Source organism: Microbacterium sp. 3J1, assembly GCF_001049495.1.
In the GTDB taxonomy this organism is placed as follows: Bacteria; Actinomycetota; Actinomycetes; order Actinomycetales; family Microbacteriaceae; genus Microbacterium.
Genome location: NZ_CDWI01000011.1, coordinates 396,395 through 453,745, shown reverse-complemented (window position 1 = coordinate 453,745; position 57,351 = coordinate 396,395). Strand labels below are relative to the sequence as shown.

At 69.2% G+C, this 57,351-nt stretch carries 52 protein-coding genes and 1 riboswitch (2 of these 53 only partly in view); of the genes, 18 read left to right on the top strand and 34 right to left on the bottom strand.

The genetic code is table 11. The annotated features are described in order from the left end of the window. Both BN2660_RS11150 and BN2660_RS11145 read right to left on the bottom strand, forming a co-directional pair. Positions 1-3,101, bottom strand: the 5' portion of a protein-coding gene (locus BN2660_RS11150; RefSeq protein ID WP_141651280.1) for an ATP-dependent helicase. It extends 421 nt beyond the left edge of the window; the window shows 3,101 of its 3,522 coding nt (coding positions 1-3,101); its start codon is at positions 3,099-3,101; the stop codon falls past the left edge of the window. After that, positions 3,098-6,346, bottom strand: a complete 3,249-nt coding sequence (locus tag BN2660_RS11145) for an ATP-dependent helicase (RefSeq protein WP_091231713.1) — start codon at positions 6,344-6,346, stop codon at positions 3,098-3,100. The genes BN2660_RS11150 and BN2660_RS11145 overlap by 4 nt, the downstream gene beginning before the upstream one ends. A gap of 185 nt (positions 6,347-6,531) precedes the next feature. On the opposite strand from BN2660_RS11145, the gene BN2660_RS11140 reads away from it, so the two are divergent. Beyond that, positions 6,532-6,756, top strand: coding sequence for a DUF3107 domain-containing protein (locus BN2660_RS11140; RefSeq protein WP_091231710.1), 225 nt, complete (start codon positions 6,532-6,534; stop codon positions 6,754-6,756). Positions 6,757-6,762: 6 nt separating this feature from the next. Beyond that, positions 6,763-7,050: a hypothetical protein gene (locus BN2660_RS11135; RefSeq protein ID WP_091231707.1), complete on the top strand. Its 288-nt coding sequence runs from the start codon at positions 6,763-6,765 to the stop codon at positions 7,048-7,050. Positions 7,051-7,113: 63 nt separating this feature from the next. On the opposite strand, the gene BN2660_RS11130 is transcribed toward BN2660_RS11135, so the two are convergent. Continuing rightward, positions 7,114-7,827, bottom strand: coding sequence for a ferritin-like fold-containing protein (locus BN2660_RS11130; RefSeq protein ID WP_091231703.1), 714 nt, complete (start codon positions 7,825-7,827; stop codon positions 7,114-7,116). 168 nt (positions 7,828-7,995) lie between these two features. On the opposite strand from BN2660_RS11130, the gene BN2660_RS11125 reads away from it, so the two are divergent. Beyond that, positions 7,996-9,510 (top strand): DEAD/DEAH box helicase, encoded by a 1,515-nt coding sequence (locus BN2660_RS11125; protein WP_091231700.1) that lies wholly within the window; start codon positions 7,996-7,998, stop codon positions 9,508-9,510. A gap of 70 nt (positions 9,511-9,580) precedes the next feature. On the opposite strand, the gene BN2660_RS11120 is transcribed toward BN2660_RS11125, so the two are convergent. Further along, complete coding sequence (locus tag BN2660_RS11120) at positions 9,581-10,456, bottom strand: PHP domain-containing protein (protein WP_091231697.1); 876 nt, start codon at positions 10,454-10,456, stop codon at positions 9,581-9,583. Positions 10,457-10,551: 95 nt separating this feature from the next. On the opposite strand from BN2660_RS11120, the gene BN2660_RS11115 reads away from it, so the two are divergent. The 3 genes from BN2660_RS11115 to BN2660_RS11105 are packed head-to-tail and all read left to right on the top strand — an operon-like array spanning position 10,552 to position 13,936. Continuing rightward, a complete protein-coding gene (locus tag BN2660_RS11115; RefSeq protein ID WP_091231694.1) occupies positions 10,552-11,574 on the top strand; it encodes an endonuclease/exonuclease/phosphatase family protein in 1,023 nt (340 codons plus the stop codon). A gap of 37 nt (positions 11,575-11,611) precedes the next feature. Continuing rightward, complete coding sequence (locus BN2660_RS11110) at positions 11,612-13,033, top strand: aminopeptidase P family protein (RefSeq protein ID WP_091231690.1); 1,422 nt, start codon at positions 11,612-11,614, stop codon at positions 13,031-13,033. A gap of 9 nt (positions 13,034-13,042) precedes the next feature. Further along, positions 13,043-13,936: a phosphotransferase gene (locus BN2660_RS11105; RefSeq protein WP_091231686.1), complete on the top strand. Its 894-nt coding sequence runs from the start codon at positions 13,043-13,045 to the stop codon at positions 13,934-13,936. Between the two features lie 7 nt (positions 13,937-13,943). On the opposite strand, the gene BN2660_RS11100 is transcribed toward BN2660_RS11105, so the two are convergent. From BN2660_RS11100 to BN2660_RS11090, 3 genes are all read right to left on the bottom strand, one after another. Then, positions 13,944-14,594 carry an alpha/beta hydrolase family protein gene (locus BN2660_RS11100; RefSeq protein ID WP_091231683.1) on the bottom strand — a complete coding sequence of 217 codons (651 nt, stop codon included), beginning with the start codon at positions 14,592-14,594 and terminating at the stop codon, positions 13,944-13,946. Further along, complete coding sequence (locus BN2660_RS11095) at positions 14,594-15,133, bottom strand: DUF4870 domain-containing protein (RefSeq protein ID WP_091231678.1); 540 nt, start codon at positions 15,131-15,133, stop codon at positions 14,594-14,596. Before BN2660_RS11095 ends, BN2660_RS11100 begins: the two co-directional genes overlap by 1 nt. A 263-nt stretch (positions 15,134-15,396) precedes the next feature. Next, positions 15,397-16,167, bottom strand: coding sequence for a YflT domain-containing protein (locus BN2660_RS11090; protein ID WP_176697168.1), 771 nt, complete (start codon positions 16,165-16,167; stop codon positions 15,397-15,399). 110 nt (positions 16,168-16,277) lie between these two features. Here BN2660_RS11090 and BN2660_RS11085 point away from each other — a divergent pair, with 110 nt between their 5' ends. Genes BN2660_RS11085 through BN2660_RS11070 form a run of 4 tightly spaced genes read left to right on the top strand, consistent with a single transcriptional unit; the run spans position 16,278 to position 19,678 of the window. Then, on the top strand, positions 16,278-17,546 hold the full coding sequence (locus BN2660_RS11085) for a magnesium transporter MgtE N-terminal domain-containing protein (protein ID WP_091233576.1): 1,269 nt from the start codon (positions 16,278-16,280) through the stop codon (positions 17,544-17,546). Next, positions 17,546-18,076 (top strand): DUF1003 domain-containing protein, encoded by a 531-nt coding sequence (locus tag BN2660_RS11080; RefSeq protein ID WP_091231674.1) that lies wholly within the window; start codon positions 17,546-17,548, stop codon positions 18,074-18,076. Before BN2660_RS11085 ends, BN2660_RS11080 begins: the two co-directional genes overlap by 1 nt. Next, entirely contained in the window at positions 18,073-19,197 is a 1,125-nt protein-coding gene (locus BN2660_RS11075; RefSeq protein WP_091231672.1) for an Mrp/NBP35 family ATP-binding protein, read from the top strand. The genes BN2660_RS11080 and BN2660_RS11075 overlap by 4 nt, the downstream gene beginning before the upstream one ends. A gap of 7 nt (positions 19,198-19,204) precedes the next feature. After that, positions 19,205-19,678 (top strand): hypothetical protein, encoded by a 474-nt coding sequence (locus tag BN2660_RS11070; protein ID WP_091231669.1) that lies wholly within the window; start codon positions 19,205-19,207, stop codon positions 19,676-19,678. Between the two features lie 19 nt (positions 19,679-19,697). Here BN2660_RS11070 and BN2660_RS11065 read toward each other — a convergent pair whose 3' ends face one another. Continuing rightward, positions 19,698-20,096 (bottom strand): twin-arginine translocase TatA/TatE family subunit, encoded by a 399-nt coding sequence (locus tag BN2660_RS11065; RefSeq protein ID WP_091231667.1) that lies wholly within the window; start codon positions 20,094-20,096, stop codon positions 19,698-19,700. 90 nt (positions 20,097-20,186) lie between these two features. On the opposite strand from BN2660_RS11065, the gene BN2660_RS11060 reads away from it, so the two are divergent. Beyond that, positions 20,187-20,822, top strand: a complete 636-nt coding sequence (locus BN2660_RS11060) for an O-methyltransferase (protein WP_091231664.1) — start codon at positions 20,187-20,189, stop codon at positions 20,820-20,822. Between the two features lie 75 nt (positions 20,823-20,897). On the opposite strand, the gene BN2660_RS11055 is transcribed toward BN2660_RS11060, so the two are convergent. The 3 genes from BN2660_RS11055 to dapE form a co-directional block, all read right to left on the bottom strand. After that, entirely contained in the window at positions 20,898-21,071 is a 174-nt protein-coding gene (locus tag BN2660_RS11055; protein WP_067122349.1) for a DUF3117 domain-containing protein, read from the bottom strand. 97 nt (positions 21,072-21,168) lie between these two features. After that, on the bottom strand, positions 21,169-22,386 hold the full coding sequence (locus BN2660_RS11050; RefSeq protein WP_091231661.1) for a hypothetical protein: 1,218 nt from the start codon (positions 22,384-22,386) through the stop codon (positions 21,169-21,171). Beyond that, positions 22,368-23,441: a succinyl-diaminopimelate desuccinylase gene (gene dapE, locus BN2660_RS11045; protein WP_091231658.1), complete on the bottom strand. Its 1,074-nt coding sequence runs from the start codon at positions 23,439-23,441 to the stop codon at positions 22,368-22,370. The genes BN2660_RS11050 and dapE overlap by 19 nt, the downstream gene beginning before the upstream one ends. Before the next feature lie 65 nt (positions 23,442-23,506). Here dapE and dapD point away from each other — a divergent pair, with 65 nt between their 5' ends. Next, complete coding sequence (gene dapD / locus BN2660_RS11040) at positions 23,507-24,460, top strand: 2,3,4,5-tetrahydropyridine-2,6-dicarboxylate N-succinyltransferase (RefSeq protein WP_091231655.1); 954 nt, start codon at positions 23,507-23,509, stop codon at positions 24,458-24,460. A 224-nt stretch (positions 24,461-24,684) separates the two neighbouring features. Then, positions 24,685-26,091 carry a DEAD/DEAH box helicase gene (locus tag BN2660_RS11035; protein ID WP_091231651.1) on the top strand — a complete coding sequence of 469 codons (1,407 nt, stop codon included), beginning with the start codon at positions 24,685-24,687 and terminating at the stop codon, positions 26,089-26,091. A gap of 167 nt (positions 26,092-26,258) precedes the next feature. Here the strand turns inward: BN2660_RS11035 and BN2660_RS11030 are convergent, their stop codons facing one another. The 6 genes from BN2660_RS11030 to BN2660_RS11005 form a co-directional block, all read right to left on the bottom strand. Then, positions 26,259-27,554 carry a citrate synthase gene (locus BN2660_RS11030; protein ID WP_255305125.1) on the bottom strand — a complete coding sequence of 432 codons (1,296 nt, stop codon included), beginning with the start codon at positions 27,552-27,554 and terminating at the stop codon, positions 26,259-26,261. Positions 27,555-27,722: 168 nt separating this feature from the next. Beyond that, entirely contained in the window at positions 27,723-28,835 is a 1,113-nt protein-coding gene (gene dapC, locus BN2660_RS11025) for a succinyldiaminopimelate transaminase (RefSeq protein ID WP_091231646.1), read from the bottom strand. A 3-nt stretch (positions 28,836-28,838) separates the two neighbouring features. Then, a complete protein-coding gene (gene fdxA / locus BN2660_RS11020; protein WP_091231642.1) occupies positions 28,839-29,159 on the bottom strand; it encodes a ferredoxin in 321 nt (106 codons plus the stop codon). A 9-nt stretch (positions 29,160-29,168) separates the two neighbouring features. Then, positions 29,169-29,633 carry a histidinol dehydrogenase gene (locus BN2660_RS11015; RefSeq protein ID WP_255305124.1) on the bottom strand — a complete coding sequence of 155 codons (465 nt, stop codon included), beginning with the start codon at positions 29,631-29,633 and terminating at the stop codon, positions 29,169-29,171. A 37-nt stretch (positions 29,634-29,670) separates the two neighbouring features. Further along, entirely contained in the window at positions 29,671-29,985 is a 315-nt protein-coding gene (locus BN2660_RS11010; RefSeq protein ID WP_091231638.1) for an AzlD domain-containing protein, read from the bottom strand. Next, positions 29,982-30,692: an AzlC family ABC transporter permease gene (locus tag BN2660_RS11005; RefSeq protein ID WP_091231634.1), complete on the bottom strand. Its 711-nt coding sequence runs from the start codon at positions 30,690-30,692 to the stop codon at positions 29,982-29,984. Before BN2660_RS11005 ends, BN2660_RS11010 begins: the two co-directional genes overlap by 4 nt. 93 nt (positions 30,693-30,785) lie before the next feature. On the opposite strand from BN2660_RS11005, the gene BN2660_RS11000 reads away from it, so the two are divergent. Continuing rightward, entirely contained in the window at positions 30,786-31,334 is a 549-nt protein-coding gene (locus BN2660_RS11000) for a helix-turn-helix domain-containing protein (protein ID WP_091231631.1), read from the top strand. 1 nt (position 31,335) lies between these two features. On the opposite strand, the gene BN2660_RS10995 is transcribed toward BN2660_RS11000, so the two are convergent. From BN2660_RS10995 to typA, 4 genes are all read right to left on the bottom strand, one after another. Continuing rightward, on the bottom strand, positions 31,336-32,955 hold the full coding sequence (locus BN2660_RS10995) for an MFS transporter (RefSeq protein WP_091231628.1): 1,620 nt from the start codon (positions 32,953-32,955) through the stop codon (positions 31,336-31,338). Positions 32,956-32,991: 36 nt separating this feature from the next. Beyond that, entirely contained in the window at positions 32,992-33,999 is a 1,008-nt protein-coding gene (glsA, locus tag BN2660_RS10990) for a glutaminase A (RefSeq protein WP_091231625.1), read from the bottom strand. Positions 34,000-34,107: 108 nt separating this feature from the next. Continuing rightward, positions 34,108-34,998, bottom strand: coding sequence for an aggregation-promoting factor C-terminal-like domain-containing protein (locus BN2660_RS10985; RefSeq protein ID WP_091231621.1), 891 nt, complete (start codon positions 34,996-34,998; stop codon positions 34,108-34,110). Between the two features lie 163 nt (positions 34,999-35,161). After that, the gene (gene typA, locus BN2660_RS10980) at positions 35,162-37,075 is read right to left on the bottom strand and encodes a translational GTPase TypA (protein ID WP_091231618.1); all 1,914 of its coding nucleotides are present in this window, start codon (positions 37,073-37,075) and stop codon (positions 35,162-35,164) included. A 100-nt stretch (positions 37,076-37,175) separates the two neighbouring features. Here typA and BN2660_RS10975 point away from each other — a divergent pair, with 100 nt between their 5' ends. Next, entirely contained in the window at positions 37,176-37,961 is a 786-nt protein-coding gene (locus BN2660_RS10975) for a CPBP family intramembrane glutamic endopeptidase (protein WP_255305123.1), read from the top strand. A gap of 7 nt (positions 37,962-37,968) precedes the next feature. Here BN2660_RS10975 and BN2660_RS10970 read toward each other — a convergent pair whose 3' ends face one another. From BN2660_RS10970 to BN2660_RS10910, 13 genes are all read right to left on the bottom strand, one after another. Next, positions 37,969-38,535 carry a PH domain-containing protein gene (locus BN2660_RS10970; protein ID WP_255305122.1) on the bottom strand — a complete coding sequence of 189 codons (567 nt, stop codon included), beginning with the start codon at positions 38,533-38,535 and terminating at the stop codon, positions 37,969-37,971. A 2-nt stretch (positions 38,536-38,537) separates the two neighbouring features. After that, positions 38,538-40,211 carry a dipeptide ABC transporter ATP-binding protein gene (locus BN2660_RS10965; RefSeq protein WP_091231611.1) on the bottom strand — a complete coding sequence of 558 codons (1,674 nt, stop codon included), beginning with the start codon at positions 40,209-40,211 and terminating at the stop codon, positions 38,538-38,540. Continuing rightward, positions 40,208-41,152: an ABC transporter permease gene (locus BN2660_RS10960; RefSeq protein ID WP_091231608.1), complete on the bottom strand. Its 945-nt coding sequence runs from the start codon at positions 41,150-41,152 to the stop codon at positions 40,208-40,210. The genes BN2660_RS10965 and BN2660_RS10960 overlap by 4 nt, the downstream gene beginning before the upstream one ends. Next, positions 41,145-42,071 carry an ABC transporter permease gene (locus tag BN2660_RS10955; RefSeq protein WP_091233567.1) on the bottom strand — a complete coding sequence of 309 codons (927 nt, stop codon included), beginning with the start codon at positions 42,069-42,071 and terminating at the stop codon, positions 41,145-41,147. Before BN2660_RS10955 ends, BN2660_RS10960 begins: the two co-directional genes overlap by 8 nt. 99 nt (positions 42,072-42,170) lie before the next feature. Beyond that, entirely contained in the window at positions 42,171-43,805 is a 1,635-nt protein-coding gene (locus tag BN2660_RS10950; protein WP_091231606.1) for a peptide ABC transporter substrate-binding protein, read from the bottom strand. A gap of 214 nt (positions 43,806-44,019) precedes the next feature. Then, positions 44,020-46,905, bottom strand: coding sequence for an aminomethyl-transferring glycine dehydrogenase (gcvP, locus tag BN2660_RS10945; protein WP_091231602.1), 2,886 nt, complete (start codon positions 46,903-46,905; stop codon positions 44,020-44,022). Between the two features lie 7 nt (positions 46,906-46,912). Continuing rightward, a complete protein-coding gene (gcvH, locus tag BN2660_RS10940; protein ID WP_091231600.1) occupies positions 46,913-47,290 on the bottom strand; it encodes a glycine cleavage system protein GcvH in 378 nt (125 codons plus the stop codon). Continuing rightward, positions 47,287-48,471, bottom strand: a complete 1,185-nt coding sequence (locus BN2660_RS10935) for a glycine cleavage system aminomethyltransferase GcvT (RefSeq protein ID WP_091231596.1) — start codon at positions 48,469-48,471, stop codon at positions 47,287-47,289. The genes gcvH and BN2660_RS10935 overlap by 4 nt, the downstream gene beginning before the upstream one ends. 155 nt (positions 48,472-48,626) lie before the next feature. Beyond that, positions 48,627-48,721, bottom strand: a riboswitch (glycine riboswitch). Between the two features lie 80 nt (positions 48,722-48,801). After that, positions 48,802-49,638, bottom strand: coding sequence for an ABC transporter ATP-binding protein (locus BN2660_RS10930; protein ID WP_091231592.1), 837 nt, complete (start codon positions 49,636-49,638; stop codon positions 48,802-48,804). Further along, complete coding sequence (locus tag BN2660_RS10925; RefSeq protein ID WP_255305121.1) at positions 49,635-50,498, bottom strand: ABC transporter ATP-binding protein; 864 nt, start codon at positions 50,496-50,498, stop codon at positions 49,635-49,637. Before BN2660_RS10925 ends, BN2660_RS10930 begins: the two co-directional genes overlap by 4 nt. Then, positions 50,495-51,475, bottom strand: coding sequence for an ABC transporter permease (locus BN2660_RS10920; protein ID WP_091231589.1), 981 nt, complete (start codon positions 51,473-51,475; stop codon positions 50,495-50,497). Before BN2660_RS10920 ends, BN2660_RS10925 begins: the two co-directional genes overlap by 4 nt. After that, on the bottom strand, positions 51,468-52,463 hold the full coding sequence (locus BN2660_RS10915) for an ABC transporter permease (RefSeq protein ID WP_091231587.1): 996 nt from the start codon (positions 52,461-52,463) through the stop codon (positions 51,468-51,470). The genes BN2660_RS10920 and BN2660_RS10915 overlap by 8 nt, the downstream gene beginning before the upstream one ends. 38 nt (positions 52,464-52,501) lie before the next feature. Then, positions 52,502-54,193, bottom strand: coding sequence for an ABC transporter substrate-binding protein (locus BN2660_RS10910; RefSeq protein WP_091231584.1), 1,692 nt, complete (start codon positions 54,191-54,193; stop codon positions 52,502-52,504). 243 nt (positions 54,194-54,436) lie between these two features. On the opposite strand from BN2660_RS10910, the gene BN2660_RS10905 reads away from it, so the two are divergent. The 3 genes in view from BN2660_RS10905 to nadB are tightly spaced (each overlapping or abutting the next) and all read left to right on the top strand, a layout consistent with a single transcriptional unit that may run on beyond the window. Continuing rightward, a complete protein-coding gene (locus BN2660_RS10905; protein WP_091231580.1) occupies positions 54,437-55,150 on the top strand; it encodes an NUDIX hydrolase in 714 nt (237 codons plus the stop codon). Then, entirely contained in the window at positions 55,147-56,487 is a 1,341-nt protein-coding gene (gene nadA, locus BN2660_RS10900) for a quinolinate synthase NadA (RefSeq protein ID WP_091231577.1), read from the top strand. The genes BN2660_RS10905 and nadA overlap by 4 nt, the downstream gene beginning before the upstream one ends. Next, positions 56,484-57,351, top strand: the 5' portion of a protein-coding gene (gene nadB, locus BN2660_RS10895) for an L-aspartate oxidase (protein ID WP_091231574.1). 644 nt of this gene lie beyond the right edge of the window; the window shows 868 of its 1,512 coding nt (coding positions 1-868); its start codon is at positions 56,484-56,486; its stop codon lies off the right edge, out of view. The genes nadA and nadB overlap by 4 nt, the downstream gene beginning before the upstream one ends.

The following is a 57,351-nucleotide window of genomic DNA, read 5'->3' as shown; positions in this document are numbered from 1 at the left end:
GCATCGGCGGCGGAGACCTCGGCCTCGCCGTCGCCGAACCCGGCGGCCGGGTCGTCTTCGTCGAGTTCCCACAGCGCCTCGTCGACTCGGGAGCCGACCCCGACGACCTCGCTGCGGCGCTCCACCCAGGCATGGAAGAGCGTCCCGAGGCGGGTCTGCCGATACGGACGCTCGGGCATCGGGCGCACGATCGACGACAGAGTGCCGTGGAAGTCCGTGACGTAGTCCTTGAAACGCGAGGCCGGCACGCGTGTGGGCGGCGGCGCATCGGTCCCCCGCAGCCGCGCCGCGCGCTCGGCCAGCAGTCGCGCGAGTTCGGGGGTGGGTGCCGGGTCGTGGCCGGCCGCTTCGCGCACGGCACGGGCGGCGGGCTCCACGACGGCGCGGCGGGCACCGAGCGGATCGAGCGGCCAGGTGAGCGTCGCGCCCGGCCCCTCGTAGGGGTTGTCGTCGGGGTCGACCGGGTCGATGGGGTCGAGTCCCCTCGCCTCCATCGCCTCCACGAGGTACGGACTCGGCACGCGCGGGGACTTCTGCCCGGCCCAGTGGGAACCGCTCAGCAGCAGATCGGTCTTCGCACGGGTCACGGCGACGTAGGCGAGCCGGCGCTCCTCCTGCTGCTGGTATTCGCGGTAGGCGTCCTTGAACCTCTTCAGCGCCCCACCGCGGGGATTCGCCTTCGAGATCCCGCCGGAAAGGGAGGACTGCGCCAGCGCCTGCCGCTTCTTCGGGTCGGTCTCGTCTCCCATCGCCGCCTCGGGATCCCACTCGAAACGGGGTAGCGCGTCGCGGTCGCCGCGCAGCGCGAAGGGCACGACTCCGAAGCCGAACCACCCGGAGGTGTCGGACACGCGGCTCGGCAGCTCATCGGCCACCAGTCGCACGACCGCGACGGCGTCCCATTCCAGGCCCTTCGACCCGTGGATCGTCAGCAGCTGGACGACGCCTGGCTCCGGAGGCTCGGGACGAGGCATCAGCTCGTCGGTGCTCTCGGCCTTCTCCAGCCAGGCGAGCAGGCTGCCGATCGTGCCCCGCTCGTCCGCCGTGAGGAACGCCCGCACCTCGTCCGAGAACGCCCTGAGCTGGGTCGCGGCCACCCGGGCCGGCCCCCTCGTCTCGTTCGCGGCGAGCTCGATGTCGAGGCGGAGTTCGAGCTCGATGAGTCGCACCAGCTCCGGGATCGGCTGGGACGATGCCCGGCGCAGGCGTTCGAGCATCTCGCCCGCCGCGCGGATCCGCGCACGTCCGTCGGCGGTGATGCCCGCGATCAGGCGATAGTCGTCTCGCACTGCACGCACCACGTCGACCGCGTCGACGATCGACACGGCCTCGTCCGCTCCCCTCGAGGAGCGCAGCCGCAGCCGCATCTCCTCGGGCAACGGAGCCATCGACGTGTCACGCTCCGACAGGGTGCGGCCGAGATCGTAGAGGGCTGCCATGTCGGCGACCCCGACACCGAACCTCGGCCCCGTGAGAAGCCGGATCAGCGCAGAACCGGCCGTCGGGTCGTGCACGACGCGGAGAGTCGACACCACGTCGACGACCTCGGGGGTGGCGAGGAGTCCACCGAGTCCGAGGATCCGGTGCGGGATGCCGCGTGCGGCGAGCGCGGCCGCGAAGGTCTGCATGTGCTTCTTCGACCGGAACAGGATCGCACCGGTGTGCGGTCGCGTCGGCGCGCTCGCGTCGTGCGCCGCTCGCCGCTCTGCGAACCATGACGCCACCTCCTCGGCCTCGTCGTCGACGGTGAACGGGAACCGGACCTCTACGGCGCCCTCGCCGGCACCCGGTCTCGGCTCGAGCGGCGGCACGTCGAGGCCCGGGCGCTGCAACGGCACGAGAACACGATTCGCGACCTCGAGGATGCTGCTGTCGTTGCGCCAGCTCGTCATCAGGCTGTAGGTGCGCGCATCCGGCCGGTCGCCGCCGCCGACGAACGCGCCGGAGAAGGCGTAGAGGTTGTCGGCGCTCGCGCCTCGCCAGCCGTAGATCGACTGGTGCGGGTCGCCCACCGCCATCACGGCGGAGTCTCTGAAGAGCTCCGCCAGGAACTTCGTCTGGATGACCGAGGTGTCCTGGTACTCGTCGAGCAGCACGACCCTGTGCTGCTCCCTGAGTTCCAGGCGGACGTCGGGAGCCGACTCGACGATGTCGTACGCCCCGCCGACCTGGTCGGCGAAGTCGAGCACGCCTCGTCGGCTCTTCTCGGCGATGTAGTCCCGTACGAGCTGCGCGAGAGTGTCGAGCCCCAGCAGGTTGCGCGCCGCCTTGTCGACGTCGCCGTTGCCGCGGAACGGCTCGAAGGCCGCAGCCTGCTCGCGGGCGATCCGCACGGCGCGATCGAGGTCGACCCGGTGGTCGAGCACGTCGCCGGCCAGCCGCTGCACGGCGTCGATGACCGTCCCGAGAGCGAAGTCGATCTCCTCGAGCTGCGGAAGGTCGGCACGCAGGACGACCTCGCGAGCCAGCATCCAGGACGCCGCCTGGCTCAGCATCGCGACGTCGGAGTCGCGCCCGATCCTGGCAGCGTGCTCGCGCACGATCCCGTCGGCGAACGCGTTGTACGTCGACACGCGAGGTCGGATCATGAGGTCCTCCGCCGCACGGGGCGTCGCGGGATCCCATCCGGTGTCGTGCCGCTCGGCGAGCTCGTCGAGCACGTCCCTCCGCACGAGCTCGCGCTGCCTCCCCGGCGCCGCGTCGTCGACGCGGCGCAGGTCGCCGGACGACACGATCTGCGGCAGGAAGGGCAGCAGCCCCCGCCTGCCGTACTCGTCGATCACCGCCAGGCGGGCGCCGATCCGCTCCGCGAGCTCACCCGCTGCCTTCCGGGTGAAGGTGAGACCGAGGATCTCATCCCGACGCACGTGCCCGTTCGCGACGAGCCAGACGACCCTGCCCGACATCGTCTCGGTCTTACCGCTCCCCGCGCCCGCGACGACGAGCGCCGGGACGGGGGGCGCCTCGATCACCCGCTGCTGGGCGGTCGTCGGCGGGGGCTGCCCGAGCGCCGCGGCGATGTCGGTCGCCGATATTCCGAACGTCCCCGGCCAGGACTCGGAGGCCGGCGCGATCGACTCGGGAAGGTCCATGACGGTCATGCGCTCACCGCCGCGACGGTGTGGATGCGGCAGGGGTTGACTCGTCGCTGCGTGTCGGCGCAGTGCGCCTCGACCTGCGCCGTGAAGCTGGCGGCCGACATCCCCCGTGCGGCCTCGCCCACTCGACGGAGGAAGGCGTCCCGGTTCTCGTCTCCGAGTGTGTGCTGGTGTGCGACGCGATAGTCGCTCTTGGCGAGCGTCTTCGACACGATCACGAGCCGGGCGCCGACGAGCGCATCGGCGGGTGCGCCCTCGACGAGTCCCTGCTGCACCGCCACCTGGTAGGCGGCGAGCTGCGCATGCTCGACGACGCCGGCATCGGACTCCGGATCGGACTTCCCGGTCTTGAGGTCGACGACGACGACCCGGTCACGGCCCGACGCTCCTCCGTCCGCCTCTTCCCCGGCGCCGGCGATCGGCTGCCATCTCTGGCCTCGCGCGTGCCCGTGGTCGCCCGCTCCGTGCGGGTAGAGCTCGACCCGGTCGATGTATCCGTGGATGATCGCCTGATTCGCGGTATCCTCCCCGACCGGACGCACCGAGGGGGGCCGGTCGTCGCCGGCCTCGGGGATGTCGACGGCGAACCGGAACTCGACCTCGCTCGCGAGCTCACGTCCGCCGGCTCGCCGCACGTCGCCGAGATAGGTGTGCAGCCGCTCGACGAAGGTGTCGGCCCTGCGGCGCTCCTTGCGTCCGATCCACTCGGTCTCGAAGTCGAGCTCCGGCCAGTGCTCGGCGACGATCTCGCGCATCCGCTCGAGATCTCCGTCGGGAACGCGCTCCATGGCCTCGTGGATGATCGTTCCGATCCCCGCCGTCGGCGGCATGACCGTGTCGCCACCCAGAGCCGAGACGGCCCAATTGAGCCCGCACTCCTCGAACGATTCCAGTTTCGACGGCGATACGCGGGCACCCTCTGCCGCGAGATCACGCAGCGACGCCTCGGTCGAGGGCGGGGTGACGCCGTACCAGTCGGCGGGGTCGGCCCCCGGCACACCCTCACGTGCGAGGACGGCGAGCTGAGCGGCCGCCTGGTCGCGCGCCGCCTGCGACGTCGATGTCGTGAGCACTCTGCGGTGTCGGGCGACGAGTCCGCGCAGTGTGAGCGGATGCTCTGCCGACGCGTGCAGTTCCGGCGGGTCGGGAGGAGGCAGGAACGAGAAGAACGGGCTCGGCGACATGTCGTCGTCGTCCACGGCCGTGATCAGCAGTCGTCGCCGGGGGCGGGAGATGGCGCGCACGAACAGACGCAGTTCGTCGTGCAGGGCGGCGCGGCGTCGATCGAGGACGCCCGGAGCCTCCTCCGGGGTGCCCGTGCGCGCCGAGATGAGGGAATCGGCGAGACGCCACGTCTGCAGCAGCCCCCCGCGCAGTCGTACGTTCGGCCACACGCCGTCCTGGACGCCGGCGACCACGACGGCGTCGAACTCCGTGCCGAGCGCGGTCGCCGGCGTGAGCAGCGTCACGCGCCCCGGCCGGTCGGGACTCGAGAGCGAGTCCTCGGGAACCTCGCTGTCGAGCACATCCCGGACGAAGGTCTCGGGCCGCTCGTTCGGAGTCCGCTCGACGAACCGCTTGGCCGCGCCGAACAGGGACACGAGCGCATCGAGCGCCCTGGCCGTCTCGGCGCCGCTCGCCTGCAGCGAGATCTCGCGCCAGGCGACCTGGAGCCGGCGTCCGTCGACGGCCCGTGACTCGTCCCACACCCGCCACAGCAGATCGTGGATCGTCTCGCCGTGCGCGGCACCCTCGGCGACCTCCGCGACCGTCCGAGCGAACCGCTCGGCGGTGCGGGACTCCTGCGCGTCGATGAGCGTGAAGTGGTCGGGGGCGGTCATGGCCTGGCGCAGCAGCTCTCTCGCCGGCGTCGACCCTCCGTTCTCCAGCTCGATGTGGCGCAGACGCGCTCTGAGGCGTCGCAGACCGATGGCGTCCATGCCGCCGAAGGGCGTGCGCAGAGCCTCCTCCCACTCCAGCGCCGTCCGCTGCTCGGGCGGTGTGAGGGCGAGCCGGACGATGCCGACGATGTCGCCCACGATCGCCTCACTGCCGAGGGGCCGTTGCACGCCCGCGGTCCGGGTGGGGATCTCGCGGGCGGCCAGCTCGGCCTCGAGTTGCGTCACCTGTCGCGTGTCATGGGCGACGACCGCCATCCGATCCCACGCCACGTCGTGCGACAGATGCCACTCGCGCATGACGCCGGCGATGCGATCGAGTTCTTCGTGCGGCGACGGCGCGATGAAAGTGCCGAGCGCGTCACGGGCCGCGTCGTCGTCGACGATGGGGACCGGCGGGCGTCGATGGTCCACTCTGCCCGACGCACCGATCGCCTGGGTGACGGTGCGCGTCAGCGCCGTCAGTGCCGGCACCTGACGGTGCGGAGCGTCGAGGACGTGAACGTCGCCCAGGGCTGTGGCGAGCTGAGCGAACAGCTCGGGAGTCGCGCCCCGGAAGGCGCCCGACGAGATGTCGGGGTCTCCGAACGCGAGCACCGCTGTGCCTCGGGAGCGCAGGGCGCGCACGACGTCGACGCCACCGCGCGTGAGCTCCTGTGCGTCATCGATCAACACCACGCGCAGATGAGCGAGGGGACCCAGGGCACCGACATCCGCCGTCTGCAGGATCGTGCACGCCTCGGTGAGGAGGTCGGCCGCATCGCGATGCGCCGCGCGGGCCAGGTCGAGGATGCCGCGGTACTCGACGAGGAAGTCCGCGACCGCCGTCCAGGACTCGTCACCCCCGGCGCGCAGCTCGTCGGGGTGCGCCCCGAGCTCGGCGCATTCCGCCAGGAAGGCCCTGAGCTCGGACCGAAAGCCCTTGGACGCCCGCACCGCGGGACTCAGCGCCTCGGGCCAGGCGATCACCCCGTCTTCCGCGTCCCCCGCGAGGAGCTCGGCGATCAGACGATCCTGATCCGCTCCGGTGAGCAGCGCCGGGGGCTCCTGCCCCTCCTTCACCATCGCCCCGCGCACGATCTGGAAAGCGAACGAGCCGAGCGACCGGGCGAGCGGGCCGGGCGTGGCCTGATCGACCTTGACACCGATCCGGTCACGGAGCGCCGTCGCCGCCTGCCGACTGGGCGTCAGCACGAGGACCTCCTCGGGCCGCATCCCGGCGACGTCGAGCAGATGGACGACACGGTCGATGAGGGTGCGGGTCTTGCCCGTGCCGGGCGCTCCGACGATCACGCCGGACGCCGTCGCGTCAGCGCGGATCACGGCTCTCTGCGCGGCATCCTCGGTCATGTCCTCCACGCTACTGCGGCGCACGGACATCGCCGGCCGGGCAGCTCGACGGCTCTGTGCGCTCACGGCGAAACCGCCTCATGCGGCCGATCCCGCCCCGACCGAGCGGGGTAGAGTTGGGCGCAGTCATCGACCGTCACGGTCGAGCAGGACACAGCATCGTCGACTGGAAAACAGGAGTACGCGTGGAAATCCGCATCGGCATCATCAACACCGGCCGCGAGCTCAGCTTCGAGACCGCGGCATCCGCGGACGAGGTCCGCTCCCAGGTCTCGAGCGCGCTCGAGCAGAGCACCTCGCACGTGAGCTTCGCCGATGTGAAGGGCAACTCCTACCTCGTGCCGACCGCGCACCTCGCGTACATCGAGCTCGGCACCGAGGAATCGCGTCGCGTCGGCTTCGTCGCCTGACGCCTCATGTACATCCTCCTCGCGCTCGTCGGCGCGTGCGCATTGGGCATCGCCGTCCACTTCCTGATCGGCGGCCGTGATCTCCGCGGGGTGGCGGTGACGCCCGCGATCGCCACGGCGCTCGCGGGCCTGGTCTACACGGGGATGCAGTGGCTCGGCGTCGGCGAGGACAGCATCTGGCTGTGGCTGGCGAGCATCCTCGGATCCGTCGCCGTCGCCGCGGCGCTGACCGTGGGGATCGTCGCCTCCCGCCGTCGATCGGACGCATCCGCGAAGGCCGCACTCGGCATCTGACCGCCGAGCTCGGGTCTGACCACCGCGCTACGACCTGACCGCGAGATCGGCATCCGTCTCGATCTACGAGGCGAGCCCCATCGCATCCATGCGCCGTGCATGCGCGCCCATGAGCTCCGTATAGACGAGCTCCACCCGCTCCTCGCTCATTGCCGCGAGTTCGGGCTGACGCAGGGCCGAGCGGCACACGAGGATCGTGTCGCCGACGAGCCGGCGCGCCCACATGGACAGCAGCGAGCGCCATTCACCGTCACCGTCGATCGTCTCCTGGATGATCGCGACGATCTCATGACGCGCGTCGTCCTCGCTGAGGATGTCGGCCACGCGGGCCCCGACATCTCCGTAGCTGGAGGCGAGCGCGAGATAGAAATCGTCGAGCATGCCCGCCGTGGTGTACACGGCGAGGAGGGTCTCCCGGGGGCGAGCCCCGATGGTCTTGCGGCGGAACGCGTCGAGGTTCTCGCGGAACGGCAGCATCAGCTCGGTCGGGTCGTCGCCCCGCTCGGCGATCAGCTCGACGATCGCGCGGTGCTTCTCCAGCGCCGCGCCCGCAGCGCGGGACAGCGCCTCCTTCTCGGAGAGCTCCGGAGTCGCCCGGATCAGCCGGGTGAGGGTCTCGAAGTACCCGAGCTGAAGATACGCAGCCTGCCCGAGGAAGCGATCGAGCTCGGGCGCGAGCTCCGCGAAATCGATGCGCGTGGCGGTGCCCTGATCACCACGACTCCGCAGGGTCAGCGTGCGTCGGGGCGCCGTGCGCTTCCAGAACCAGTTCACCACGGGCTTCACAATACTCGGCGGATGCCTCTCTCCCTGGCGTCCGCACCCCCTCGGGTAGGCTGTTCCTGTCCCCGCCGTCGGAGCGGGGCCCCGCGCCTGTGGCACAAGAGACGGCGTGGATCCGTGAACGTGGCGATCTCCGCAGGTCGCCGGACAGGCATCTGAACATTGACAACCTTCGCTGATCTCGGAATCGATCAGGACATCGTCGACGCACTCGCCGCCAAAGGCATCGTCGACGCATTCCCCATTCAGGAGCAGACCATCCCCCTCGGCCTTCCCGGCCAGGACATCATCGGCCAGGCCAAGACCGGCACGGGAAAGACCTTCGGCTTCGGCATCCCCGTCGTCCAGCGTCTGGGCAAGGATCCCGAGCACGGAGTGAAGGCGCTCATCGTCGTCCCCACCCGCGAACTCGCCGTACAGGTGTACGAGGACATCGACCTCCTCACCAGCAACCGCTCGACCAGCGTCGTCGCCATCTACGGCGGCAAGGCGTACGAGGGGCAGATCGACCAGCTCAAGGCGGGTGCGCAGATCGTCGTCGGCACGCCCGGCCGTCTCATCGACCTCGCCGGCCAGCGCCTTCTCGATCTCTCGAACGCGACCGAGGTCGTCCTCGACGAGGCCGACAAGATGCTCGACCTCGGCTTCCTCGCCGACATCGAGAAGATATTCCAGAAGGTCCCCGCCGTCCGACACACCCAGCTCTTCTCGGCGACCATGCCCGGACCGATCGTGGCGCTGGCGCGCCGGTTCATGTCGAACCCGATCCACATCCGCGCGAACGACCCCGACGAGGGTCTCACCCAGGCGAACATCAAGCACCTCGTCTACCGCGCCCACTCGCTCGACAAGGACGAGGTCATCGCGCGCATCCTGCAGGCCGAGGGCCGCGGCAAGACCGTGATCTTCACCCGCACCAAGCGGGCGGCACAGCGTCTCGTCGACGAGCTCGGCGACCGCGGCTTCAACGTCGGCGGCGTGCACGGCGACATGGGTCAGGACCAGCGCGAGCGCTCCATGGCCGCGTTCAAGGCCGGCAAGCGGGACGTCCTCGTGGCCACCGACGTCGCAGCCCGCGGCATCGACGTCGACGACGTGACCCACGTCATCAACCACACGATCCCCGACGAGGACAAGACGTACCTGCACCGCGCCGGCCGCACCGGCCGCGCGGGCAAGACGGGCATCGCCGTGACGTTCGTCGACTGGGAGGACCTGCACAAGTGGGCGCTGATCAACCGCGCGCTCGAGTTCGGCCAGCCTGAGCCGGTCGAGACCTACTCGTCGAGCCCGCACCTGTACGAGGACCTCGACATCCCCGCCGGCACCAAGGGACGGCTGGTCACGGCGCCGAAGGCCGAGCGGCCTCCGCGCACGCCGCGTCCGGAGCGCGCTGCGGATGCCGCAGCGGAAGGCACCGATGAGGGCGGCACCCGTCGTCGCCGCCGCCGTCGCGGCGGCTCGACCCCGGTGGGCTCGACGTTCACCGAGGGCGGCGCCGAGTCCGCAGCCGGTGACGCGCAGACCCCCGCACCCGATCGCGGTGCCGAGGGCGCGGGCACGCACGACGGCGCGGGCAAGGAGCACCACGACGGCAAGCCGGCGCCGGCGAGACGTCGTCGTCGCCGCCGCGGTGGTTCCGGTGGCACCGGAGCCGCGCCCGCCGTCGGGGCCTGAGACACGCCAGAGGGGCGGATGCTGCGCGACGCGGCATCCGCCCCTCTGTCCTGTCCGGTGGACGGTCGCGTCAGGCGTACCGCGGCGCCGTGCCGGTCGCGCGATCGATGAGACGCGCGACCATGTCGAGCGAGGTCGTGTTCTCGCCTGGCAGGTTCGGCTTGCCCGTGCCGTGGTAGTCGCTGGAACCGGTGACGATGAGGTCGTGCGCGGCTGCCAGCTCGTGCAGTCTGCGCTTGCCGGCGTCGGTGTTCTCCCGGTGGTCGATCTCGAACCCGCCGAGTCCGGCGTCGATGAGACGCTCGATGAAGGGGACGGGCATCATTCGGTCGCGCCCCGCGGTGACCGGGTGCGCGATGATCGCCACTCCCCCAGCCTCGGTGATCAGCCGCACCGCGGTCAGCGGGTCAGGGGCGTAGTGCGGTTCGTAGTAACCCTCGCGCGGATGCAGGATGCCGTCGAACGCCTCCGTGCGGTCGCGCACGATCCCGCGGGCGACCAGCGCATCGGCGATGTGCGGACGCCCGACCGTGGCGTCCAGCGTCGTCTGCTCGACGACATCCGCCCACTCGATGTCGTAGTCCCTGCCGATGTTGCGCACGATCCGCTCGGCGCGTCCGATGCGATCGTCGCGGATGCGCGTTGTCTCGGCGAGCACCCCGGCGTCGAATGGGTCGAAGAGGTAGCCGAGCACATGCACGCTGCGCCACTCGTGCTTGGCCGACAGCTCCATCCCCGGGATGAACGTCATGCCGAGCGCCGCGGTGGCCTCGGCCGCCTCATCCCATCCGGTCGTGCGGTCGTGATCGGTGAGCGCGAGCGTCCGCACCCCGTGCGCGTGGGCCTGCCGGACGACCTCTCCCGGCGTCTCCGTGCCATCGGAGTGGTTGGAGTGCAGGTGCAGGTCGGCGGGACCTGCGAAGCGGGGGGAACGAGCGTCGGCCATCCCTCGAGCGTACCGACGCCGACGGACGCGGGATGCGTGTTCCACCCCCGCGCCGCGGCAGGGACTTCACAGACATCCCTCCTACGCTGGACGAGATGTTTCGTCTCCTGGGGATCCTGTTCACCGTGCTGCTCGCGATCACGACCGCCGTCGTGGTGTGGCCGCAGTTCTTCCACCTGGAGCAGACCTTCCCGTTCGCGCAGATCGTCGCCGCACGCGGTGTCGTCCTCGCCGCGTTCCTCGTCGTCGCGGCTCTCGCTCTCCTCCTCCTGCTGGCGAAACCGCTCCGAGGCTTCGCCGCCTCCGTGCTGATCGTCGCGCTCCTCGGTGCCGGCGCGACCGGCGCCGTCGGGGCCGTCCGCGGATTCGGTGCGGACACCCTTCCCGCGGCGACCGAGGGGAGCATCAGGGTGCTGACCTGGAACACCGCCGGAGACAAGGTCTCCGCGGAGCAGGTGGCCCAGCAGATCGTCGACCAGGATGCCGACGTCGTGGCTCTCCCCGAGACGACCGAGGCGGCCGGCGAGCAGATCGCGGTCATGCTCCGCGACCAGGGACGCCCGATGTGGGTCCACCACGTCCAGTTCCAGCCCGACGTCGTCGACGGTCCGAAGTCGTGGCACACCACCGTCCTGGTGTCGACCGATCTCGGCGAGTACTCGGTGATCGAGTCGTCGGAGGACGGGACGAGCAACACCGGATCGGTTCCGAGCGCGGTGCTCATGCCGGTCGACGGCAGCGGTCCGACCATCGTCGCCGTGCACGCCGTGGCCCCGCGCACCGAGGACATGGAGCAGTGGCGCTCCGATCTGCGCTGGATCGCCGATCAGTGTCCGGAGGGCGACTTCCTGCTGGCGGGCGACTTCAACGCCACCGTCGACCACATGGCGGGGCTCGGCGTGGACGGCGGCGACATGGGTTACTGCCGCGACGCGGCATCGCGCAGCGGCAACGGCTTCAGCGGAACGTGGCCGAGCTCACTCCCCGCACTGCTCAGCACGCCGATCGATCACGTGATGGCCTCTCAGAACTGGACGCCCACCGGTTCGGTGATCATCGACGACGCCGGAGGCAGCGATCACCGCGGCGTCGTGGTGCAGCTCGAGCCTGCGGGGTGAGATGCCGTCTGCGGCGACCAGGTGACAGACTGGAGGGATGAGCACCGCAGAACGCGACACGATCGCCGAGGCCAGCGTCGAGACACCCGTCGAGAACAGCACCACGAACCGCAAGCAGCCCTTCCCCCAGGGCTTCCTCGACACGATCTCATCCGGGTGGGCCGAGCGCCCCGAGACCCTGCCCGCGCCGCGGGCGCAGGCCCCCTATGCGGCGAAGCGCCGAGCAGCCGTCTCCGCCGCGTTCCCTGGCAAGCGCCTCATCATCCCCGCGGGCTCGCTCAAGCAGCGCAGCAACGACACCGACTACGTGTTCCGCGCACACTCGGCGTTCGCTCACCTCACCGGATGGGCGGCCGACTCCGAACCCGACTCCGTGCTCGTGTTCGAGCCGACCGACTCGGGCCACGACATCACCCTCCACTTCCGCGAGCGCGCGGATCGCACGACGACCGAGTTCTACGCCGACGCGACCGTCGGCGAGTTCTGGATCGGCCCGCGTCCTTCGCTCGCGGGTGTGGCTGCCGACCTCGCGATCGAGACCGCCCACCTCGACGACTTCTCCTCCGTCGAGGCCGAGCTGGTCCTCGATGAGGACGACGACCTGACGCGCGTCGTCTCCGAGCTGCGCCTCGTGAAGGACGAGTTCGAGATCGAGGAGATGCGCCGTGCTGTCGACATCACCGCTCAGGGATTCGACGACATCATCCGCGCCCTGCCCGAGGCCGTCGCCCACTCGCGCGGCGAGCGGGTGGTCGAGGGCGTCTTCCACCGCCGCGCGCGCGAGGACGGCAACGGCGAGGGCTACGACACGATCGCAGCCTCCGGGCCCCACGCCTGCTACCTGCACTGGACCCGCAACGACGGGACGGTCGTGCCCGGTGACCTGATCCTGGTGGACGCCGGCGTCGAGGCCGACAGCCTGTACACGGCCGACATCACCCGCACCCTTCCTGTCTCCGGCACCTTCACCGAGGTCCAGCGCCGGGTCTACGAGGCGGTGCGCGAGGCGGCGGACGCCGCGTTCGCCGCGGCGCGCATCGGCGTGCGGTTCCGCGAGGTGCACGAGGCGGCCATGAAGGTCATCGCCGCGCGGGTCGCGGAGTGGGGTCTGCTGCCGGTCACGGCTCAGGAGGCCCTCGACGCGGATGCCGGCGGCCACCACCGTCGCTACATGGTGCACGGCACGTCGCACCACCTCGGCATCGACGTGCACGACTGCGCCCAGGCTCGTCGCGAGATGTACTACGACGGCATCCTCGCTCCGGGCATGGTGTTCACGATCGAGCCGGGCCTGTACTTCCAGATCGACGACCTGACCGTCCCGGCCGAGTACCGAGGGATCGGCGTGCGCATCGAGGACGACATCCTGATGACCGAGGACGGCCCGGTGAACCTCTCGGCGGGCATTCCCCGCTCGGCCGACGAGGTCGAGGCCTGGATCGCGCGCGTGCAGAGCTGACCCCGCTGCATGCATGAGGGCGAGCTGACGCTCACGGATGCGACCGCTGCGCGACTGATCACGCAGCGGTTCCCGACCCTCGCCGACAAGCCGGTACGGCGGGTGAGCGCCGCGGGGACGGTGAACACCATCATCCGCATCGGCGACGACCTCGCCGCGCGCTTCCCGCGACTCCCCGAGACCCGGGCCTCGCTCGAGACGGAGGCCGCCGCGATGCTCGAGCTCGTCGACGCCTGCGCCGTGCCGACACCTGTGCCGTTCGGGATCGGCGGCGCGGCGGCGGACTACTCCTCCGCCTGGGCTGTGCAGACCTGGCTCCCGGGCCGGACGGCGGATCACGAGCGTCACACGTCGAGTGAGCCGCTCGCGCACGATGTGGCGACGATGATCGCGTCGCTGCGCGAGGCCGACGTGCGCGGACGGTCGTTCGACGGGCGAGGCCGGGGCGGAGTGCTCACAGACCACGACGAGTGGGTCACCTCGTGCATCGACCGCAGCGCTCATCTGCTCGACGTCGACCGCACTCGTCTCCTCTGGAGCGCGCTGCGGACTCTGCGCCGGGCGGGTGCCGATGTGATGAGCCATCGGGACCTCACCCCGTTCAACCTGCTGGTGTCGGACGATCGTCTGGTCGGAGTGCTCGACGGCGGCGGCTTCGGCCCCGCCGATCGAGCGCTGGATCTCGTCGCGGTGTGGCACCTGTTCGACGCTCCGCGCCGCCGTCTGGTGCGCGAGCGGCTCGGCGCCGACGAGGTCGAGTGGTACCGCGGCGCGGCGTGGGCGCTGCAGCAGGCGATGGGACTCGTCTGGTACTACGAGGAGTCCCACCCCGCGATGAGCGCGCTCGGTCTCTCCACCATGCGGCGGCTGCTCTCCGACGACGAGCTCGCCGCTCTGGTCTGAGGGGCCCTCAGGCTCGGATGAAGTCCGCGACGAGAGGAGCGAGCCCCGCTCCGATCTCGGAGGTGGGCCGCTTCTGCCCCTTCACCTCGAACGTGTGGCCACCGCCGTCGATCCAGATCACGCGCGCCTCCTGGCACGTCGCCACCACATCCTCGAACTGCGACAGCGGCTGGACGAACGGATCGTTCGTCCCCTCGATGAACAGCTGCGGCACCCGGATCGCCGGGAGGTGCTCCGCGCGGGGCTTCTCCGGCTTGCCGGGCGCGTGCAGCGGGTAGCCGAGGTAGGCGAGGCCGTCGACGACGAGCCCCTCAGAGACGGCCATCGAGGCCATCCGCCCTCCGTACGACTTGCCGGTCGCCCAGATGGCCGCGCCCGGTTCCTGTTCGCGTGCGAAGGCAGCCACGGCGTTCCACGTCGCGATGGCATGCGACGCAGGCCCGGGCATCCTCCGCCCCTGCTCCACGTACGGGAAGTTGAACCGCAGCGTCGAGAATCCCAAGGCTGCCAGCGCATCGGCGAAACCGGTGAGGAACGGATGGTCCTTGCCGGCCCCCGCACCATGCGCGATGATGACGACCGCCCCGGCACTCCCCGCCGACCAGTCGGCCGAGACCGTCGTCGGACCGGCGGGCGACTCGACGCGGATCTCGACCATCAGGCGCGGAGGTACGGGATCGCGAACGGCACGCGCATGGCCCTGCCCGACGACGCCCGAACCATGCCCACGATCACGAGTACGAGGTGCAGGATCGAGAGCGCGAAGTACATCGTGATGGGGATGCCGATGGGGAAGAATCCCGTCGCGGGCGAGTCCGAGGTGAGGGCGAAGAGCAGCACGAAGTGCGAGACCAGCAGGACCGTGGAGACAAGCACGTAGGTGAGCCCCCAGTTCAGGGCGACCCGGGCGTTCTCCCGGGCGACGCCGCCGAACCTGCGCGACGCTCCGCCTCCGACCGCCATCGCGACACCGGAGGCGAGTCCTCCGATGAACGGGAACGGGATCAGGATCAGGAGTCCCAGAGCCCAGGGCAGAAGCCCTCGCGGCGGGACGACCGCCGGATAGGATCCTGCCGGATAGCCGCCCGCGGGATACCCCTGGGTCGGGTGTCCCGGAGCCTGAGGCGGGGCGTACCCCGGGACCTGCGGCGCGGCGTGGCCGGGCGCGGGTGGCGGGGCGTACCCCGAGGCCTGCATCGGAACCGGCGGCGGGGCGTACCCCGGGGCCGGCGGCGGGTCGTAGCCCGGCGCGGGCGGGATCGCAGCGTTGCCGGGACCAGGCGGTGGGGCGAAACCGGGCGCGGGCGGGACCGCAGCGTAGCCAGGCGCGGGCGCGGGCGGGACCTCAGCGTAGCCAGGCGCGGGCGCGGGCGGCGGAGCGAAACCGGGTGCCGGCGCAGGAGGCGCGTCGCCGGCAGGCGCGCCCGACGTGGCAGCCCGGTCGTCTCGCGGCTCGCGCATCAGGCAGGCTCCGCAGACCTCGGCGGGGTGCCGGTGGCCCCGTCGTCAGGAGCTGTGCGCGGGGGCGATGCGGGATCGGCGGGGCGCGGCGGGATGACAGGGTCGACAGGCGGCGTCTGCGGTCCCTGCGCTCCGGGCTCCGAATCCCCGGCGGGTGCCGGATCCGCCTCGGGCGCATGGTCGGCCCCGGGTGCGGGCGGCTCGGGCGTCGTGGGCGGAGTCGTTGGGGGCTGCCCCCCGGGAGTGATGCGCTCGCCGTACCGTGGCGGTTCGTTCAGGTCGACCGGCCCTCGTGTCGGCGAGGGCTTCACCGCGCCGAGGGCCTGACGCGCCTTCGCGAGCGAGACGGCCTGGACACGCACCTCATAGTGATCCGCGGCGAACTGCGTGACGCTGGCGAAGTCGCGTCGGCGACGGACGATCGCGTACGTCACGAGGCTGAGCAGCATGCCCAGCGCGACGCCGATGAAGACGAACCCGACGAACAGCTGGATCGGCACCTCCGGGTTGCCGATCACGAGGATCGCCGAGAGGAAGAGCCCGATGAGCACGCCGTTGATCGCACCCGAGCGTGCAGCCGCCGCGTAGCCGAGGCGGCCGGTGATCCGCTCGACCGTCCTGACGCTCTGCCCGATGATCGCGATATCCCGCGCAGGCACCTCCTGCGCGATCAGTTTCGAGACCGTCTTCTGGGCGTTCTCGTAATCGCGGGTGGATGCGACGATCTCGCCCTCGTCGCGGCTGTCGGATGGACGGTTGAGCATGCTCATCCCGCCATTGTTCCATGCCCGTCGATGACGAGGCCGGGAGCGAGTCGTGCCGAGCCTCCGCCGCGCTCGTCGGGAGGGACGGCGGCGGCCCCGCGCACTACGCTGGACGGGTGAGCACACAACGGGTATTCGCCGCGCGCCTCGCCGGGTGCGCCGTCTTCGACCCCGTGGGCGACCGGCTCGGCAAGGTCCGGGACGTCGTCATCGTGTACCGAAGTACGGCAGCCCCGCGGGTCATCGGACTGGTCGTCGAGATCCCCGGACGCCGACAGGTCTTCCTCTCGATCGGCAGGGTCACCTCGATCCGGGCGGGCCAGGTGATCAGCACCGGTCTGATCAACGTGCGGCGGTTCTCTCCCCGCGCGGGCGAGGTGCGCGTCCTCGCCGAGCTGCTGGGCCGCCGCGTGAGCCTCGTCGACGGCAGCGGCACCGCGGTGATCGAGGACGTCGCGATCGAGCCGAACCGTCTCGGCGAATGGGCGATCAGTCAGCTGTTCCTCCGCCGCCCGAAGACGAGCGCCTCTCCGTTCGCGAAGGGGCCGACCACCTTCGCCGCGTGGAGCGAGGTCGCCGAGCAGCGCTCGCCCGGCGAGTCCCAGTCCGCCGAGCAGCTCGTCGCCTCCTACTCCGAGCTGCACGCCGCCGACCTCGCCAACACCCTGCTCGATCTCCCCCAGCAGCGCATGATCGAAGTGGCCGAGGAGCTCTCGGACGACCGTCTCGCGGATGCCCTCGAGGAGATGCCCGAGGACGAGCAGGTGCACATCCTCGACCGCCTCGGCGACGAGCGCGCCGCAGACATCCTCGACCAGATGGAGCCGGACGACGCGGCCGACCTGCTGGCGCAGCTTCCACCGAGCAGGCTCGAGCAGCTGCTCGAGCTCATGGAGCCGGAGGAGGCGGAGGACGTCCGCATGCTTCTCCGGTACGGGCCGGACACCGCCGGCGGTCTGATGACCCCCGAGCCGATCATCCTGTCCGCCGACGCCACCGTCGCGGAGGCGCTCGCGCTCATCCGCCGCCATGAGCTGCACCCGGCCCTCGCGGCAGCGGTGTTCGTGACCCTCCCGCCGTTCGAGACGCCCACCGGGCGCCTCCTCGGCATGGTGCATTTCCAGCGGATGCTGCGCTACCCGCCCCACGAGCGCCTCGGCGCGATCATGGACGACAGCCTCGAGCCCGTCACGGTCACGGCATCCGCCGCCGAGGTCGCCCGCATGCTCGCGAGCTACGACCTCGTGTCCCTCCCGGTGATCGACGCCGCGCATCGACTGGTCGGCGCGATCAGCGTGGACGACGTGCTCGACTACCTGCTGCCTGACGACTGGCGCACGCACGACAGCGACGACGCACCCGCGGCCGCGAAGGAGGTGCGCTGATGGCACGCTCCCCCCGCCTCGATGCTCCGCTCGGCCGCGGCACGTCCCGCCCGAGGTCCACGTCGCGCGATCGCTTCGGACGCTTCACCGAATGGGTTGCGCGTGCGATGGGAACACCCGCGTTCCTGCTGATCCTGACGATGTTCTGCGTGCTCTGGATCTGCTGGAACACCCTGCTTCCCGACCACCTCCGCTTCGACGACGCGGCCCTCGGCTTCACGGCGCTCACCCTGATGCTGTCGCTGCAGGCGTCGTATGCCGCTCCGCTGATCCTGCTCGCGCAGAACCGGCAGGACGACCGCGACCGTGTGCAGATCGAGCAGGACAGGCAGCGGGCCGAGCGCAACCTCGCCGACACGGAGTACCTCGCCCGTGAGATCGTCGCTCTGCGGATGTCGCTCGAGGAGCGCAACTCCCAGATCGTGACGCGCGACGTGCTGCGGCAGGAGCTCAAGGCGCTTCTGGCGGAGCTCGACGACCACGACGACGAGCCGGATGCCGTGCGCCCGGACAGCCGAACGGCATCGTGAACCCTGCCGACGCCGTTCGGGCCGCCGTGGCCGCCGTCGCAGACCCCGAGCTGCGTCGACCGATCGGCGATCTGGACATGGTCCGCGACATCGCCGTGGACGCGGGCAGGGCCACGGTCGGCATCGTGCTCACGATCGTCGGATGCCCCGCGGCCACGAAGATCGAGTCCGACGTCCGCGCGGCCGCGGCATCCGTGCCCGGTGTGACGGATGTCGTCGTGGATGTCGGCGTCATGACGCCCTCCGAGCGCAAAGCGCTGACCGAGAAGCTGCGCGACGGTCGAGCACCCCGGCAGATGCCCTTCGGGCCGGACTCCCTCACCCGGGTCATCCTCGTCTCCAGCGGCAAGGGGGGCGTGGGCAAGTCCACCGTGACGGCCAACCTCGCGGCGGCACTCGCCGCTCAGGGTCTCGCGGTCGGCCTGGTCGACGCCGATGTCCACGGATTCTCCATCCCCGGACTGCTCGGCATCCCCGCCGGCACCCAGCCCACGCGCATCGACGACCTGATGCTCCCGCCGGTCGCCCACGGCGTCAAGACCATCTCGATCGGCATGTTCCTCCGCGACGGCGAGGCCGTCGTCGCCTGGCGCGGACCGATGCTCCACCGCACGGTGCAGCAGTTCCTGACCGACGTGTACTTCGGCGACCTCGACATCCTGCTCATCGACATGCCTCCGGGCACCGGCGATATCGCGATCTCGATCGGGCAGCTGCTCCCCCATGCCGAGGTGCTCGTGGTGACCACCCCGCAGGCTGCGGCCTCCGAGGTCGCCATCCGCAGCGGACTCGTGGCACGGCAGACCGGTCAGCGGGTGATCGGGGTCGTCGAGAACATGGGACCTTTCACCCTGCCGGACGGAACCGTCATGGATCTGTTCGGCACGGGCGGCGGCGCGGCCGTCGCCGACGCCCTGTCCGAATCCGAGACCGGGGCCGTGCCGCTGCTCGCCAGCATCCCGCTCAGTCCCGCGCTGCGCGTCGGCGGCGACGCCGGGACCCCGATCGTCCTCACCGACCGGACGGATGCCGCCGCAGAGGCGATCCGAGCTCTGGCCCGCACGCTCGCAGCACACGGGCGTGGCCTCGCCGGACGCTCCCTGCCCCTGACGCTCGGATAGGCGCACGATGACCGTCACGATCGACGAGGCGCTGCTGCGCCGCATGGCACGCGACGCCGCGATCTTCTCGCTCACCCGGCCCCGAGCGATCGTCATGTGGATCATCCTTGCCGCCGCGCTCGTCGTCAGCACCCTCGGCGTGACCTCCGCAGGCAGCGGCGAAGGCACCCGCGCGTTCCTGCCGGTCGCGAGCCTCGGCCTGATGGCCTTCGCTGTGGTCATGACCGTCTCCAAAGCCCGCCGAGCGGTCCGCGTCGCGATGCCACCGGGCACGATCGTGTGGGCGCGGGTCGGAGCGGAGGCGCTGCACGTCGGAGCCGGCAGTCGCACCTCGGACATCTCCTACAGCACGTTCCAGAGTGTTCGTGCGGGCAGGCACGCCGTGCTCTTCACGGTGAGAGGGGCGGCCGTGATCACGGCGATCCCGCGAGCGCTGCTCTCGGATTCCGATATCGCCCAGGTCCGGGACCGCGTCGGATGAGGGACGCGCGCGCCTGAGGTCAGGTCGCCTCGGCGTCGAACGGCGGCGGGCTGGCGTGGGAGAACTCCGGACGCGTCCGCGGGATGCGCGGCGGGACGGACGACGTGCTCAGGGTCGGCTCGGCCATGACGGTCGCCGCCTTGACCTGCGGCTGAGGGCTGTCATCCTCGAACAACGCGTCGCGGATGATGCGCCGCGGGTCGTACTGTCGGGGATCGAGCTTGCGCCAGTCGACGTCGTCGATGTCCGGACCCATCTCGTCCCTGACGCGCGTCTTGGTGTCGCGCAGGAACTCGCCGGCGCGTCGAGCGAGCTTGGCGACGCTCTCTGCATAGCGCGGCAGCCGCTCGGGTCCGACGAGGAGGACCGCGATCAGACCGATCAGCAGAATCTTCTCGAATGAGATCCCGAGTTCCATGTCTACAGGCTACCGCCGCGCCTGCCGCGTGGCCGCGCGCCGAGCGCATACCCTGAAGGAACACACACCTCAGGCAGGAGATCCAGGGCAATGAGCGAGAACGATGCGAACGCACGTTTCATCCGCGAGTCCATCGTCGAGCCTGCAGCGATCGCACGGGCCCGCGCCCACGCCGTCGAGCTCGGTGCGGCTCCGGTCAGCCCGGCGATCGGATCGCAGATCGCCGTCCTCGCAGCGGCGACGGGAGCCCGGTCGATCGTCGAGATCGGCACGGGGGCCGGAGTCTCGGGCCTCTGGCTGCTCCGAGGAGCGCCGCAGGCCGTGCTCACATCGATCGACAACGAACCCGAGCACCTCGCCGCAGCTCGGCAGGCCTTCGCGGATGCGCGCATCCCGGCCACCAAGGCCCGTTTCATCACGGGCCGTGCGGCAGATGTCCTTCCGCGCATGAATGAGGCGTCGTACGACATCGTGCTCGTCGACGCCGACCCGGAGAACGTCATCGAGTACGTCGAGCACGGCCTCCGCCTCGTCCGCACCGGCGGGATGGTCATCGTCCCCCGTGTGCTCGCGGGCGGCAAGGTCGCCGACCCCGTTCAGCGCGACGAGGTCACCTCCGCGTTCCGTTCGCTCATCCAGGAGACCCAGGAGTCGCCGGCCGTGCTCGCGACCGTGTCGACCTCCGGAGAAGGCCTTCTGCAGCTCATCAGCATCGCCGATTCCTGACGAACAGGGTGCGAAAAGGGCGACGGATCCATGATCCGTCGCCCTTTTCGCACCCGCTCGCGGGTCCGTGGTCGATCAGGCCGGCGTCACGACGGCTGCCAGCACGTCGTGAAGCTCCTTCGCCTCGGCATCGTTGACCGAGACGACCAGGCGTCCGCCGCCTTCGAGCGGGACACGCACGATGATGAGTCGCCCTTCTTTCACGGCTTCCATCGGTCCGTCTCCGGTCCTCGGCTTCATCGCTGCCATCGTGGGCTCCTTTTCCTCCGGTGGTATGAAATCAGTTTATCGGTAGTCACCCGAACCTGGATGTCGCCCGTGAGAAAAATGCATCAAGCATTAACATTCACGGAACCTGCCAGAACGTGTTGCCGAGGGCATACATCGGGAAGATCCATGCCCATTGGGCGACGAGGCAGCCGATGAGAACCCCGCCGCGCCACAGCCGGGAACGAGGCACAGCCATCGCGCCCCAGAGCGGACTCAGCGGAAGCAGCAACCGGAAGGTGCTGGACTGCGGGAAGAAGACGGCGAGCAGATAGATGAGATAGCTCGCGCTCCAGAGCCGGAGGTCCACACCGAGGGCGCGCACCTGCGGCGCGTAGAGGAGCGCCGCGGCGGCACCGACGACGAGGATGACGAGTGCCACCGGCCCCCACGCGGCAGGGAGCCCCCATTGCCCGAACCAGAACTGCGAGGCCTGGATCCAGCCCTCGAAGGGGATGAAGCCCTCGACCCCTCCGAGTATCCAGTTGCGCCGCCACGCGAGCTCGGTCGCGAGATACGCGCCCGGATCGCCCGTCACGACGGCGGCGATGACCTGCCACGCGAAGCCGCACACCGTCGCCAGAGCACCGAGCGCGAGGATGTGCACGACATCTCGTCCGTCGAGCGGATCCTGGTGACGGCGCACGAGCCGGAGGATTCCGTGCAGACCGATGTACAGCGCGAAGGCGAGGATGCCCGGGCGCGTGAAGGCCATGACCGGAATCAGCGCGTAGAGCCAGACGTACCGCCGCCGCGCCATGAGGTCGAGCGCGACGAAGAGCATCAGGAGGAACAGCGACTCCGCGTATCCGACCTGGAACATCGCCGCCAGCGGCCCCGAGGCGAAGAACGCGACGGACCACATCGCCGCGCTCCGGCCGATCCGATCGCGGAGCAGGCGATGCAGAGCGAGGCAGGCCCCGTACCCGGCGACGAAGGAGATGAGGAAGGCCCCCATTCCCCACGAGCCGAACGGGAGTCCGACGACCTTCGCCGCGTATGCGAAGACCGGCATGAACGCCCAGGCGTTCTCGGCGACCTCACCGGATGCCGTGAGCGGCAGCTCGGCTGGATATCCCTCCTCCGCGACGAGCCAGTACCACTGGGCGTCCCAGCCGAGCACGAAGTCGACGAGCCCCGGCTCCGCCCCGAAGCGCGACAGCGAGGTGGACTGCTGGGCCGCGACCACCATCATCACCGTCGTCACGGCACGTGCGACCGCGTAAATCAGAGCGACCTGGAGCGGTACCGGAAGGCGCGCCCACCGGCGCGCCATCGTCATCGCGAACTGAGCCATGCCCGCAGTCCGCGCTCGACGGCGTCGATCTGCGCGAGGGGTACGCGCTCTTCGTCGTGGTGCGCGAGGTGCGGGTCGCCGGGACCGTAGTTGACGGCGGGGATGCCGAGAGCCGAGAAGCGGGCCACATCGGTCCACCCGTACTTCGGTCGCGGCTCCGCGCCGACGGCGGCGACGAACTCCTGGGCGATGGGTGCATCGAGGCCGGGTCGGGCTCCCTCTGCCGAGTCCGTGATCTCCACGTCGAAGCCGGCGAGGAGGTTGCGGATGTGCGCCTCGGCGTCGGCGGCCGTCTTGCTCGGGGCGAACCGGTAGTTGACCTCCACCTCGCACGCGTCGGGGATCACATTGCCCGCGACGCCTCCGGAGATGCGGACGGCGCTCATGCTCTCGCGGTACAGCAGGCCCTCGACCGGCACCTCCCGCGCGCGGTACTCCGCCAGGCGCGCGAGGATCGGGGCGGCACGATGGATCGCGTTCTCACCGATCCACGCACGCGCCGCGTGCGCACGGACGCCGGATGTGCGCACGATCGCGCGCATCGTGCCGTTGCATCCGCCCTCGACCTCGCCGTTGGACGGCTCCCCCAGGATGGCGAAGTCGGCCTGGAACAGATCCGGCCGAACGGCGGCGAGCAGCGCGAGGCCGTTCTTCGACGCCTCGACCTCCTCGTTGTCGTACCACATCCAGGTGATGTCGACGGAGGGTTCCGTGAGCTCCGCCGCCAGCTTCAGCTGCACCGCGGTGCCGCTCTTCATGTCGACCGTCCCCCGCCCCCAGAGATGAGGGACCCCGTCGATCTCGATGTCACGGGTCGGGAGGTTGTCATTGATCGGCACGGTGTCGATGTGCCCCGCGATCGCGACGCGCTGCGCGCGCCCCAGGTCGGTGCGCGCGACGATCGTGTTGCCGTGCCGGATCACCTCGAGGTGGTCGTATGCCGAGATGGCCTGCTCGATGGCATCCGCCAGCGCGCGCTCGCCGCCCGAGACGCTGGGGATGTCGCAGATCGCACGGGTCAGGTCGACGGAGGACGCGGTCAGATCGAGCACCATGCCCCCAGCGTACTTGTCGTGACACGGGGACAGGAGTCGCGCCCGCGGCGCGATACCGTGGAGTCATGACTGAGGCGCGCACCGTGTGGGGTACCGGACTTTCGACGATCGCCGGCGACGGCACCGTGCTGGACGCCTGGTTCCCCGAGGTGGCCACCGTCGCACCGTCGGCGGACGCCGCCGCCACCGCTTCGGCGAGGCTCGACGACCTCGCGGGACCCGACGAGCGCCGCAACGTCACCGTCGAAGTCGTGCAACTGCACATCGATCTCGATGCCGCGCCGGAGTCGACGGTCGACGCCTACCTCCGCCTCCATGCGCTGTCCCACCTCGTCGTGCGACCGAACGAGCTGAACCTCGACGGCATCTTCGGCCATCTGCCGAACGTCGCCTGGACGAACGCCGGCCCCGTGCACCCCGACGACGCGACCCGCCTCCGCCCGCTGCTGCAGCGGGCGGGGATCCAGGTGCAGGGGCTCGACAAGTTCCCGCGACTGACCGACTACGTGCAGCCGTCGGGGGTCCGCATCGCCGATGCCTCGCGAGTGCGTCTCGGCGCACACCTCTCGCCCGGCACGACAGTGATGCACGAGGGTTTCGTCAACTTCAACGCCGGCACGCTCGGCTCCTCGATGGTGGAGGGACGCATTTCGCAGGGCGTCGTGGTCGGTGACGGCAGCGACATCGGCGGCGGCTCCTCGATCATGGGCACGCTGTCGGGCGGTGGATCGCACCGCGTGTCGATCGGTGCACGCACTCTTCTCGGCGCGAACGCGGGCATCGGCATCTCGCTCGGCGATGACTGCGTCGTCGAAGCGGGCCTCTACGTCACCGCGGGGACCAAGGTCGTCCTCGTCGACGGGCCGGTGACCGCCGAGGGCGTGAAGAAGACGGTGAAGGGCGCCGAACTCTCGGGGCAGAACGGCCTGCTCTTCCGTCGGAACTCTCTGACCGGAGCCGTCGAGGCCGTCCGCCGTGCAGGCGTGGGCGTCACTCTCAACGAGGCGCTGCACGCCTGAGCGACGCGCGGGGCGACCGGTCCCAGGCTTCTCCCCCCTGTCGCGTGATAGTGTCGAAGCGACGCTCCTCGCGATGCGAGACGTCTGCGTCGTCGACACGCTCCCGCGCCACTTGCCTGGTTCTGGCCATCTCGAACGGCGAAACGATGCGCGATCCCGCGCCGTCGCCCACCTTTCCCCGCACCCGGCCCGCTGGTTCGTGCGTGCATTCTCGGAGATACTTCATGACTTCCTTCCTCGATCTCGGCGTGCCCGCCGACCTCGCCTCCGTCCTCGCGAAGGACGGCAAGACCGAGGCGTTCGCGATTCAGCGCGACACGCTTCCCGACTCTCTCGCGGGTCGCGACCTCCTCGGTCGCGGCCGCACCGGCAGCGGCAAGACGATCGCGTTCGCCCTCCCCCTCGTGTCCCGGCTCGCGGCGTCATCGCGCAAGAGCCGTCCGAACCACCCGCGCGGCCTCGTGCTCGCGCCGACCCGTGAGCTCGCAACGCAGATCGCAGCCACCATCGCGCCGCTCGCGGAGGCCAAGGGACTCCGTGTCGCCACCGTCTTCGGCGGTGTCAGCCAGCGTCCGCAGGAGCAGGCCATGCGCAGCGGCGTCGACATCGTCGTCGCCTGCCCCGGTCGCCTCGAGGACCTCATGAAGCAGCGCGTCGTGCAGCTCGACGCTGTCGAGGTCACCGTGCTCGACGAGGCCGACCACATGGCCGACCTCGGCTTCCTCCCCGGCGTCACCCGCATCCTCACCGCCACCCCGGCCGGTGGCCAGCGCCTGCTGTTCAGCGCGACCCTGGACCGCGGCATCGACACGCTCGCCCGACGCTTCCTCTCGAACGCGGTGAGCCATGAGGTCGACGAGGAGAGCGTGCCCGTCGGCGAGATGACGCACCGGGTCCTGGTCGTCGACTCGACCGACAACAAGACCACGCTGGTCCGCGATCTCGCGTCCGGCACGGGGCGCCGCATCCTCTTCACTCGCACCAAGCACCAGGCCAAGAAGCTCGCGAAGCAGCTCACGGCTGCCGGCATCCCGGCGGTCGACCTGCACGGCAACCTGTCGCAGAACGCCCGCGAGCGCAACCTGAGCGCGTTCTCGTCCGACCCCGCCGACGGCGGAGTCCGCGTCCTCGTCGCCACCGACGTCGCCGCTCGCGGCGTGCACGTCGACAACGTCGACCTCGTCGTCCACGTCGACCCTCCCATGGAGCACAAGGCGTACCTGCACCGCTCGGGCCGCACAGCACGTGCCGGCGCAGCGGGAACGGTCGTCACGGTCGTGCTCCCCGAGCAGCGCCGTGATGTCAAGGATCTGCTGCGCAAGGCGGCCATCTCGGTCGCGCTGGAGGACCTCACCGCCGCAGCCGTGACGGAACTCGTCCCCGAGCGTGCACCGCACGTGCGCCCTGCACCGGTTCAGCCGCAGCAGCAGCAGCGCCAGTCGCCGAAGCAGCGCCCGGCCGGTGGCGAGCGGAACTCCGCAGCCAACCCGCCGTCGCGTCGCAGCCGTCGTCCTCGGTCGGGGCAGGCGGGCCAGGGCGGTCAGGCAGGCCAGGGCGCGCAGGCAGGCTCGCGCCAGGGCGGACGCGGCGGCGGCCGCTCTCAGGGCGGTCGCGGCGGCCAGGGCCGCTGAGCCACGCCGCACCCATCGATCCGACGCCCCACCTGCACAGACGCCCCACCGGGCGGCTCCCGCAGGTGGGGCGTCGTCGTGCGTACGGGGTGCGGATGTGCGGACGCGGAGACAAGAGAAGAGCGGATGCCTGTGCAGGCATCCGCTCTTCTCTTCTGGGACCGGCGTCAGCGGGTCTGGAAGGTGCGCTCCGGGGACCCCGTGTACAACTGCTGAGGGCGGCCGATCTTGGTCTGCGGGTCGAGCTGCAGCTCGCGCCACTGGGCGAGCCACCCGGGAAGGCGGCCGATGGCGAAGAGCACGGTGAACATGCGCGTCGGGAAGCCCATGGCCTTGTAGATCACGCCGGTGTAGAAGTCGACGTTCGGGTACAGGCGACGCTCCTTGAAGTAGTCGTCCGCGAGGGCGATCTCCTCGAGCTCCTGCGCGAGGTCGAGAAGCGGGTCGGTGACGCCGAGCTCGGAGAGCACCTCGCCCGCAGCCTCCTTCACGAGCTTGGCGCGCGGGTCGTAGTTCTTGTAGACCCGGTGCCCGAAGCCCATGAGCTTCACGCCCTCTTCCTTGTTCTTCACCCGCTCGACGAAGCGCGAGACGCTCTGACCCGAGTCGCGGATCTGACCGAGCATCGTGAGGACGGCTTCGTTCGCGCCACCGTGCAGCGGCCCGGAGAGTGCCTGAATGCCGGCGGAGATCGAGGCGAACTGATTCGCGCCGGTGGAGCCGACGAGACGCACCGTGGACGTCGACGCGTTCTGCTCGTGGTCCTCGTGCAGGATCAGCAGCAGCTCGAGCGCCTTCGACATGACGGGGTTGACCTGGTACTCCTCGGAGTGCACTCCGAAGTTGAGCTTGAGGAAGTTCTCGACGAAGCCGAGGGAGTTGTCGGGGTACAGGAACGCCTGTCCGACGCTCTTCTTGTGCGCGTATGCGGCGATGACCGGCAGCTTCGCGAGCATGCGGATCATGTTGAGCTCGACGTGCTCGGGGTTGTGCGGGTCGGTCTGGCCCTCGTAGTAGGTCGACAGTGCGGCGACCGCCGACGACAGCACCGACATGGGGTGCGCCGTGTGCGGGAGAGCCGAGAAGAAGCGCTTGAGGTCTTCGTGCAGCAGTGTGTGCCGACGGATCTTCTCATCGAACTCGGCGAGCTCGGCGGCAGACGGCAGTTCGCCGTAGATCAGGAGCCAGGCGACCTCGAGGTAGCTGGTGTTGCCCGCGAGCTGCTCGATCGGGTATCCGCGGTAGCGCAGGATGCCCTTGTCTCCGTCGATGAACGTGATCTCGGACTTCGTGGACGCGGTGTTCACGAATCCGTAGTCGAGTCCCGTGTAACCGGTCTGGCGGGTCAGCGTCGAGAAGTCGATGCTGTCGTGCCCTGCGGTGCCGCGCACCAGGGGGAATTCTGCCGTGGTCTCGCCGACCGTCAGCTTCGCCGTCGCCTGCTGCTCTGCCGCTGCGCTCACGCGGGCCTCCTCGTGGATCTTCATCAAGCCGGATGTGGCGATGTCACGGCGCTGAGCGCCAGGTCGGAACGAGATCGTCGATACACGACCGAATCGCCTCTACAGCCTAGTAGGCGCGTAGGCCTACTGTGACATCGGACAAAAGAAGGCGCAGAGCAGGGAGGGAATCTACAGCGCGCTCTCGCGCAGACGGCGCGCGGCGTCGGCGATCCGCTCGGTGGGCGCCGTCAGCGACAGCCGGATGTGCTCGCTCGAGTGGTCTCCGTAGAAGGGGCCGGGCCCGGCGAGGATGCCGAGGTCGGCCAGTCTCGCGATGCTGGCCCAGGCGTCTGCGCCCTCCGTCGCCCAGAGGTACAGCCCGGCCTCTGAGCCGTCGATGCGGAATCCCGCAGCCTCGACCGCGGGGCGGAGCATGTCGCGCCGTTCGCGGTACAGCGCCTTCTGCGCTGCCACGTGCTCGTCGTCGCCGAGCGCCGCGGCCATCGCGTGCTGGACCGGGGCGGGGGGCATGAGTCCCAGGTGCTTCCGCGCGGCGAGCAGCTCGGCGATGAGAGCGGCGCATCCAGCGATGAAGGCCGCCCGGTAGCCGGCGAGATTCGACTGCTTGCTCAAGGAGTAGACGCTGAGCAGGCCTGCCCGGCTTCCGCCCGTGACGCGGGGATCGAGGACCGACGGAACAGGCTCCGTCGCCCACCGGCCGTCCCAGCCGAGCTCCGCGTAGCACTCGTCGCTCGCGAGCACCGCTCCGAGCTCCCGCGCACGCCGGACGGCGGCGGCGAGCTCGTCGATCGTCCAGGTGCGTCCGTCCGGGTTGCCCGGGGAGTTGATCCAGATGAGCCGCGTGCCCTCGGGCCACTCCGCGGGGTCGTCAGCGGCGAGCGGAGTGGCCCCGACGACGCGGGCGCCGACCTCGTACGTCGGGTACGCGACCCGCGGATGCACGACGATGTCACCGGCGCCGAGGCCGAGCAGGGTGGGCAGCAGAGCCACCAGTTCCTTGGACCCGATCGTCGGAAGCACATTGTCGACCGTGAGATCGGGCACTCCCCTGCGCCGCGCATACCAGTCGACGATCGCCTCGCGCAGAGCGGGAGTCCCGACCGTCTGCGGGTACGCGTGCGCGTCGGTCGCCTCGGTGAGGGCGGTGCGGATCAGCTCCGGCGTCGGGTCGATGGGCGAGCCGATCGAGAGGTCGACGAGACCCTGCGGATGCCGCGCGGCACGCTCACGGAAAGGGACGACCGCGTCCCACGGATAGTCGGCCAGGTCGCGGACGCTCACCGACTACTCGCCCTGGGGCGGGAGCGCGGAGATGATCGGGTGGTCGTGCGCGATGACGCCGACCTTCGCGGCGCCTCCCGGCGAGCCGATCTCGTCGAAGAACTCGACGTTCGCCTTGTAGTAGTCCTGCCATTCCTCGGGCAGGTCGTCTTCGTAGTAGATCGCCTCGACCGGGCACACCGGCTCGCACGCGCCGCAGTCGACGCACTCGTCGGGGTGGATGTACAGCGAGCGTTCGCCCTCGTAGATGCAGTCAACGGGGCACTCGTCGATGCAGGCGCGATCCTTGACATCGACGCACGGAAGGGCGATCACATACGTCACCCCCTCAGTCTACGTCTCGCTGCCGGTCCGATCTCTCAGGATCGCCCCGTCGCGCGTGGCCGTCGCCGTCGCGTCGGGCGCCTCGGTGCGCTCCGCCGGGGCATCCGTGCGCACCGGCAGCCGCCGGAACGACGGCCACGCGACGGCGAGCAGCACGAGCCCGGCGACGAGATAGGTCCAGATGCGGCCGCTGAGCGAGTCCTGCACGACGACCGAGCCGCCCGGGCCGACACCGGAGATCAGCACCAGCATCCCCAGCATCCCGAGACCCGAGGCGAGAGTCGCACCGCGGTCGTGGGTGAGCGCGCGGATCGCGACGAGTATCGAGCCGCAGGCGATCGCCCCCACGAGGAGGCCGACGGGCACGGGTCCCCACATCAGGCTGTGGCCGATCGTGCCGGCCACGCCGAACACGCCACCGACGAGAGCCGCCGCGATCCACGACAGCACCCGGGAGATCCATCCGATACGCACACGTCGATCCTACGCGCGCGGAGCCGGGCGGCCCCGGTCAGGCGGCGAGGCCGAGCACCCGGAGCACGGCCGCGACGGCCGCCGCAGCCACCACCACGACGAGGAACGACTGCCGCAGCCACAGGAGGCCCGCGGCGACCAGCAGCGCCGGCACGCGGGCGTCGACCACGACCGCCTGGCCGGCACCGAGGGTCTGGACGGCGACGAGGGCGGCGAGCAGCGCCACCGTGAGAAGGTCGGAGATCCGCGCCGGCCGTGGCGCCTCCAGCACGCGGGGCGGGACGAGGTACCCCACGGCCTTCAGTCCCAGGCAGATGAGAGCCGCGAGCAGGATCGCGCTCCAGACGCTCATGAGGTCTCCCCCGCCGTGCGCTCCACCGATCGCGGATCACGGCCCAGCCAGTTGAACCAGCCGACGACGATCGCCACCACCGCCGCGACCAGCACCGGCAACCCCGGCATGAGGAGCGGGGTGAGCGATGCCGCGACGACGGCCGCTGCGGCACCCACGGCGATCGCCTGTCGCTGCACGAGTCGCGGCCAGAGGAGCGCGAGGAACGCGGCAGCAGCGGCGGCATCCAGCCCCCACGTCCTCGGCTCGCCGAGCACGTCGCCCACGAGTGCTCCGACGAGGGTCGTGAGGTTCCAGCCGATGAAGATCCCGACGCCGGTCACCCAGAACCCGACGCGGCGCAGGCGCGGGTCGCTCTGTGCGATCGCCACCGCGGTGGATTCGTCAATGGTGAAGTGGGCGGCGGCGACACGGCGCGATCGTGTCGTCCCGACGATCGGCGACATGCGCATCCCGTACGCGACGTTGCGCACTCCGAGCAGAGCGGCGGAGGCGATCGCCGACGGCAGCGCCGATATGCCGCCGGCGGCGAAGACCCCGACGAAGGCGAACTGCGAGCCGCCGGTGAACATCAGCAGGCTGAGGACGCAGGCCTGCCACACGTCGAGACCGGATGCGACGGCGAGCGCGCCGAAGGAGACGCCGTAGGCACTGGTCGCAAGGACGACGCCCAACGCCTCGCGCCACACCTCGCGCTCGGCGTTCACCGGTCGTCTGTTCGGCTCACTGAACACATGATCATCATTCTGAACACCTACGGATGCATAGTCAAGCGAACGTTCGTTTGGCATGATGAACGAATGGACGATCTCCGCAGTCGCATCGCTCGCTCTCTCCGACGGGAGCGGGAAGCCGTCGGACTCTCCGTGTCGGAGCTCGCTCGCCAGGCGGGCATCTCCAAGGCGACGGTCTCGCAGTTGGAGTCCGGGTCGGGGAATCCCAGCGTGGAGACGCTCTGGGCGCTCGGGGTGGCATTGGGCGTGCCCTTCGCGGTGCTGGTCGATCAGCAGGCGAACGCGCCGACCCTCATCCGGGCCGGTGACCTGAGCGGGGTCCCTTCGTCCGCGTCGGCGTACAGCGCCACGCTTCTCTCCGCGAGCCCGCCCGGCGCACGCCGCGACGTCTATCTCATTCAGGCGGAGCCGGGCGACCCACGGCTCTCCGACCCCCATCACTCCGGTACCACCGAGCACGTCATCCTGATCTCGGGACGAGCCCTCATCGGGCCCGCAGGAGAAGCGATCGCGCTGGAGCCCGGAGATTACCTCTCGTACGCGGGAGACGTCCCCCACGTGTTCGAGGCCACAGAGCCGGGCACGACGGCCGTCCTCATCTCCGAGCTGCGCTGAGTCAGTCGTCCGCCGGAGACGGGTCGGGGATCTCCTCCGGCTTGTATCTCGGCAGCCTCGACGCCGGCAGGATCGCGACCGCGCTGATGCCGGCGAGGATGAGCAGGCCGAGCTTCAGCGTGCCCAATCGTGCCTCCTCGTTCACCGCGACAGCGGCGTCGATCTGCTCCTGCGTCGCATCGGTCTCGGCGAGCACGGCGCGCAGGTCGTCGTTGCTCACGAAGTTCACCGCGTCGAGGTCGACCTGGTCCACGAGTGCCGGCGGCAGATCGGGGCTCTCCATGACGGCGCGTCCGACGCTCACACCGAGGAGCGACACGAGCAGGGCTCCCGCCAGCGCCGTGCCGACCGCCGATGCGAGATTCTGGGTCGTTCCGCGCAGCGAGCCGACGTCGCCGGCGAGGGCCGCGGGCGACGACGTGACGAGCACGTTGAAGACGAGCGTGACGAGTGCGCCCTGGCCGATCCCGAAGACGATGAGACCGAGGATCGTGGGCACCGTCTCCCAGTTGTTGTTCACCACGAACGACAGCCAGATCAGGGCGACCGTCGTCAGCACGAAGCCGAAGACGCCGATGACGCGCGGCGGATAGCGCTTGTAGAACCGCACGACCAGCGTCGCGGTGATGAACACCGTCAGGTTGAACGGCATCATCGCGAGCGAGGTGTCGAACGGCGTGCGTCCCTGCACGATCTGGATGTAGAGCGGGATCGTGAAGTTCACAGACGCTTCGAGCGCGACCACGATGAACATCGCGTACACCGCGGCCCGCTCCTTCGAGGAGCTGAGGACGCTCAGGTCGATCAGCGGGACCTTGCCCTCGGCCATCCGTCTGCGGGTCCAGAAGAAGAAGAGCTGTCCGAGCACGATCCCGACGACGATGAAGACGGGTGCGGGCGAGAGTCCGAGGATGCTGAACGGCGCGGCCTCGGTGGCGGCGACGGCTCCCCAGCCGTTGAGGTTGTTGAAGCCGAGGGTGAGCAGCACGATGGCGACACCGATCAGCAGCGAGGCGACGAGGTCGATGCGGATCGAGGCGTCGCCGCGGTCGCCGCGGAGCGTGAAGCTGAAGCAGAAGACCACGACGGCGATGCCGAGGACGATGAAGAACATGGGGCGCCATCCGACGAGCGTGCCCAGGGTGCCTCCGATGAGGAAGGCGGTGACGCCCGAGATCGCCCGCGCCGAGCCGATCGCACCGATCGCCGTCGCCTGCTGGGGTCCTCGGTAGTTCTCGGCGATGAGCGCGACGATCGAGGGCACGATGATCGCCGCTGCCGCGCCCGCGACGGCCTGCCCGGCGATCGCCCAGCCGACGGTCGGCGAGAAGATCATGAGCACGGCGGAGGCGGCGAAGAGCACGATGACGATGCGGAAGATGAGCACCCAGCCGACGCGCTGCCCGAGCTTCGCACCCGTCATCACCAGCGCCGCGACCGCGAGCCCGTACATGACGATGGTCGTGCTCGCCACGGTCGGGGGCACTCCGAAATCGCTCACGATGCCGCCGAGCGAGATCGGCAGGGCGGCGACGTTGAAGGACATCAGCACCTGCGCGAGGAACAGACTGACGAGCGGCATCCACGATGTCCTGGTGGCCACGGCCGCTGTGTGTGTCATGGGTAGGTCCTTTGTCCGGAACGATGGGGTGACGGTTCAGTCCGACGCGTGGGCGGCCGGGGCCGAGGCGAAGAGGTTGAGCCCGAGCGAGCGGGACAGATGACCGATCGCGAGCTGCGAGCGCACCGAGTTGCCCGCGGGATCGAGCCTCGGCGAGAAGCCTGCGACGGCTCCCTTGCCCGGCGACACAGCGACGATCCCGCCGGTGACTCCCGACTTGGCGGGGAGTCCGATCTCGAAGAGCCACTCCCCCGACCGCTCGTACAGGCCGGTCGCCGCCACCACCGCGAGGGTGTCGCGACAGACGTCAGCCGACACGACGCGGTCGCCGGTCACCGGGTTGACGCCGCCGTCCGCCAGCGTCGCCCCCATCACCGCGAGGTCGTGCGCCGTCACGCTGAGCGCGCACTGGCGCGTGTAGACGTCGACCGCTTCCTCCGGGTCGCTCTGCAGACGCCCGTAGCTGCGGAGCAGCCTGCCGATCGCGCGGTTGCGCTCGTTCGTCTGAGCCTCAGAGGCGTACACGGCCCCGTCGAGACTGAGCGCTCGCCCGGCGAAGGCCGAGAGTCCCTCTCTGACGAGCTCCCACTGCTCGACGGAGGTGGCTCCGGGCATGAGCGCGGTGGTCGCGATCGCCCCGGCATTCACCATGGGGTTCATCGGATGCCCGCCGTTGAGTTCGAGGGCCATGACGGAGTTGAAGGGCAGACCCGTGTTGTTCACCCCGACGATCTCGCGGACCCGTCGGTGTCCGTGATGCTGGATCGCGAGCGCGTACACGAACATCTTCGAGATCGACTGGATGGAGAACGGATGCAGCGCGTCACCCGCGTCGTGCAGACCGCCGTTCGATTCGATCAGCGCAAGGCCGAAGAGATCGGGATCGACCTCGGCGAGGATCGGGATGTAGTCGGCGACCACGCCGCCCTGCTCGCCGGCGTAGCGTCGGTGGGCGTCGCGGACCAGCTCGTCTACGCGCCCCCACCCGGGAAGCGATCCCGTGGACACGTTCTGCTCGACGTCCGCCAGCTCGGTGGGTTCCACGCGCCCTCCTCGGGATCGACGACGCCCCAGCCATCACGCTCACCGTAGTGAAAGAACGGCCCCATGCCTAGGGGCATGGGGCCGTATTCCGGAATGCGGAACGAGGTGTCAGTACCAGTTGGATGCCTGGGAGTGGCCCCATGCGCTGCACGGCGTTCCGTACACGGACGAGATGTACCCGAGACCCCACGCGATCTGCGTTGCGGCGTTGGTCTGCCAGTCGCTGCCGGCGGAGGCCATCTTGCTGCCGGGAAGAGCCTGCGGGATGCCGGTCGCGCCACCCGAAGCGTTGTAGGCCTGGTAGTTCCACCCGGATTCCTTGGTCCACAGGGAGTTCAGGCACGAGAACTGGTCCTCGCCCCAGCCGTACTCGCTCGCGGCCATCTGCCGCGCCGTCGACTTGGCGCCGTCGACCGTGTTGGCGGCCGCGAGTGCCGCCGCCGCGGCCGCGGCCTCCTCAGCCGCCAGCTGCGCCGCAGCTCGCTGCTCCTGCGCGGTGACGTGCGCCGCCTGCAGGGCTGTCGTGTCGGCGATCACTTCCTCCGTGCCTGTGACGGCGTACGCCTCGAGGCTCGTGAGCTCGCGCTCGGACAACGAGGAGCGATCGCTCAGCTGCTCGACCCAGGTGCTGAGGTCCTCGGTCTCGACGGCAGCGGGAGCTCCGCCGAGGTCGAGCCCGGAGGCTGCGACTTCGGCGTTCACGGCGTCGGCCGCCGCGACCGCATCCTCGGCGAGGGCGATCGTGATGGCCGAGTCGTCCGTCGCCTTCTCGAGCGGGTCGGCGCTGGCCGCGCCGGTGACGAGGGTCGCCACATCGGCGACGGCGTCGGGCAGCTCGGCGCCCGCCGCAGGTGCGGCGACGATTCCCGCCGTCAGGGCGAGACCGACCACGCCGCCGGCGACAGCTCCGAAGATCCATCGAGGACGGCGACCGGAGACCGTTTCGCGAGCGGATGCCGCCGCGGAGGCGCGCCGAAGCGCACGGGTTTCATGAAGCATGGGTTCGACTTTCGGGTCGTCGTACGCCCATAGCGGGACACTCATCGGGAGATCGCCCCGGGCGCAAGGTAACGATTCTGCATCGGGCCACCTGTGCGCTTCATGAGAAAAGGGCCCTGCATCAGCCTGTTCGGCGATGCAGGGCCCTTCTCGGAGGTGATTCTCAGGCGTTGGCGTCCTGACGCTTCAGGCGCGCGGTCTCCCGAGCACGCGTGTTCGCGTCGAGGTTGACCTTGCGGATGCGGACGACCTCGGGCGTGACTTCGACGCATTCGTCGTCACGCGCGAACTCGAGGCTCTCCTCGAGCGTCAGCTGGCGCGGAGGCGTCATCGACTCGAAGGTGTCAGAGCTCGCCGCACGCATGTTGGTGAGCTTCTTCTCCTTGGTGATGTTGACGTCCATGTCGTCGGCACGCGAGTTCTCGCCGATGACCATGCCCTCGTAGACCTCCTGCGTGGGCTGCACGAAGAACGACATGCGCTCCTGCAGGGCGATCATCGCGAACGGCGTGACGACGCCCTGACGGTCGGCGACGATCGAGCCGTTCTGACGCGTCGTGATGGAACCCGCCCACGGCTCGTAGCCGTGCGAGATCGCGTTCGCGATACCCGTGCCGCGGGTGGTGGTCAGGAACTCGCTGCGGAAGCCGATGAGACCGCGCGAGGGGACGATGAACTCCATGCGCACCCAGCCGGTGCCGTGGTTCGTCATGTTCTCCATGCGGCCCTTGCGGTTCGCGAGCAGCTGCGTGATCGCGCCGAGGTGCTCCTCCGGCGTGTCGATGGTGAGGTGCTCGAACGGCTCGTAGGTCTTGCCGTCGATCTTCTTCGTGACCACCTGCGGCTTGCCGACGGTGAGCTCGAAGCCCTCACGACGCATGTTCTCGACGAGGATGGCGAGGGCGAGCTCGCCGCGGCCCTGCACCTCCCACGCGTCCGGGCGTCCGATGTCGACGACCTTGAGCGAGACGTTGCCGATGAGCTCCTTGTCGAGACGGTCCTTGACCATGCGAGCGGTGAGCTTGTGCCCCTTGACCTTGCCCATGAGCGGGGAGGTGTTGGTGCCGATCGTCATCGAGATGGCGGGGTCGTCGACCGTGATGGCCGGCAGCGGACGCACGTCTTCAGGGTCGGCGATGGTCTCGCCGATCGTGATGTTCTCGAAGCCTGCGATGGCGACGATGTCGCCGGGGCCGGCGGACTCGGCGGGGTAGCGCTCGAGAGCGCGCGTCTTGAGGAGCTCCGTGATGCGGGCGTTGCTCGTGCTGCCGTCGGACCGCACCCAGGCGACCGTCTGGCCCTTCTTGAGCGTGCCGTTGAAGACGCGGAGCAGCGCGAGGCGACCGAGGAACGGGCTCGAGTCGAGGTTCGTGACCCAGGCCTGCAGCGGAGCCTCGTCGTCGTAGGACGGAGCGGGGACGTGCTCGAGGATCGCGCCGAAGAGCGGCTCGAGGTCGTCATTGTCCGGCAGCGACCCGTCGGCGGGACGATTCAGCGATGCGGCGCCGGCACGGCCGGACGCGTAGACGACCGGGACGTCGAGGAGCGCGTCGACATCGAGGTCGGGCACGTCGTCGACGAGGTCGGATGCGAGCCCGAGCAGCAGGTCGTGCGCCTCCTCCTCGACCTCGGCGATGCGGGCGTCGGGGCGGTCGGTCTTGTTGACCAGGAGGATGACGGGCAGCTTTGCCTCGAGCGCCTTGCGCAGCACGAAGCGCGTCTGCGGCAGCGGCCCCTCGCTCGCGTCGACGAGCAGCACGACGCCGTCGACCATCGACAGGCCGCGCTCCACCTCGCCGCCGAAGTCGGCGTGGCCGGGGGTGTCGATCACGTTGATCGTGATCTCCTCGCCGTTCGCGTGCGCACCCTTGTAGGTGATCGCCGTGTTCTTGGCGAGGATCGTGATGCCCTTCTCGCGCTCCAGGTCGTTCGAGTCCATCGCGCGCTCGTCGACGTGGGCGTGTTCGCCGAAGGAGCCGGTCTGACGCAGCATGGCGTCGACGAGGGTGGTCTTACCGTGGTCGACGTGCGCGACGATTGCGACGTTGCGGAGGTCAGAGCGAAGGGCGTGCGCCATGCAAGTGTCCTAAAAGTGTGGGTTTTCGCCGGGAAGCCGACGTTCCAGGATAACGTACCGGCGGGCCGGGTTCCTGAGCACGAGAAGTACGATCGGGGGCGTGACTGTCGCAGACCTCTCCCCCACCCCGTCGCGTCGCCGCCTGTGGTGGGAGATCGTGATCGTCCTGGCCCTGGGGCTCGGGCAGTCCGCCGTCTACGCGGTCGTGCAGCTGGCCTACCGCCTGACCGACGACACACCGCTCGCCGACCAGACGGCGACCCTCAATCCGTCGCGCAGCGACCGCGAGATCTTCGACCTCATCTACCAGGTCCTCTCGATCGGGTTCTCGCTCGTCCCCGTGCTCCTCGTCTGCTTCCTCCTCTGGCAGACGTCACGCCCGCACCTCGGCCGGCTCGGGCTGGACGGAACGCGTCCCTGGGCGGATGCGGGCCGCGGCGCGCTGCTCGTCGTCGCGATCGGCGTTCCCGGTCTCGCCCTGTACATCGCCGGCCGTGCCCTCGGTCTGTTCGTCGCAGTGAATCCCGCGGGGCTCGATGCGCACTGGTGGACGGTGCCGGTGCTTCTGCTGGCCGCCGCACGCGCGTCGCTGCAGGAGGAGTTCGTGGTGCTCGGATACCTCTTCGCGCGGCTGAAGCAGCTCGGCTGGGGTCCGTGGACGATCATCGTGGCGACGTCGCTGCTGCGCGCGAGTTACCACCTCTACCAGGGGCCGGGGGCGTTCATCGGCAACTTCGCGATGGGCCTGCTGTTCGGATGCCTGTTCCAGCGCAGCGGGCGGCTGCTGCCGTTCCTCGTCGCGCACTTCATCATCGACGCGACGGTGTTCGTCGGCTACCCCTGGGCGGCGGCGACGTGGCCCGCCCTCTTCGGCCTGCCGAGCTGACGCGGTGTCAGGCGCCGTTCGTGAGGACCACGGCGACGACGGCCCAGATCAGGATCGCACCCAGCGCGAGGAGCGCCGGACGATCCCAGCTCCGCCGGATCGGCGCATCCGCCGTGTCGGCCGCCGACTCCCACCGGTCTCGGATGTCGGTCAGGTCGCGAAGGCTGGTCGGGGCCTTGGGCTCCTCGCCGTCCCGCGCACCCGCATGCGGCGGGCGCGCCCTGGCGGGACCGCCATAGCAGGTGACATCCGTGCCGTCGTCGAGTGAGAACACGAGCTGCCACCGCAGATCGACGTCGCGCACCCGGCGCCACCCGAAGCTCGTGCGTCGCAGCATGTTCTGCACCGTGCCGCCCGCGTCATCGATGCGGACCGAGGAGACGAAGGCCACCTCGTATACGACCCAGAGTCCGAGGAGGATCCAGGGCGCGAGCAGGAGCATCTGCCCCCATCCGGCGCGCACGACGGCATCCCCGAGCAGGAACAGCGCCAGCAGGGAGCAGAGGACGAGGAAGACCGGTCCGGAGACCGCGCGCATCGTGCGCGCGGCCCCCGGTGTGGGGTCAGTCGGCACGCTCAGTGCCCACCGAGCGGGATCGAAGCGCCCGGGATGGCCTTGAGCAGCCGGTCAGTGTACTCCTGCTGGGGGTTCGCGAAGATCTCGTCGACAGTGCCCTGCTCGACGACCTTGCCGCTCTCCATGACGCACACGAGGTCGCTCGACACGCGCACGACGGCCAGGTCGTGGGTGATGAACAGATACGTCAGGTTCAGCTCCGACTGCAGACCCGCGAGCAGCTGCAGGATCTGGTCCTGCACCAGCACGTCCAGCGCCGACACGGCCTCGTCGAGCACGACGATGTCGGGCTTGAGCGCCAGCGCGCGCGCGATCGCGACCCGCTGACGCTGGCCTCCGGAGAGCTCGTTCGGGTACCGCGTCGCGAGCGCCCGCGGCAGAGCGACCTGGTCGAGCAGCTCTTCGACGCGCTCGCGCTGCGAGGTCCGGTCGCCGACACCGTGGATCTGCAGCGGCTGCGAGATCGTGTTGCCGATGTTGCGAAGCGGATCGAGCGAGCCGTAGGGGTCCTGGAAGACGGGCTGCATCCGACGTCGCAGCCCGAACGCCTGGGCGTTCGAGAGGTTTGACACGTCCTGACCGTCGATCTCGATCGTGCCGCTGGTGGGCTCTTCGAGCTTGAGCACCATCTTCGCGACCGTGGACTTGCCCGACCCGGACTCGCCCACCAGCGCTAGCGTCTTACCCCGCGGGATGTCGAAGGTCACGTCGTCGACCGCGCGGAACGCCTCGCTGCGGAAGTTCCCCTGACGGATCTTGTAGTCCTTGGTGAGGCCCACGACCCGCACGGTCGGCGGAATGTCTGCGAGGTTCTCGAGCGTCTCGATGCCACGATCCTCGACGACCGCCTGGATGCGCTGCGACGCGACGCTGGGAGCTGCACCCACGAGCCGCTGCGTGTACGGATGCTGCGGGTTCTCGAGGATCTGCCTGCTCGGGCCGGATTCGACGATGTTGCCGTTGCTCATCACGATGATCTTCTCGGCGCGCTCGGCCGCGAGGCCGAGGTCGTGCGTGATGAGGAGCACCGACGTGCCCTTCTCGCGCGTGAGTGTCGCCATGTGATCGAGGATGACGCGCTGCACGGTGACGTCGAGCGCCGAGGTGGGCTCGTCCGCGATGAGCAGCTTCGGGTCGGCCGCCAGTCCGATGCCGATCAGCGCTCGCTGACGCATGCCACCGGAGAACTGATGCGGGAACTGGTGCAGTCTCCGCTCGGCATCCGCGAGCCCCGCCTGCTGCAGCACCTCGATCGCACGCGCCTTGACCGCATCCCTGCCGCGGGCGATTCCGTTGGCCCGGATCGCCTCCTTGACCTGGAAGCCGATGCTCCACACCGGGTTGAGGTTCGACATCGGGTCCTGCGGGACGAATCCGATCTCCCGTCCACGGACGGACTCCATCTCTCGACGGCCGAGCTTCGTCAGCTCCCGACCGTCGAGCGTGATCGACCCGCCCGTGATCGTGCCGGTGCCGGGGAGCAGGTTCACGATCGCACTCGCCGTCGTGGACTTGCCCGATCCGGACTCCCCGACGATCGCGACGGTCTCGCCCGGGAAGATGTCGAAGTTCGCTCCGTGGAGGACCTCCTTCTCGCCCTCCTGCGTCCGGAACGCGACCTTCAGGTCGCGCACGCTCAGCAGAGGGACTCGTGCGGTTGCGCGATCGTTCATCGCCGTGCCCTCGCTCTCGGATCGATGGCGTCTCGGATGAGCTCGCCCAGGGTCACGAACGCGAGCACGGCGAGCGTGAGCGCGATCGACGGGTAGATCAGCGCCATGGGGGCGACGCGGAGCGACGACTGAGCCGCACTGATGTCATTGCCCCAAGACATGGTCGAGCTGCCGAGGCCGACGCCGAGGAACGACAGCGTCGCCTCGGCGACGATCGACGCCGCCAGCGCCAGCGTCGACACGACGAGCAGCGGCGCCAGAGCGTTCGGGATGACGTGCCCGACGAGGATGCCGAACTTCGAGCGCCCGAGCGCCCGGGAGGCGACGACGAAGTCCGCCTGACGGACTCTCAGCACCTCGGCTCGCACGACGCGGGCGGTCGACGCCCAGGCGAAGCCTCCGATCGCGAGAGCCAGGACCGGCACCGAGCGGTACTGCGAGAAGACCGTCATGACGACGACGGCGGCGAGGATGTACGGGATGGCGAAGAAGATGTCGCCGATGCGCGAGAGCAGCGAGTCGAGCCATCCGCCGTAGAAGCCGGCGAAGGCGCCCATGATCAGACCGACGATCGACCCGATCGCCGTGGCCAGCAGCCCGACCGCGAGCGACGTCTGCGCACCCCACACGATGCGGGCGTAGATGTCGCAGCCCTGGAAGGTGAACCCGAGCGGGTGCCCCGCCGCCGGGCCGGCGTTGCTGTTGCCCAGCTGGCAGTTGTCATCCGGCGGCGTCGAGGTGAACAGCGTCGGGAACAGCGCCATGACGATGAAGAAGAGCGCCAGCACGACGGAGAACCAGAACAGCGGACGACGCCGCAGATCGGACCAGGCGTCGCGCCAGAGGTTGCGCGGCTTCTCGGCGATGCGCACGGCGTCGACGGAGATGGTCTCCGTCTCGACCGGCGCGACGAAATGTGTGTCTGTGGTGGGGTCAGGCATAACGGATCCTTGGGTCGAGCAGACCGTAGAGCAGGTCGATGACGAGGTTGACCAGGACGTACAGGATCACGAAGACGGTGACGAAGGAGACCACGGTCGGCCCCTCGTTGCGGATCGCGGCCTGATAGAGGGTGTTGCCGACGCCGGGGACGTTGAAGATGCCCTCGGTGACGGTCGCGCCGACGAGCAGCACGCCGAAGTTCGTGGCCGAGTTGGTGATCACGGGGATCAGCGAGTTGCGCAGCACGTGCACCGGGATGACCCGTTCACGCGACAGGCCCTTGCTGTACGCGGTGCGCACCCAGTCCTGGTTGAGCGTGTCGATGACCGAGCTGCGCATGAGTCGCATGCTCACGGCGTACAGGCTGAACCCAAGCACGATGGCGGGCAGCCACAGGCCGCCCCAGTCGTTGTCGGAGCCCACTGTCGGCTTGAACCAGCCGAGCTTGATCGCGAGGAAGTACTGCCCGAGGAACGCCACGACGAAGATCGGGATCGCGATGGCGACGAGGGCGACACCGAGCATCGCGTGGTCGAAGACCTTGCCCTTGCGCAGCGCCGAGATCGTGCCGATGATGATGGCGAGCACGAACTCGATCGCAATGGCCATGACCGCGAGGCGGCCGGTGACGGGGAGGGTCTCGGCGAGCACCTCCGACACGGGGCGGCCGGAGAAGGTGTTGCCGAGGTCGCCCTGGAAGACGCCGGTGATGTAGTACCAGTACTGCACCAGGAACGGATCGTTCAGGTGGTACTGCTCACGCAGCTGCTCCACGACCGCAGGGTTCGGGGTGCGGTCGCCGAAGAGGGCGAGGATCGGGTCGCCGGGCATGGCGAACACGAGGAAGTAGATGAGCAGGGTTGCCCCGAAGAAGACCGGGATGACCTGCAGGAGACGTCTGAGGATATAGCCGAACATCTGTAGTCCTGTGAGGAGGAGACGGTGGAGCGTGACGAACACAGCCTATGAGGCGGCGACGAAAGATCGTCACCGCCTCACAGGTGAGTGCCGTCAGGCTTACTCGCCGTCCTTCGTGACCTGGTAGAGGATCGGCCAGGTGTCCCAGCCGAACTCGACGTTCTCGACCGTCTCGCCCCAGGCGCCCATGGCGTTGGTGTACCAGAGCGGGATGGCGGGCAGGTCCTGGAACAGGACCTCCTGCGCCTCCTGGAACTTCGTGATGCCCTCTTCGACATCGGCCGCCGATGCGCCTTCATCGAGGAGTGCGTCGAACTCGGGGTTGGAGTAGTCGCCGTCGTTCGAGCCTGCGCCGGTACCGAAGATCGGGCCCAGTCCGTTGAACATCGACGGGTAGTCGAACTGCCATCCGGTACGGAAGGCGGTGGTCGACTGACGCTCGGTGATCAGTGTGCGGTGCTCGGCGAACGTCGGGATCGGGTTGCCCGACGCCTCGATGCCGAGGTTGTTCTTCAGCTGGTTCGCGATCGCGTCGACCCAGCCCTGGTTGGGGCCGTCAGCGTTGTACTGGATCTGGAACGAGCCGGTCCACGGTGCGATGGCGTCGGCCTCGGCCCACAGCTCCTTCGCCTTCTCGGCGTCGAACTCGAGCACCTCGGAGCCGGGGATGTCCTCGGAGTAGCCGTCGATGACCGGCGACGTGAAGTCCTTGGCCGGGGTGCGCGTGCCGCTGAAGACCACGTCGGTGATCTCCTCGCGGTCGATCGCGTGCGAGATCGCGGCGCGGCGCAGCTGACCCTCTTCACCGCTGAAGTGCTCGAGGCGCTCCGGGATCGTGATCGTGGCGTTTGCGGCGGCCGGCTGGTTCACCGTGCGGTCCGGGAAGTCGCTCTCGAACGTCTGCAGGGCAGTGTCGGGGATCTCCTGGATGATGTCGAGCTCGCCACCCTGGAGGTCGGCGTACGCCGCCTCCGTGCTGGCGTACAGCTTCATGTCCACGCCGCCGTTCATGGCCTCACGGGGACCCGTGTACTCCTCGTTCTTGACGAGTTCGATGCTCTCGTTGTGCTTCCATGCGCCCTCTTCGGCGAAGACGTAGGGTCCGTTGCCGATCGGGTTCTCACCGAAGGCCTCGAGGTCGTCCCAGGCCGCTGCCGGCAGCGGGAAGAACGCGGTGTAGCCGAGGCGCAGCGGGAAGTCGGACTCCGGCTGCTTGAGCGTGACGGTGAAGGTCAGGTCGTCGACGACCTTGAGGCCGGAGAGCTCCGGGACGTTCTCGTCGTAAGAGAAGCCCTCGATGGACTCGAAGAAGTAGCTCGAGAGCTGCTTGTTGTCGAGGGCGGAGCCGTAGTTCCATGCCTTGACGAACGACTCGGCGTCGACCGGGTCGCCGTTCGCGAAGGTCTGGTCGGCCTTGATCTTGATCGTGTAGGTCTGTGCGTCCTCGGTCTCGATCGACTCGGCGAGGTCGTTGTGCATCGCGCCTTCGGCGTCGTAGTACACGAGACCGGCGAAGATGCTCTGCAGAACGAGGCCGCCGCCGACCTCGTTGGTGTTCGTGGGGATGAGCGGGTTCTGCGGCTCGGTGTTGTTGACCGAGATGACCGCCGTGGCGTCACCGGACGACGTGTCCTCGGTGGTCTCGTTGCCTCCACCGCTCGCGCAGCCCGCGAGCGTCAGGGCCCCGATCAGGAAAAATGCGCTGCCCGCGAGGGCGATTCTGTTGCGCTTCACTTTGTGTCCTCCTGGACTGTTACTCAGACTGCGCGCTCACCGTTGAACGCGTAGGGATAGTCGAGAGTAACCCGCGCCCGTTCACACATCGCGCTCAGCTAATGAACCGTTACTGAGTGGTGATCATCGTTAACACGGGAGAAACATTCGGGAGAATGAAACGACGCCACGCTCCCGAGGAGGGTGCGTGGCGCCGTTCTGTCCCGGTCGCAGGTCAGGCGAAGGCCTCGATCGGCGGGCAGGCGCAGACGAGGTTGCGGTCGCCGTAGGCCTGATCGATCCGACGTACCGGCGGCCAGTACTTGCCTGCCACCAGGGCAGGCACCGGGTACGCGGCGTCTTCGCGGCTGTAGGCGTGATCCCACTCCCCCGCGATCAGCGAGACCGCGGTGTGGGGCGCATTCACCAGCGGGTTGTCGGCGGCCGGCCAACGGCCCGCGGCCACCGCATCCGCTTCAGCCTTGATCATGACCATCGCCTCGATGAACCGTTCGATCTCGCCGAGGTCCTCCGACTCCGTCGGCTCCACCATGAGGGTGCCCGCGACCGGGAACGACATGGTCGGGGCGTGGAACCCGTAGTCGATGAGTCGCTTCGCGACGTCGTCGACGGTGATGCCCGTCGCTTCCCTGAGCGGCCGGAGGTCGAGGATGCACTCGTGGGCCACCCGACCGTCCTCTCCCGCGTACAGCACCGGATAGTGCTCCTCGAGGCGGGCGGCGATGTAGTTCGCCGACAGGACCGCCGCGGCGGTCGCATTGCGCAGGCCGTCGGCGCCCATCATGCGGACGTACGCCCACGAGATCGGCAGGATGCCGGCCGAGCCGTAGGGCGCGGCCGAGACCGGGCCGCCGTCGAACACGAATCCGCCGGCGTGCTCGGCCTTCTGGGCGAGCGGGTGCGACGGCAGGTGAGGCGCGAGGTGCGCCTTGGCCGCGACCGGCCCCACGCCGGGGCCGCCTCCACCGTGGGGGATGGCGAACGTCTTGTGCAGATTGAGGTGCGAGACGTCACCGCCGAGGTCGCCGAAGCGGGCGAAGCCGAGCAGCGCGTTGAGGTTCGCCCCGTCGACGTACACCTGCCCACCGGCGTCATGGACGGCTGTGGTGATCTCCACGACATCCTGCTCGTACACGCCGTGGGTCGACGGGTAGGTGATCATGAGCGCGGACAGCGCGTCGGCGTGGGCGTCGATCTTGGCGCGCAGATCGTCGAGGTCCACGTTGCCGAGCTCGTCGCAGGCCACGACCACGACCTTCATGCCGGCGAGCACGGCGGAGGCCGCATTGGTGCCGTGCGCGGACGACGGGATGAGGCACACCGTGCGCTGGTCGTCGCGGTTGGCGAGGTGATATCCCCGGATGGCGAGCAGGCCCGCCAGCTCGCCCTGCGAGCCCGCGTTCGGCTGCAGCGAGACGGCGTCGTAGCCGGTGACCTCAGCGAGCCAGGATTCGAGCTGATCGATGAGGTCGAGGTAGCCGCCGACATCGGATGCCGGGGCGAACGGGTGGATGCCGGCGAACTCCGGCCAGGTGATGGCAGCCATCTCCGTCGCGGCGTTGAGCTTCATCGTGCACGAGCCGAGCGGGATCATGCCGCGGTCGAGCGCGTAGTCGCGGTCGGCGAGGCTCTTGAGGTACCGCATCATGGCGGTCTCGCTGCGGTGCGCGTGGAAGACCGGATGCGTCAGGTACTCGTCCTGTCGCAGCAGCGCCTCGGGCAGCGCGCCGGTGCGGCCCGAGCCGAAGAACCCGAACGCCCGCTCGGAGGCGCCGCCGAAGACACGCGCCACCTGGTGGAGCTCGGCGACCGTGGTGGTCTCGTCGACGGCCAGGCCGACGGTGTCGGCGTCGACCGCGTGCAGCAGGATCCCGCATTCGTCATGCGCCCGGGCGACGAGGTCCGCCGCGCGACCGGGCACGCGTACGCGCACCGTGTCGAAGAACGCGTCGTGCACGATGTCGGCTCCGGCGTCGGACAGCCAGTCGCGCAGCATCGCGGTCTTCGCCGCCACCTCGACGGCGATCGCCCGCAGTCCGTCGGGCCCGTGATAGACCGCGTACATCGCCGCCATGACGGCCAGGAGAACCTGCGCGGTGCAGATGTTGCTGGTCGCCTTCTCCCGACGGATGTGCTGCTCGCGGGTCTGCAGCGAGAGGCGGTAGGCCGCCTTGCCGTCGGCATCCACCGACACCCCGACGAGACGTCCTGGCAGCTGTCGCTCGAGCCCGGCGCGCACGGCCATGTACCCGGCGTGCGGGCCGCCGAATCCGATGGGCACCCCGAAGCGCTGCGTGGTGCCGACGGCGACATCCGCGCCGAGGGAACCGGGCGAAGCGATCAGCGTGAGCGCCAGCAGATCTGCCGCGACGACGGCGAGTCCGCCCGCGAGGTGGGCCGCATCGATCACCGCGCTCGGGTCCCACACCCGACCCGATGCCGCGGGGTACTGGACGAAGACGCCGAACAGCTCGGACGGCAGCTCCTCCCCCGCGGCGAAGTCCACGGTGACGAGCTCGATGCCCACAGCATCCGCCCTCGCCGCGAGCAGCGCCCTCGTCTGGGGGAACGCGTCGGCGTCGACGGCGAAGACGTTCGACGCCGTCTTCGAGGCCCGTCGTGCGAGCAGCATGCCCTCGACGACCGCGGTGGACTCGTCGAGCATCGAGGCGTTCGCCGTGGTGAGCCCGGTCAGGTCGGCGACCATGGTCTGGAAGTTGATGAGCGCCTCGAGGCGCCCCTGGGAGATCTCCGGCTGGTACGGCGTGTACGCGGTGTACCAGGACGGGTTCTCCAGCACGTTCCGCTGGATCACACTGGGCGTGATCGTCCCGTAGTAGCCGAGGCCGATCATCGGACGGTTCACCGTGTTGCGCGCAGCCAGGGAGCGCAGCTCGGCGAGCGCCTCGGTCTCGCTCGCGGCTCGCGGGATCACGGATTCCGCGGCGGCCTCGGTGAAGATGGACGTCGGGACGGCCTGGCGCATCAGCGTCTCGACCGCGCTCCGCTCGTCGGTACCCGACGAGACCCCGAGCGTGTCGAGCATCTGCCGCCGTGCAGAGGCGGTGGTTCCGATATGACGGTCGGCGAAAGAGACCACGGGCGGATCAGCCCTCCGTCAGAGCGACGTAGGCGTCGCGGTCGAGCAGTCCGTCGAGGGCGCCGTCTGCGACCGAGACCTTGATCAGCCATCCGCCCTCGAACGGCTCGGCATTGACGAGCGAGGGGTCGTCGACGACGGCGTCGTTGATCTCGACGACCGTGCCGGAGACCGGGGCGTAGAGCTCGCCGACCGACTTGGTCGACTCGATCTCGCCGACGACCGCGCCCGCGGCGATCTCGGTGCCGACGGCGGGCAGTTCGACGAACACGACGTCTCCGAGCTTGTCCGCCGCGAAATCGGTGATGCCGACGGTCACGGTGTCGCCGCCAGCGGCGATCCACTCGTGCTCCTCGGTGTAGCTGAGCGTGGTGAGGTCGGTCATTTGGTCCTCCGGTAGAAAGGCAGGGCGGTCACGGTCGCGGGGATCCTGGTCCCCCGCACATCAAGGAATACTGCGGTTCCCTCCGCAGCGGAAGAAGGTGCCACATACGCCATCGCGATCGGGTGGCCGAGGGTGGGGCTGAGCGCACCGCTGGTGATCTCCCCCAGGACGGCGCCGTCCGCGTCGACCACGGAGTAGCCCGCACGGCCTGCGCGCTTCCCTTCGGCGACGAGGCCGACGAGCACGGGTGCGTCGGATGCGGCATCCACAGCGCCCTTGCCGACGAAGTCCTCCTTGTCGGACACCACCACGCGCCCGAGGCCCGCCTGAGACGGCTTCGTCTCCCGCGAGAGCTCGTGGCCGTAGAGAGGCATGCCGGCCTCGAGTCGGAGGGTGTCGCGCGCTGCGAGACCGGCGGGGACCAGCCCGTGGTTCTGGCCCGCCTCGAGCAGCGCGTCCCACAGCGCCGGCGCGTCGGCGACTCTCACGAGGAGTTCGAATCCGTCTTCGCCGGTGTACCCGGTGCGGGCGAGGAGCAGCGGCGCCCCGAGGAACATCGCGTCGGCCCATGCGTAGTACTTCTGCTCGGCCCACGGGGTGCCGAGGTCGGCGATTCCCGTCGTTGACGACAGGATCGCCTCTGCCGCGGGGCCCTGCACAGCGAGCAGTGCGAAGTCGTCGGAGACGTCTTCGACGTCGACGCCCCTGTCGCCGATGAATCCGGCGAACCCTCGCTCCTCTCCGGCGGCCCTGGCCGGCATCTCACGTTCGATGCGTGAAGGGAACGAGCGCACTCGCGACGCGAATGCCGCGTCGACGAAGCCTCGATTGCCCGCGTTCGCGATCACCAGGAAGCGGTCCTCGGCGAGCCGGTAGACGATGACGTCGTCGATGATCCCGCCGTCATCGGCCAGCATCAGCGAGTACTTCGCCTTGCCCACCGCCATCGCCGACAGTCGGCCGGCGAGTGAGTAGTCGAGGAACTCCGCGGCGAAGTCGCCCGTGACGAGGAACTCCGCCATGTGCGAGATGTCGAAGATGCCCGCGGCCTGCCTCACGGCATGGTGCTCGGCGAGATCGGACGTGTATCGCACCGGCATCTGCCATCCGCCGAAGTCGGTGAACGACGCGCCGAGCGCCTCGTGGCGATCACGCAGAGGGGTGTAGCGGGGGTCGGACATGGAGTTCTCCCGGGCTGGGTCGGGCGGACCAGCGATGCTGTTCCTGGGAACTCCCCCTCTGTCATGGGCCTGAGAGCTTCGCCCGGAGATCGGGCTTTCACCGTCGGCGGATCCGAGCAGACGTGAAGTCGCTCGCGATCGCTTTTCAGAGTGGCCGGAACCGCGCGGTACGCGTACCTGAGAGATTGGCGGGGAGGCTTGCTCCTTCGGTGCCCGGCTGCATTCGCCGGGGCTCTCCCGCGTGGGTCATTCGGCCTGTCTTCACTTGTGGCCTCAGTCTAGCGGGTCGACGCCGTCGGCACAGGGCGCAGGGCGCAGGGCGAGGCGCTGTCAGCGTCCTGCCAGTTCCGCTCTCACCTCGTCCCGCAGGCGTCCGAGGTTCTCCGGCTCGGGGGCGGCTCCCAGAAGCGTCTTCGTGTACTCGTGCCGAGGATTCAGGATGACCTCGTCGGCCGGCCCCCGCTCCACGACGTCGCCCTTGTAGAGAACCATGATCTCGTCGCTGAAGTGCCGTGCCGTCGCGAGGTCGTGCGTGATGTACAGGACCCCGAGGTCCTCCTCGCGCTGGAGGTCGGCGAGGAGGTTGAGGACTCCGAGGCGAATCGAGACGTCGAGCATCGAGACCGGCTCGTCGGCCACGATGAACCGCGCCCCCGGCGCCAATGCCCGCGCGATGGCGACGCGCTGCCGCTGGCCGCCCGACAGCTCGTGGGGACGCCGCTCGGCGAAGCTCTCCCCCGGCGACAGGCGCACGCGTTCCAGCAGCTCCAGAGCGCGAGCACGCACCTCGTCGCCGGACAGCTTCGGATGATGCAGCCGGATCGGGCGCTCGAGGTGATGCAGGATCGAGTGGAACGGGTTCAGCGAGGCGAACGGATCCTGGAAGACCATCTGCACCTGGGAGCGATACGCCTCGACGGCACGGCTGCGGGTTCCCGTCTCCTGCCCGTCGAGAAGGATCTGCCCGCTCGTGGGCGTCTCCAGCTTCATCAGCATCCGCGCGATCGTGGACTTGCCCGAACCGGACTCCCCCACCAGCGCGACCGTCTTGCCTGCCTCGATGGTGAAGGAGACGTCCTTCACCGCATGCAGGACCGAGGTTCTCAGGCCCGAGCGCAAGGTGAAGTCCTTCACCAGATTGCGCGCTTCGAGAGTCGGGGCGTTCATCGGATCTCCTCCTGACCGGGCTGGCTTCCGGTGCGGACGAAGTCGCCCCGCTCGCCCTTCAGACTCGGGAAGCTGGACAGCAGCTTCTTCGTGTACTCGTGCTGCGGGGTGCGGTAGATCTCCTCGGCGGTGCCCTCTTCGACGATCTCTCCCTGCAGCATCACCGCGATCCGGTCGCTGATCTCGATCAGCATCGGGAGGTCGTGGGTGATGAAGATGACCGCGAAGCCGAGCCGTTCGCGCAGACGCATGATCTCGCGGATGATGCCGCGCTGGACGACCACGTCGAGCGCCGTGGTCGGCTCGTCCATGATCATCACCTGCGGGTCCAGCGCGAGCGCCATGGCGATCATCATGCGCTGGCGCATTCCACCCGAGAGCTCATGCGGAAAGCTCGTGAGGCGCGACGGATCGACCCCGACCAGCGTGAGCAGCTCCTCGGCGCGTGCCTGCTTGTCCTTCTTGGACATGCCGGGCCGATGGGTGTCGAAGATGTCGAAGATCTGTGCTCTGACGCTGATCACGGGGTTGAGCGAGTTCATCGCGCCCTGGAACACCATCGAGATCTTGTCCCAGCGGAACGCGCGCAGACCGTCGCCGTCGAGCGCGACGACGTCGATGTCGCGGCCGTCGCGGTCGTGGAAGACGATCTCACCGCCGGTCATCAGCGCCGGCGCCTTGAGCAGCCGGTTCATGCCGTAGGCGAGCGTCGTCTTTCCGCATCCCGACTCACCGGCCAGACCGAGGATCTCACCGCGGTTGAGGGTCAGCGAGACGTTCCTGACCGCCTTGACCGGCGGATCCACCTCGTACTCGATCGACACGTTGCGTGCGGAGAGCACGGGATCCGGAGCGCTCACGCGGCGACCCCCTTCGTCTTGGCGGCCTTGCGCACCCGCCGGGCGGCGTCGGGCGCATTGCGCAGCTTGGGGTTGATGACCTCGTCGATCGCGAAGTTGATGAGCGCCAGCCCGGCGCCGAGCACCGCGATCATGATTCCCGGCGGGATGAACCACCACCACGCGCCGCGTCCGAGCGCCTGCCCGGACTGCGCGTCGTTGAGGATCGTGCCCCACGTGATCGAGTCCGTCGGGCCGAGCCCGAGGTACGACAGACCCGCCTCTCCGAGGATCGCGAAGATGAGGGCGAACAGGAACTGCGCGGTGAGCAGCGGGAGCAGGTTCGGCATGATCTCGACGAGGATGACGCGGAACGACCTCTCGCCTGCGACCTTCGAGGCGTAGACGTAGTCCCGGCTGCGCAGCGAGCGGGTCTGCAGTCGCAGGACGTAGGCGGCGCCGGCCCAGGACGTGATGCCGAGGAAGACGGCGACCAGCTGCCACGTGCGCTGCGGCACGAAGGAGGCGATCACCATCACCAGCGGAAGCCCGGGGATCACGATCATGACGTTGGTGATGAGCGCGAGTCCGTCCTCCCGCCAGCCTCCGAGATAGCCGGCGAAGACGCCGAAGACCAGGGACAGGACGATCGCGATGACGCTGGCGACCACTCCGACCAGCAGCGACCCCTGGGCGCCGACCGCGAGCTGCGCCAGCACGTCGTTGCCGAGTTTCGTGGTGCCGAGCCAGTGCTCCGCGGACGGCGGCTGCAGCGCCGCATTGGCAGTGCTGCGGGGGTTCTGGGTGAAGAGCGGCGCGACGAGCGCGAAGAGCACGATCGCGAGCACGAGCGAGGCTCCGACGACGAACTTCGGTGAGGTCGTCGGAAGGATGCGACGCTTCTTGCGGCCCTGGTGAGTGGCCAGCGAGATGGTGGTGGCCGGCTGGGTCGTGGGCTGATCCTTGGTGATCAGCGCGATGTTGTCGGTGTCAGACATTCTGGCGAGCCCTCGGGTCGATGAAGCCATAGACGAGGTCCATGAAGAAGTTGGCCGCGAGCACCGTGATGGTGATCACGAGGAAGAGCCCCTGCATCAGTGCGTAGTCGTTGTTCGTCACGGCCTGGAACATCAGCTTGCCGATTCCGGGATACGTGAAGACCTGTTCCATCACGATCGACCCCGAGACGACGAACCCCAGCGTGATCGAGAAGCCCGCGATCGATGGGATCGCCGCGTTCCGAGCCGCGTACGTGGTCATGATGCGGCGTGGTCGAAGGCCCTTCGCCTCGGCCGTGAGGACGTAGTCCTCGGCCATCGTCTGCACCATCATGTTGCGCATGCCGAACATCCAGCCGCCGACCGAGGAGATGACGATGGTCAGCGCGGGGAGGACGGCGTGCGAGAGCGCATCCGAGAAGAACGCCCACGTGGGCTCGGGACCGTCGGGGAAGTCGAAGACGTCGTAGCCGCCGAAGATCGGGAACCATCCCAATCCGACCGCGAACACGGCCACCAGGATCAATGCCATCCAGAAGTAGGGGATGGACTGCAGCACCGTCGTCGCCGGGATCAGATGGTCGACCCACGTCCCCCGCTTCCACCCCGCCCAGGCTCCGAGGCCGACGCCGAGGATGAACGACAGGACGGTGGCGGTGCCGACCAGGACGAGCGTCCACGGGAGCGCCCCGGCGATGAGCTCGGTCACCGGAGTCGGGTACTTCGTGACCGAGATGCCCAGGTCGCCCTGGAGCATCCGGCCCCAGTAGGAGAGGTACTGCTCCCAGAGAGAGGAGTCATCACCGCCGAGAAGCAGCTTGATGTTGCGGATGGTGGTCTCCGAGACCTCGCCGCCCGCTCGCTGCATCTTGGCGATCATGATGTCCGCCGGATTCCCCGGCATGAGCCGGGGAAGCAGGAAGTTGAGTGATATCGCGGCCCACAGCGTGAACGCGTAGAACCCGATTCTTCGTGCATAGAACTTCATATCACTGACCTGCTTCCTGCTCCCCCGCCCTCATCTCGTCAGTTCGCCGGCTGCAGCTGCGTCAGGACGTAGCCCGCCGCGATCGCACCCCAGGACGGCGGGAAGGCGTAGAGGTCCTCCTCGGTCGGCCAGCCCGTGAAGTCCTTCGTGTTGTAGAAGGTCTGCGTCGCGTTGATCACCAGCGGGATGTAGGGGAGGTCGCGGACGATCTCGGTCTGGATCGTGCCGTAGAGCTCCTTCTTCTCGGCTTCATCGTCCGTGCTCACCGCAGCCTGGATCGCCTGGTCGACGACCGGGTTGCTGTACCGGCTGAAGTTCCAGCGCCCGGCGGGGACCTCGGTGCCCACTGCGCTGGTGGATGCGACCTCGGTGCCGCCGAACCAGTCGCGGTAGATCTGGAACGGGTCAGCGACGGAGGTGCCGATGACACCGCCGACGATCAGCTGGAAGTCCCCGCCCTGACGCGCGTCGGAGAACTCCTGCCACTGCACCGTGGATGCGGTGATCTTGATGCCGGCCGCCTCGGCCTGCTCCGCGATCAGCTTCGCGGCGTCGTTGTAGTCGGTCCAGCCGTCGACCGAGATCAGGCTGAGCTCGACCGGCGTGCCGTCCTTGGCGTAGTAGTCGCCGTCCTTGGTGTAGCCGGCGGCCTCGAGGATCTCGCCCGCCTCGGCGGCGTTCGCCTCCTGGGGGCTGACCTCGTTGGCGGAGTCCGCGACCCACTTCTCGTCGCGCGGAAGGAGCGCGAACGTCGGCGAGACGTCGCCGGTCAGGCCGACGAACGCCTTGTCCTTGATCGCCGCGCGGTCGATGGCGACGTTCAGGGCCTGGCGGACGGCGACGTCGGTCTGCGGACCCGTGCATCCGAGTTCGGCGTTCGAGCAGGTGTAGAGGACCGTCGGGTCCTGGGGGGTGTTGATCCAGTCGATCATCCCGTTGCCCGTCACGTCGTCGGGGTTGGGGATGAACATGCCGGTCCAGTCCAGCTCGCCCGCGGCGAGGAGGTCCTGAGCGGTCTGGTTGTTGTCGACCGCGATGTACTGGACCTTCTTGACGCCGAGCTCATCGGCGTCGCGGAAGTTCTCGTTGGCGACGAGCGTGTAGGACTCGCTCGTGGTCTTGTCGACCACGTACGCGCCCGAGCCCACCGGCTCCTCGTTCGCGAAGTTCGCGAAGTCGGTGACCTCCGACCAGATGTGCTCAGGGAGGATGTACGTCGAGCCGAGACGCTGGAACTCGGTCGTGTACTGCGCGCTCGAGTAGGTGAGCACGACGGTGGTGTCGTCGGTGGCCTCGGCGGAGACCAGACCGTTGCCCTCGGGGTTGTTGGCCTCGTAGGTGAAGGAGAATGCGACGTCGGCGGCCGTGAGGGGCTCGCCGTCGCTCCACATGAGGTCGGGCTTGATGGTGATGGTGATCACCGTGCCGTCCTCGTTGTACTCGTAGGAGTCGCCGATCAGGCCGACGGGTTCGGAGTCCGCCGTCTTGTTGAAGAAGAACAGCGGCTCGTAGATGGGTCCGAGCGCGCCGTGGAGCACAGTCGGTGCGAACGGGTTGTAGTTCGCGGTGATCGGGGTCTGGCTGCCGGCCCAGACACGAAGCGCGCGGTCGCTGTCGCCACCGCTCCCCTCGTCGCTGCCGCCTGCGCCACAGGCCGTCAGGCCCAGGGCGAGGACGGAGGCCCCCGCCACAGCGGTGAGCGCGATCTTGCGCCTTCCGTTACGGATCATTCTGTATTTCCTCTCGGTGCTGCACTGCAGGAGGGATTCTCCGAATGGAGACGGGCTCCGGGTGGAGCTCGGGCAGATCCCGGAAAAGGGATTTGTTAGGACAGTAACCTAACAAATAGCCACGGAGGCGACAAGAGTTCGGAACACCGGCATATAACGTTTCGGACTCGGACCCCGCGGCGTCATGGAGATGCACTAATGGTCGCGATGACACTAAGATCGGTGGCGGAGGTTAAAGTCCCCATGACTCAAAGTGGCATCGATGTGGCAGTGTCCACAGTGATCCTCACCCTGCGGCGAGGAGAGGACGGGTCGGCCGTGCTGGCCCTCCCCCTGGTGCTGCGCACGCGCGAGCCCTTCGCCGGCCAGTGGGCGCTGCCTGGCGGATGGCTGACCGCCGAGGAATCGCCGGTCGACGCGGCGGCGCGGACCCTGGCCGAGACCACCGGGCTGACGCCGAGCTATCTCGAGCAGCTCTACGCCTTCGGAGCGGTGGATCGCTCCCCCACCAGGGTGGTCTCGATCGTGTACTGGGCGCTGCTGCGCCAGGACGACGTCGATGCGCAGAGCTCCGCACACCGGGCCTCCGGACGCGCACCGGAGAACGTGCGCTGGTTCGACCTCACGAGCCTGCCGCCCCTCGCGTTCGATCACACGAAGATCGTCGAGTACGCCCTGTGGCGTCTGCGCAACAAGGTCGGCTACAGCCGCGTCGCGCACGGCTTCCTGCCTGCCGAGTTCACCCTGTCCGACCTCCGCGAGGCCTACGAGGCGATCCTCGACCGCCACCTGGACCCGGCGAACTTCCGACGCCAGGTGGATGCCACCGGCAACCTGGTCCCCACCGACGGATTCCGCACCGGGAGCCACCGCCCGGCCCGCCTGTACCGACTCGACACCACCCTGGAGCTGGCCGACCACGGCCCGCTCGGCCCCGAGGAAACGAGCATCCGATGAGCATCACGTTCCTGCCGACACCGCCCATGCCGACGCCGGTCGACGCCTCCGTCGACCACGCCATCCAGTCGATCGTCTCCGGCGCCTCGACCGATGCGACCTGCGCGACGGACCTCGCCGCCGGCCCCTGGGACTTCGACGCGCGACCGGGCTACGGACCCGGCTCCTCCATGGGGGACGTCATCCCGACCGGATCCCCCCGGCAGGGAGAGCTTCCCGCGGACTACCGGGAGGCGAGCGAGGCGGAGCTGGATGCGCGCATCCGCGCCGCGAAGCAGACCCTGGGCGACCGCGCGGTGATCCTCGGCCACTTCTACCAGCGGGAGGAGGTGGTCCGGCATGCCGATTACGTTGGTGACTCCTTCCAGCTGGCCACCGCCGCGAAGGGGCGGCCCGACGCCGAGGCCATCGTCTTCTGCGGAGTGCATTTCATGGCGGAGACGGCTGATCTCCTCTCCGGCCCGGACCAGGCCGTGATCCTGCCGAACCTCGCGGCCGGATGCTCGATGGCCGACATGGCCGACATCGACCAGGTCGAGGACTGCTGGGACCAGCTCGGCGACGTCCTCGGCGACCTCGATGCGCTCGACGAATCCGGACGCGTGCCGGTCATCCCCGTCACGTACATGAACTCGTCGGCCGCGATCAAGGGATTCGTCGGACGCCACGGCGGGATCGTGTGCACCTCGTCGAACGCCGCGACCGTCCTGGAATGGGCGTTCGCACGTGGTCAGCGCGTCCTCTTCTTCCCGGACCAGCACCTCGGACGCAACACGGCGAAGGCGATGGGCGTGCCCCTCGAGCAGATGCCGATGTGGAACCCGCGCCGACCGCTCGGCGGGTCGACGGCATCGGAGCTCGTCGATTCGCGGGTGATCCTCTGGCACGGCTTCTGCTCCGTGCACCGCCGGTTCACGGTCTCGCAGATCGAGCAGGCGAGGGACGAGCACCCGGGAGTGCGGGTGATCGTGCACCCCGAATGCCCCATGGAGGTCGTGGATGCCGCGGATGAAGCCGGCTCCACGGATTACATCCGACGGGCGATCGCGGCCGCGACAGAGCCGACCACCTTCGCGATCGGCACCGAGATCAACCTCGTGCGGCGGCTGGCCGCGCAGTTCCCGCAGCACGAGATCTTCTGCCTCGACCCTGTGGTGTGCCCGTGCTCGACGATGTACCGCATCCACCCCGGATACCTGGCGTGGGTGCTCGAGGAACTCGTGGCGGGCCGCACTCCGAACCGGATCACGGTGGCGTCCGACGTCGCCGACCCCGCCCGCGTGGCCCTGGAGCGGATGCTGGCCGCCAAGCCCCCTGCGGTGACGGACGCACGATGAACGTCATCGTGGTGGGCTCCGGCATCGCGGGTCTGACCGCGGCGCTGCACGCGCAGGAGTCGGGTCACGCCGTCACGCTCGTCACGAAGGGACTGCTCGGGGACGGCTGCACGCGTCTCGCGCAGGGCGGTGTCGCGGGGATCTACGGTCCGGACGACTCTGCCGAGCGTCACGCGACGGATACGCTCGCGGCCGGGGCCGGGCTGTCGGACCCCGCGGCGGTGAGCGTGCTCGTGACCGATGCGGCGGAGCGGATCGCCGAGCTGATCGCCCGCGGCGTCGCATTCGCCCGGTCGCCTGCGGGCGACCTGCTGCTCGGGCGGGAGGCCGCGCACTCGCACGCGCGGATCGTGCATGCGGGAGGCGACGCGACCGGGGCGGCCATCGACGCGGCACTCATCGGCGCAGTGCGTCGAGCCGACATCACGGTCGTCGAGGGTGCATTCCTCGTCGACCTCGTGGTGGAGGGCGGTGCGGTGCGCGGCATCCGCGTCCTGGTGGGCGGGTCGACGACCGACCTCAGCGCGGATGCGGTGATCCTGGCGACAGGAGGGGCGGGGCAGCTCTTCTCCCGCACGACCAACCCGACCGGTGCGACGGGAGACGGCATCGCCGCGGCTCTGCGCGCGGGCGCCGCGGTCGCCGATCTCGAGTTCGTGCAGTTCCACCCCACGGTGCTCGACGCGGGCTCTCCGTTCCTCATCTCCGAAGCCGTACGTGGCGAGGGCGCGACACTGATCGACGCCGAGGACCGCCGCTTCACATTCGACAGCCATCCCGACGGGGAGCTCGCGCCGCGCGACGTCGTCTCGCGAGCGATCGCCCGCCAGGCGGCTGCGCAGTCCGCGCCGGTGCGGCTGGACG

Coding starts and splice junctions, on each gene's coding strand:
- BN2660_RS11145 (WP_091231713.1), bottom strand. CDS start 6,346: ATGACCGAGGATGCCGCGCAGAGAGCCGTGATCCGCGCTGACGCGACG.
- BN2660_RS11135 (WP_091231707.1), top strand. CDS start 6,763: ATGTACATCCTCCTCGCGCTCGTCGGCGCGTGCGCATTGGGCATCGCC.
- BN2660_RS11120 (WP_091231697.1), bottom strand. CDS start 10,456: ATGGCCGACGCTCGTTCCCCCCGCTTCGCAGGTCCCGCCGACCTGCAC.
- BN2660_RS11115 (WP_091231694.1), top strand. CDS start 10,552: ATGTTTCGTCTCCTGGGGATCCTGTTCACCGTGCTGCTCGCGATCACG.
- BN2660_RS11110 (WP_091231690.1), top strand. CDS start 11,612: ATGAGCACCGCAGAACGCGACACGATCGCCGAGGCCAGCGTCGAGACA.
- BN2660_RS11105 (WP_091231686.1), top strand. CDS start 13,043: ATGCATGAGGGCGAGCTGACGCTCACGGATGCGACCGCTGCGCGACTG.
- BN2660_RS11100 (WP_091231683.1), bottom strand. CDS start 14,594: ATGGTCGAGATCCGCGTCGAGTCGCCCGCCGGTCCGACGACGGTCTCG.
- BN2660_RS11095 (WP_091231678.1), bottom strand. CDS start 15,133: ATGCAGGCCTCGGGGTACGCCCCGCCACCCGCGCCCGGCCACGCCGCG.
- BN2660_RS11090 (WP_176697168.1), bottom strand. CDS start 16,167: ATGAGCATGCTCAACCGTCCATCCGACAGCCGCGACGAGGGCGAGATC.
- BN2660_RS11080 (WP_091231674.1), top strand. CDS start 17,546: ATGGCACGCTCCCCCCGCCTCGATGCTCCGCTCGGCCGCGGCACGTCC.
- BN2660_RS11070 (WP_091231669.1), top strand. CDS start 19,205: ATGACCGTCACGATCGACGAGGCGCTGCTGCGCCGCATGGCACGCGAC.
- BN2660_RS11065 (WP_091231667.1), bottom strand. CDS start 20,096: ATGGAACTCGGGATCTCATTCGAGAAGATTCTGCTGATCGGTCTGATC.
- BN2660_RS11060 (WP_091231664.1), top strand. CDS start 20,187: ATGAGCGAGAACGATGCGAACGCACGTTTCATCCGCGAGTCCATCGTC.
- BN2660_RS11055 (WP_067122349.1), bottom strand. CDS start 21,071: ATGGCAGCGATGAAGCCGAGGACCGGAGACGGACCGATGGAAGCCGTG.
- BN2660_RS11050 (WP_091231661.1), bottom strand. CDS start 22,386: ATGGCTCAGTTCGCGATGACGATGGCGCGCCGGTGGGCGCGCCTTCCG.
- dapE (WP_091231658.1), bottom strand. CDS start 23,441: ATGGTGCTCGATCTGACCGCGTCCTCCGTCGACCTGACCCGTGCGATC.
- dapD (WP_091231655.1), top strand. CDS start 23,507: ATGACTGAGGCGCGCACCGTGTGGGGTACCGGACTTTCGACGATCGCC.
- BN2660_RS11035 (WP_091231651.1), top strand. CDS start 24,685: ATGACTTCCTTCCTCGATCTCGGCGTGCCCGCCGACCTCGCCTCCGTC.
- BN2660_RS11010 (WP_091231638.1), bottom strand. CDS start 29,985: ATGAGCGTCTGGAGCGCGATCCTGCTCGCGGCTCTCATCTGCCTGGGA.
- BN2660_RS11000 (WP_091231631.1), top strand. CDS start 30,786: ATGGACGATCTCCGCAGTCGCATCGCTCGCTCTCTCCGACGGGAGCGG.
- BN2660_RS10995 (WP_091231628.1), bottom strand. CDS start 32,955: ATGACACACACAGCGGCCGTGGCCACCAGGACATCGTGGATGCCGCTC.
- BN2660_RS10985 (WP_091231621.1), bottom strand. CDS start 34,998: ATGCTTCATGAAACCCGTGCGCTTCGGCGCGCCTCCGCGGCGGCATCC.
- typA (WP_091231618.1), bottom strand. CDS start 37,075: ATGGCGCACGCCCTTCGCTCTGACCTCCGCAACGTCGCAATCGTCGCG.
- BN2660_RS10965 (WP_091231611.1), bottom strand. CDS start 40,211: ATGAACGATCGCGCAACCGCACGAGTCCCTCTGCTGAGCGTGCGCGAC.
- BN2660_RS10960 (WP_091231608.1), bottom strand. CDS start 41,152: ATGCCTGACCCCACCACAGACACACATTTCGTCGCGCCGGTCGAGACG.
- BN2660_RS10955 (WP_091233567.1), bottom strand. CDS start 42,071: ATGTTCGGCTATATCCTCAGACGTCTCCTGCAGGTCATCCCGGTCTTC.
- gcvH (WP_091231600.1), bottom strand. CDS start 47,290: ATGACCGACCTCACCACGCTCAGCTACACCGAGGAGCACGAGTGGATC.
- BN2660_RS10935 (WP_091231596.1), bottom strand. CDS start 48,471: ATGTCCGACCCCCGCTACACCCCTCTGCGTGATCGCCACGAGGCGCTC.
- BN2660_RS10930 (WP_091231592.1), bottom strand. CDS start 49,638: ATGAACGCCCCGACTCTCGAAGCGCGCAATCTGGTGAAGGACTTCACC.
- BN2660_RS10920 (WP_091231589.1), bottom strand. CDS start 51,475: ATGTCTGACACCGACAACATCGCGCTGATCACCAAGGATCAGCCCACG.
- BN2660_RS10915 (WP_091231587.1), bottom strand. CDS start 52,463: ATGAAGTTCTATGCACGAAGAATCGGGTTCTACGCGTTCACGCTGTGG.
- BN2660_RS10910 (WP_091231584.1), bottom strand. CDS start 54,193: ATGATCCGTAACGGAAGGCGCAAGATCGCGCTCACCGCTGTGGCGGGG.
- BN2660_RS10905 (WP_091231580.1), top strand. CDS start 54,437: ATGACTCAAAGTGGCATCGATGTGGCAGTGTCCACAGTGATCCTCACC.
- nadA (WP_091231577.1), top strand. CDS start 55,147: ATGAGCATCACGTTCCTGCCGACACCGCCCATGCCGACGCCGGTCGAC.